This is a genomic window from Pseudomonas sp. S37, assembly GCF_016658545.1.
Lineage (GTDB): Bacteria > Pseudomonadota > Gammaproteobacteria > Pseudomonadales > Pseudomonadaceae > Aquipseudomonas.
On the sequence record NZ_JACVZC010000028.1, the window covers coordinates 1 to 55,018 of the forward strand.

Sequence of the window (55,018 nt, forward strand, 5' to 3'; positions counted from 1 at the left end):
CGCTCCTACAGGGATCGCGCAGTTTTGCCGATACGCGATCCCTGTAGGAGCGGCCTTGCGTCGCGAAAGGGGCGCAAAGCGCCCCCAGCGATTACAGCCCTTGCAACAGGTCGGACATGTCGTCTGCGTGTTCTTCTTCCTGCGCCAGGATGTCTTCGAAGATGCGCCGCGAAGTCGGGTCCTTGTCGCCAATGTACTGAATGATCTCGCGGTAGCTATCAATCGCAATCCGCTCTGCCACCAGGTCTTCCAGCACCATCTCCTTCAGCGAGTTACCCGCCACATACTGCGCATGCGAGTTCTTGCTCAGGTTATCCGGGTTGAAGTCCGGCTCGCCGCCCAGCTGCACGATGCGCTCGGCCAGCTTGTCGGCGTGTTCGGCTTCCTGGTTGGCATGCTCCAGAAATTCGCTGGCCGCCACACTGGCCTTGATGCCGCTGGCCATGAAGTAGTGGCGCTTGTAACGCAATACGCACACCAGCTCGGTTGCCAGCGACTCGTTCAGCAGGCGCAGGATTTCCTGGCGATCGGCGTGGTAACCCTCGGTCACTGCGCCTTGCTCGACGTGCTTGCGGGCACGTTCACGCAGGGTTTGCACATCGGTCAGTTCAGCATTCATGTTCATCTCCGAAAGCATCAGGGTGGTCATGGGGTGTTTTGAGAGACTCACGCGCCGCGTACGGCTTCGCTGTCTTCTTCGCGTTGTTTGCAGGTTTTGAAGCCTTTGGCATCAACATGCCCGGTGGCGTCGAAACGCACGTAGTAGGGCTGCTGCTTGCCATCGTGGTTGAGGATGTAGTCGTTGCAGGTGCCCCCGTGGGGCAGGTCGATCACGTTCGACGGGCTGCCGCCAATGGCGATGACCTTCTGCATGGTCATGCCATGCTCTACCTGCTTGACCAGCGGCTCGTCGCGGTAGGTGACGTAGTCCACCGGGTTTTCCGGGCGGCTGCCGCAGGCGGCCAGGGTGGCGCTAGCCAGAAGGATTGCCAGGGTCTGCTTGTACATGGTCCCGCTCCTTGCAAAGGGTCTGTGTGGTTTGGAACCACAGCGCGCGCCGGGAGTTCGATTGCGATGGTCATGAAGGCCGCTGTAGTGTTGGCCGATCGTCCACGGAAGAGGGCTGGGGCAATGCAGCAGGAATTGGCCACGCGATACCCGTTGGTGCTGGTGCCGGGCATGCTCGGCTTTGTCCGGGTGGTGCTCTACCCCTACTGGTTCGGCATTGTTCCGGCCTTGCGCAAGGGCGGCGCGCAGGTGTTCCCGGTGCAGGTGTCACCACTGCATTCCAGCGAGGTGCGCGGCGAGCAGTTGCTGGCGATCATCGAAGACATCTGCCAGCGCACCGGCGCAGCAAAGGTCAACCTCATCGGCCACAGCCAGGGCGCCCTGAGTGCGCGCTATGCCGCAGCCAGGCGGCCCGGGCGGGTGGCGTCGGTCACTTCGGTGGCAGGGCCCAACCATGGCTCGGAGCTGGCCGACCACCTGGAACGCACGGCGCCGGGCGACTCGCCCCAGGGGCGCATCCTCAAGGCCGTGTTGCATGGCTTTGCCGTGCTGCTGGTGTGGCTGGAAACCGGCTGGCGGCGTGACCCGTTGCCGGTGGATGTGCATGCCTCGCACCAGTCGCTGACCAGTGCCGGGGTGGCGCTGTTCAACCAGGCTTATCCACAGGGCCTGCCAGACACCTGGGGCGGGGAAGGGGCCTATGAGGTCAATGGCGTGCGCTACTACTCATGGTCCGGCACCTTGCAGCCTGGCCTGACCGACCAGGGACGCAACCGCTTTGACGGCAGCAACCGCTTCTGCCGCCTGTTCGCACGCAGTTTCGTCAAGGAAAAGGGCCATTGCGACGGCATGGTCGGGCGCTTCAGTTCGCACCTGGGGCAGGTGATCGGCGACGACTACCCGCTAGACCACCTGGACATCGTCAACCAGTCGCTCGGCGCCGTGGGCAAGGGCGCCGAACCGGTGCGGCTGTTCACCGAACACGCCGCGCGGCTCAAGGCAGCCGGGCTTTAGCGGCGGATCGGCGTGGTCCAGCGTTCGGCCAGTACCACGCCGGCCAGGGTCAGCAGGCCGCCGACGAGGTGATAGCTGGCCAGTTGCTCGTCGAGCACCACGGCGGCGATCAGCGCGGTGACCAGCGGCAGCAGGTTGAAAAACAGCGTGGTACGGCTTGGGCCCAGGCGGTGCACGGCCTGCATCCACACCAGTGGCGCGATCATCGAGGCCAGTACGCAGGCATACAGCACCAGGCCGATGTTGTGGCTGTTCAGGCCGGTCTTGTCCGAAAGCAGGAACAGCGGCAGCAAGACGATGATGGCCACCAGCACCTGCAGGTACAGCAGCTGCATCGGCGGCAGGCGCAGCTGCCATTTTTTCAGCAGGAAGCTGTACAGCGCGTAGGCCAGGGTAGCCACCAGCATCAGCAGGTCACCGCTGTTCAGGCCTTGCTGCAGCAGGCTGGCGGGGTGGCCGGCACTGACCACTTCCAGCACGCCAAAGAACGACACCAGTGCGCCCAGCAGGGCGCCGTAGCTCAGGCGCTGGCCCAGCCAGGCGATGGACAGCGCCAGTGACATCAGCGGCATCAGCGAAAGGATGATGCCCATGTTGGTGGCGCTGGTGATGCTGGCGGCGAAGTAGGCCAGGCTCTGGTACAGCGCCATGCCCAGCACACCGAGCACGAACACCTTGGCCAGGTGCGGGCGGATGGCGGCGCGGTTGCGCCACACGGCGGGCAGCAGGAACGGGGTGAACAGCAGGCCGGCCAGCAGCCAGCGGTAGAAGCCGATCTCGGCGGGGTGGATGGCACCGGCGGACATCTTGGTAACCACGGTGTTGCCGGCCCAGATGAGAATGGCGGTGAGGGGGAACAGGTAGTTCATGTAGCGGGGTACTCGTTTTGGGCGGATGGGGCTGCTTTGCAGCCCTTCGCGGGTAAACCCGCTCCTACAAAGGACCGCGCAAGTCCGGTGGAACGCGGATCTTTCCCATGGCAACGCTGACCGTTGTAGGAGCGGGTTTACCCGCGAAGGCCTGCGCAGCAGGCCCCGATTGCAGCCATTATGAGCTGTCCGTCCACAAGCCTATACTCCTATCCAGACAACCCACCCCGCCAAACAGTCAGCATGCAGCGCAAATACCTCGACATCCCCCAGTTCAGCCAACTCCCGGCCCCGGTGTACTTCCGCCATGACGAGTTCGGCGCCGACACCCACAGCGCCCTGCACCAGCACGCCTGGGGCCAGCTGAACTACACCGCCCACGGCGTAATGCACCTGGAGGCCGCCGGCCAGCGCTTCCTGTCGCCGCCGCACTACGCGGTGTGGGTGCCACCCGACACCGCGCATGGCTGCTACAACCCGCAGGCCATCGTCTACCGTTCGATCTACCTCGACCGCAGCCTCTGCACCGCGCTGCCGCAGCAACCGTGTAGCCTGATGGTCAGCGACATCCTCAAGGCCATCCTCGCCGACTTCGCCCGGCGTGACCTCAAGGTGGCCGAAAGCGAGCGCGATCAGCGCCTGGTGCAGGTGCTGATCGACCAGCTGCTGCTGGCGCCCACCCAGGCCTGCTACCTGCCGTTCGCCCACAGCGAAGGCCTGCGCCAGGTGCTCGACGCGCTCAGTGCCGAACCTGGCGACAACCGCCCGCTGGCCGAGTGGGCCGCCCGCGTGCACGTCAGCGAACGTACCCTGGCCCGACAGTTCCTGCGTGAGCTGGGCATCAGCTTTGGCGAGTGGCGCCTGCGCCTGCGTTTTCTGCGCGCCATCGAGGCGCTGGAAGCCGGCCTGCCGATCCAGGCCATTGCCTTCGACCTCGGCTACAGCAGCGCGTCGGCGTTCATCGCCATGTTCCAGCGCCAGGCCCAGTGCACACCCGAGCAGTACCGCCGGCAGGCACGGGCAGGGCGCTGAGAATTCTTGGCTACACTCAGCTCGATCCCGTGCATCGGGCGCGGCGACAAGGAGACCACTCCATGAAAGTGCTGCAAATCCCCTTACTGGCGCTGGCGGTGTTGTTCAGCGCCCAAGGTTTCGCTGCCAACACTGCGCAGCAGGAAAAAATGAAAACCTGCAATGCCGACGCCACCACCAAGGCCCTCAAGGGCGATGAGCGCAAAGCCTTCATGAGCACCTGCCTGAAGAAAGACGTGCCACAAACCCAGCAAGAGAAGATGAAAACCTGCAACGCCGATGCCACCACCAAAGCCCTCAAGGGTGATGAGCGCAAGGCGTACATGAGCGATTGCCTGAAGAAGAAATGACCTGCGCCTATGCCTGCAGGCCCAAGGCTGGCAGACTGCGGGCATTCCTGCTGTCTGCCGTCGAGGCTGTATGACTTTCACCCCCCGCCAGATCACCCTGGCCAGTCTGATCATCGTCATGGCCGGGCTGCTGCTGGCTTTGCCCCTGAAGTTGCTGCCCAGCCTGCTCGCCGGCCTGCTGGTGTTCGAACTGGTCAATATGCTGACCCCGCGGCTGCAACCGCTGATCGCCGGCCAGCGCGCCCGCTGGCTGGCCGTGGCGCTGCTGGGCACGCTGGTGGTGACCACCCTGGCGCTGCTGATTGCCGGTGCCTTCAGCTTCCTGCTGCACGAGGCAGAAAACCCCGGGGCCTCGCTGGACAAGTTCATGGCCCTGGTGGAGCGTGCCCGTGGCCAGCTGCCGCCGTTTATCGAAGGCTACCTGCCAGCCAGTGCTGCCGAGTTCAAGGTCGCCATTGGTGACTGGATCAAGAGCCACCTCAGCGACCTGCAACTGGTAGGCAAGGGCATGGCGCACATGTTCGTGACGCTGCTGATCGGCATGATCCTCGGCGCCATCATCGCCTTGCAGCGCATCCCCGACATTTCCCGGCGCAAGCCACTGGCGGCGGCGCTGTTCGAACGGCTGAACCTGCTGGTACAGGCGTTTCGCAACATCGTATTCGCGCAGATCAAGATCTCGCTGCTGAACACCGCTTTCACCGGTATCTTCCTGGCCGTGGTATTGCCGCTGTTCGACGTGCACCTGCCGCTGACCAAGACCCTGATCGTGCTGACCTTCCTGCTGGGCCTGCTGCCGGTGATCGGCAACCTGATGTCCAACACGCTGATCACCATTGTCGGTTTGTCGCTGTCGATCTGGGTGGCGGCGGCGGCGCTGGGTTACCTGATCGTCATCCACAAGGTCGAGTACTTCCTCAACGCGAAGATCGTGGGCGGGCAGATCAGTGCCAAGGCGTGGGAGCTGTTGCTGGCGATGCTGGTGTTCGAGGCGGCGTTCGGGCTGCCTGGGGTGGTGGCGGGGCCGGTTTACTATGCCTACCTGAAGAGTGAGCTGAAGCGGGCGGAGCTGGTTTGATTATTGGGTGACCTGTACCGGCCTCTTCGCGGGTAAACCCGCTCCCACAGGTAATGCACAAATCTTGAAATCTGTGCGATCCCTTGTAGGAGCGGGTTTACCCGCGAAGAGGCCAGTACAGGCTAAAAAAGATGGATCAGGCTACGCCATACCGCTTACGCGCCTCGATGGCCAGCCCGCTACCGATGCTGCCAAAGATATTGCCTTCCACATGCCGCGCATTCGGCAGCATCGCCGACACGCTGTTGCGCAGCGCCGGAATCCCGCTGGAACCGCCGGTGAAGAACACTGTGTCGACCTGCCCTTCGCTCACCCCAGCCTTGGCCAGCAGCTCGCTCACACTGCCGCGCACACGCTCCAGTAACCCTTCGATCGCCTCTTCGAACAGCACGCGGGTCAGTTCTGCGGTCAGCTCCGGCTCGACCCGGCGCAAATCGATACGGCGGCTCTCTTGCTCGGTCAGCTCGATCTTGCTGGCTTCCACTTCCATCGCCAACCAGTGCCCGGCGCGCTGTTCGATCAGCTTGAACAGGCGGTCGATACCGAAGCTGTCCTCGATGTCGTAACGCATGCTGCCCAGCGCCAGCTGCGACTTTTGCGAATACAGGGCGTTGATGGTATGCCAGGTAGCCAGGTTGAGGTGGTAGCTGGTCGGCATCAGTGCGCCGCTTTTCATGCGGCTGCCGTAGCCGAACAGCGGCATTACACCCTGCAGGCTCAACTGCTTGTCGAAGTCGGTCCCGCCGATGTGCACGCCACCGGTGGCGAGGATGTCGCTCTGGCGCTCGGCGACCAGGTGGCGCTCGGGCGACAGGCGGATCAGGGTGAAGTCCGAGGTACCCCCGCCGATGTCGACGATCAGTACCAGCTCTTCGCGGCTGATGCCCGACTCGTAGTCGAAGGCTGCTGCAATCGGCTCGTACTGGAACGACACGTCCTTGAAGCCGATCTTGCGCGCCACGTCGGCCAGGGTGTCTTCGGCCTCCTGGTCGGCGGCCGGGTCTTCGTCGACGAAGAACACCGGGCGGCCCAGCACCACCTGGTCAAATTCACGACCAGCGGCGGCCTCGGCGCGCTTCTTCAGCTCGCCGATGAACATGCCCAGCAGGTCCTTGAACGGCAGGGCGCTGCCCAGCACGCTGGTGTCGTGCTTGATCAGCTTGGAGCCCAGCAGGCTTTTCAGCGAGCGCATCAGGCGGCCTTCGTAGCCTTCCAGGTACTCGTGCAGTGCCAGGCGGCCATAAACCGGGCGCCGCTCTTCGATATTGAAGAACACCACCGAAGGCAAGGTGATCTTGCCGTCTTCCAGGGCAATCAGCGACTCCGTGCCAGGGCGGTGCCAGCCGACCGTGGAGTTGGAGGTGCCAAAGTCGATGCCCAGGGCGCGGGCCGGGGATACGTCAGACATGGGGAAAAAGCTTCCGGAGGCAAAACGGCCGCGCAGTGTATGCCAGTTGGCTACAGAATCAAGACCAGTCGTCTGCGATGGAGCAAACCCAAGGCGGCCTTGAAAGGCTATGCTTGACCCCTATCTTTAACTGCATCTTCTGTTGCAACACGCACTTTCACACTGGTGATCCACAGATGGACTTCAAAGACTATTACAAGATACTTGGCGTAGAGCCCACGGCGGACGAAAAGGCCATCAAGGCCGCGTACCGCAAGCTGGCGCGCAAGTATCACCCCGATGTCAGCAAGGAGCGCGACGCCGAGGACAAATTCAAAGAGGCCAACGAGGCCTACGAGGTGCTGGGCGACGCGCAGAAACGTGCCGAGTTCGATGAAATCCGCAAGTACGGCGGCCAGCATGGCCGGCCGTTCCAGGCACCACCGGGCTGGGAAAGCCGCGGCGGTGCGGGTGGCGGTTTCGAGGGCGGCGATTTCTCCGACTTCTTCAGCTCGATCTTTGGCAACCGCGGCGGCAACCCATTCGGTGGCGCCCGGCAGCAGCAACGCAGTGCCGGCAGGCGGGGGCAGGACGTGGAGCTTGAACTGGCAGTATTCCTTGAAGAGACCCTTAGCAAGGAGTCCAAGCAGATCAGCTTCCAGGTGCCGCAAACCAATGCCATGGGCCAGCGCACCGGCTTCACCACCAAGACCCTGAACGTGAAGATTCCGGCCGGGGTGACCGACGGCGAGCGCATCCGCCTGAAGGGCCAGGGCGCGCCGGGCAGTGGCGGCGGGGCCAATGGCGACCTGTTCCTGACCATCCGCATGGCACCGCACCCGCTGTTCGATGTCGAAGGTCATGACCTGATCATCACCGTGCCACTGGCACCGTGGGAGGCTGCGCTGGGCACCAAGGTGGCGGTGCCGACCCTGGAAGGCAAGATCAACCTGACCATCCGCCCCGACAGCCAGAGCGGCCAGCGCCTGCGCGTACCGGGCAAGGGCCTGGCCAACAAGAACGGCGAGCGCGGCAACCTGTACGCGCAGTTGAAAGTGGTCATGCCACCGGCATCCGACGAGTCTGCCCGCGAACTGTGGACAAAGCTTTCCGAGAAGGCCGCGTTCAACCCGAGGACACAATGGAGTAAGTGATCATGAGCAGCACCCTGATCGTTCAACTGGACATGCGTACCTTGTGTCAGGAAGCCGATGTCACGGCGGACTGCGTGATCGAAATCGTCGAACACGGCATTGTCGAACCTTCCGGGCGAACGCCGGAGGACTGGCTGTTTGACGATCAGGCGCCGTTGTTGGCCAAACGCGCGGCGAAGTTGCACCAGGAGCTGGAGCTGGAATGGGAAGGGGTGGCGCTGGCGCTGGAGTTGCTGCAGGAAGTGCAGCAGCTGCGTAGTGAGAACAGCATGCTGAAGCAGAGGCTGGGCAGGTTTACCCAGATGTGAGGGTTGCAGGCCCGGCCTCTTCGCGGGTAAACCCGCTCCCACAGGTACAGCACAGGTTTCGGGAAATGTGCGGTCCCTGTGGGAGCGGGTTTACCCGCGAAGAGGCCATGCCTGCAAGCATCAAACTCAGCTCGGTTCAGCCCCCGGGTTCAACACCAACTGCATGAAGGTCAAATCCAGCCAGCGGCCAAATTTCACCCCCACCTGCGGCATCTGCCCGGTCACCACAAAACCCAGGCGCTCATGAATGCGCACCGACGCCGCATTGCCACTCTCGATGGCGGCCACCATTACATGCTTGCCGCAATCCCGAGCCCGCTCAATCAGCGCCGCCATCAACACCGGCCCCAGCCCCTTACCACGCTGGTCACCCCGCACATACACCGAATGCTCCACGGTCAGGCGAAAGCCCTCGAACGGCCGCCAGTCGCCAAACGAGGCATAACCCAGCACGCCGGTCTCATCCACCGCCACCAGGATCGGGTAGCCCTGCTGCGCCCGTGCCTCGAACCAGGCCTGGCGGTTGGCCAGGTCCACCGGGGTTTCGTTCCAGATCGCCGTGGTGTTGCGCACGGCGTCGTTGTAGATGTCGAGGATGCCCGGCACGTCGGCGGGCAGGGCATCGCGGATTTCGTAACTCATGACAGCGTCTCGCAGGGTCGTTGTTTGCAGATTAAATGGTTACCAGGCCGCGCACACCTTCGGCCTGCATGTTTTCGCCGCGGCCACGCTGCACGATCTCGCCACGGGCCATGACCAGGTAATGGTCGGCCAGTTCTTCGGCAAAGTCGTAGAACTGCTCTACCAGCAGGATTGCCATGTCGCCCCGTTCGGCCAGGCGCCGGATGACTGCGCCGATTTCCTTGATCACCGAAGGCTGGATGCCTTCGGTTGGCTCGTCGAGGATCAGCAGGCGCGGGCGGCTGGCCAGGGCGCGGCCGATGGCCAGTTGTTGCTGCTGGCCGCCGGACAGGTCGCCGCCGCGGCGTTGCTTCATCTGTTCCAGTACCGGGAACAGTTCGTAGATGAAGGCCGGAACCTCGCGGGCCTCACGTGCGGGCAAGCGTGACAGGCCCATCAGCAGGTTTTCTTCGACGGTAAGGCGCGGGAAGATCTCGCGGCCCTGAGGCACGTAGGCGATGCCGGCGTGCACCCGTTGCTGGGGTTTGAGTGTAGTGATCGGCTTGCCTTCCCATTCGATGCTGCCGTCGCGGGCTGGCACCAGGCCCATCAGGCAGCGCAGCAGGGTGGTCTTGCCCACGCCGTTGCGGCCCAGCAGGCAGGTGACTTCGCCGACCTTGGCTTCGAAGGACAGGCCGCGCAGGATGTGGCTGCCGCCGTAGTATTGGTGCAGGGTGTCGATCTTGAGCATGGTGGTGTTCCTGAAAGGGTTGCTGTGCCTTTGCCGGCCTCTTCGCGGGTGAACCCGCTCCCACAGGGACCGCACAGATTTCAAGACTTGTGCATTACCTGTGGGAGCGGGTTTACCCGCGAAGAGGCCGGCACAGGCTTAAAGATCTAGCGGCCCAGATAAACCTCGACCACCCGCTCATCCGCCTGCACCTGCTCCAGCGACCCCTCCGCCAGCACGCTGCCCTGGTGCAGCACAGTCACATGGTCGGCAATGCTGCCGACAAAGCCCATGTCATGCTCCACCACCATCAGCGAATGCGTGCCGGCCAGGCCCTTGAACAGCTCGGCGGTAAACTCGGTCTCGGCATCGGTCATGCCCGCCACTGGCTCATCCAGCAACAGCAACTGTGGCTCCTGTACCAGCAACATGCCGATCTCGAGGAATTGCTTCTGCCCGTGCGACAGCAGCCCGGCCGCGCGCTGGGCCAGGGGCAGCAGGCGCAAGGTGGTCAGCACTTCCTCGATACGCTGGCGCTGCTCACCGCCCAGCCGCGCTGCCAGGCTGGCCCACACCGACTTGTCCGCCTTCAACGCCAGCTCCAGGTTCTCGAATACTGTCAGCGCCTCAAACACCGTGGGCTTCTGGAACTTGCGGCCGATGCCGGCCTGGGCAATCTGGTATTCGCTCATGCGGGTCAGGTCGAGCGTGTCACCGAAATAAGCCGTACCGCTGTCGGGCCGGGTCTTGCCGGTGATCACGTCCATCAGGGTGGTCTTGCCGGCACCGTTGGGGCCGATGATGCAGCGCAACTCGCCCACGCCGATGTACAGGTTCAGCGCGTTCAGCGCCTTGAAACCATCGAAACTGACACTGATGTCTTCCAGGCTAAGCACCGTGCCGTGGCGGGTGTCCAGGCCAGCCTTGCGGCTGTGGCCCAGGCCGATGGCATCGCGGCCGGCGCCGAGTTGGTCGAATACCGGTTCCAGCATGAATTCCGGGTGGACCGGGGGTACGCCTCTCATGGCTGGCTCCTTTTCTTCAACAGGCCGACCACGCCTTTGGGCAGGTACAGGGTCACGAGGATGAACAGCGCACCGAGGAAGAACAGCCAGAACTCCGGGAAGGCCACGGTGAACCAGCTTTTCATGCCATTGACCAGGCCGGCACCGAGCAGCGGGCCGATCAGTGTGCCGCGCCCGCCCAGGGCCACCCACACCGCGGCTTCGATGGAGTTGGTCGGCGACATTTCGCTGGGGTTGATGATGCCCACCTGCGGCACGTACAGCGCCCCGGCCAGGCCGCACAGCACGGCGCTGAGCACCCACACCAGCAGCTTGAAGCCGCGCGGGTCGTAACCGCAGAACATCAGGCGGTTCTCGGCGTCGCGCACCGCCGTCAACAGGCGGCCGAACTTGCTGCGGGTCAGGCGCCAGCACAGGTACAGGCTGGCCAGCAGCAGGCCGACGGTGAGCAGGAACAGCACCGCCCGGGTGCCTTGCGCCGTAATGTCGAAGCCAAGGATGGTGCGGAAGTTGGTGAAGCCGTTGTTGCCGCCAAAGCCGGTTTCGTTACGGAAGAACAGCAGCATGCCGGCGAAGGTCAGGGCCTGGGTCATGATCGAGAAGTACACGCCCTTGATCCGCGAACGGAAGGCGAACCAGCCGAACACCAGCGCCAGCAGCCCGGGCGCCAGCACCACCAGGCACAGGGCCCAGGCAAAGTGCTGGGTACCGGCCCAGTACCACGGCAGCTCGCTCCACGACAGGAAGGTCATGAACCCCGGCAGGCCGTCACCGGCCGCCTGGCGCATCAGGTACATGCCCATGGCGTAGCCGCCCAGGGCGAAGAACAGGCCGTGGCCCAGCGACAACAGCCCGGCATAGCCCCACACCAGGTCCAGGGCCAGGGCGACAATGGCGTAGCAAAGGATCTTGCCGACCAGGGTCAGGGTGTAGGCCGACACCTGCAGGGCATGGCCCGCCGGCAGCAGCGACAGCAGCGGCAGGGCCACCAGCAGCAGGGCGACGACGGTGCCGATGGCTAGCGTCAGGCGTGGCCCGGCCTTTTGCGTAACAGTGACAAGCAGTGGCTGGTTCATCAGTCGATTACCCGTCCCTTGAGGGCGAACAGGCCTTGCGGGCGCTTCTGGATGAACAGAATGATCAACGCAAGGATGAGGATCTTGCCCAGCACGGCGCCTATCTGCGGCTCCAGCAGCTTGTTGGCGATGCCAAGGCCGAATGCCGCCCAAAGGCTGCCGGCCAACTGGCCGACACCACCGAGCACCACCACCAGGAACGAGTCGATGATGTAGCTCTGGCCCAGGTCCGGGCCCACGTTGCCGACCTGGCTCAGGGCCACGCCACCCAGCCCGGCGATGCCCGAGCCGAGGCCGAAGGCGAGCATGTCGACACGCCCGGTGGATACACCGCAGCAAGCGGCCATGTTGCGGTTCTGGGTAACGGCCCGCACGTTCAGGCCCAGCCGCGTGCGGTTGAGCAGCAGCCAGGTCAGCAGCACCACGGCCAAGGCAAAGCCGATGATGACCAGGCGGTTGTACGGCAGCACCAGGTTGGGCAGCAGCTGGATACCGCCGGACAGCCACGCCGGGTTGCTGACCTCGACGTTCTGCGCGCCAAACAGCAGGCGGATGGCCTGGATCAGGATCAGGCTGATGCCCCAGGTGGCCAGCAGGGTTTCCAGCGGCCGGCCGTACAGGTGGCGAATGACCGTGCGCTCCAGCGCCATGCCGACACCGGCACTGACCGCGAAAGCCACCGGCAGGGCGATCAGGGGGTAGAACTCGATGGCGCCGGGGGCGTAGCGCTGCAGCAGCACCTGGACCATGTAGGTGCTGTAGGCGCCGAGCATCAGCATCTCGCCGTGGGCCATGTTGATCACCCCGAGCAGGCCAAAGGTAATCGCCAGGCCAAGCGCCGCCAGCAGCAGGATCGAACCCAGCGACAGGCCGCTGAAAGCCTGGCCGAGCAGCTCGCCGACCAACAGCTTGCGCTGCACCTGGGCCAGGCTGGTTTCGGCGGCGGTACGCACGCCGGCATCGGTTTCCGCGTCGGGTTGCAGCAGCGCTTCGAGGCGCGTGCGGGCCAGTGGATCGCCGGTTTCCCCCAGCAGGCGCACAGCGGCCAGGCGTACGGCCGGCTCGCTGGCGCCTAGTTGCAGGTTGGCCAGCGCCAGGCCGAGGGCGGCGTGTACGGCGGGGTCCACTTCGATAGCGAAGCGACGGTCGAGGAAGGCCATTTGTGCCGGCTGGGCGCTTTTTTGCAGTTGTTGGGCGGCGGCCAGGCGGGTGTCGCTGTTGTCGCTGAGTAGCTGGTGGCTGGCCAGGGCGTTGTCGATCAGGCCGCGCAGGCGGTTGTTCAGGCGCAGCTTGCGGGTGTCGTCGGCGGTGATGCGGCCTTGGCGCAGGCTGTTTAGCAGCTGCAGGCGCGCGGCGTCGGGTTGTGCCGCCCAGCCTTCGAGCAGGCGGGCTTGCTCGGCGGGCTTGGCGGTGAGGAAGAATTCGCCCTCGTTGGCCTGGGTGGCCAGGGGTAATAGCAGGAGCAGGGTGAGCAGCATTTTGAGCATGCGGGCAATCCTGGAAATCGGTGTTGGATTCTTCGCGGGTGAACCCGCTCCCACAGGGACCTCGCCGGTTTCAGACCTTGCACCGTACCTGTGGGAGCGGGTTTACCCGCGAATGGGCCGCACAGCGGCCCCCTTACACTCAGTTACCTTTCACGGCGTAATCAGGCCGCTTGTCATTGCCCGGAATGAAGGGGCTCCAGGGTTGTGCCCGCAGCGGCTGCTCGGTTTCCCACACCACGCTGAACTGCCCATCATCCTGGATCTCGCCGATCATCACCGGCTTGTGCAGGTGGTGGTTAGTCTTGTCCATGGTCAAGGTAAAGCCCGAAGGCGCCTTGAAGCTCTGACCGGCCAGTGCTTCACGTACCTTGTCGACATCAGTGGACTTGGCCTTCTCCACCGCCTGCGCCCACATGTGGATACCCACGTAGGTGGCCTCCATCGGGTCGTTGGTCACCGCCTTGTCGGCGCCTGGCAAGCCCTTGGCCTTGGCATAGGCCTTCCAGTCGGCGACGAACTTCTGGTTGACCGGGTTATCCACCGACTCGAAGTAGTTCCACGCTGCCAAATGCCCCACCAGCGGCTTGGTATCGATGCCACGCAGCTCTTCTTCACCCACCGAGAACGCCACCACCGGCACGTCGGTGGCCTTCAGGCCCTGGTTGGCCAGTTCCTTGTAGAACGGCACGTTGGAGTCGCCATTGACCGTGGAAATGACTGCCGTCTTGCCGCCAGCGGAGAACTTCTTGATGTTGGCGACGATGGTCTGGTAATCGGCGTGGCCGAATGGCGTGTACACCTCTTCGATGTCCTTGTCGGCCACACCCTTGCTGTGCAGGAAGGCGCGGAGGATCTTGTTGGTGGTGCGCGGGTAGACGTAGTCGGTGCCCAGCAGGAAGAAACGCTTGGCGCTGCCGCCGTCTTCGCTCATCAGGTATTCCACCGCCGGGATGGCCTGCTGGTTGGGCGCAGCACCGGTGTAGAACACGTTCGGCGACATCTCTTCACCCTCGTACTGCACCGGGTAGAACAGCAGGCCGTTGAGCTCTTCGAACACCGGCAGCACCGACTTGCGCGACACCGAGGTCCAGCAGCCGAACACCACGGCGACCTTGTCCTGGGTCAGCAGCTGGCGGCTCTTTTCAGCGAACAGTGGCCAGTTGGAGGCCGGGTCGACCACCACCGGTTCGAGCATTTTGCCGTTTACCCCGCCCTTGGCGTTGATCTGCTCGATGGTCATCAGCGCCATGTCCTTGAGCGAGGTCTCGGAAATAGCCATGGTCCCCGAAAGCGAATGCAGGATGCCGACCTTGATGGTCTCGGCCGCCTGGATACTCCAGCTAAGGCCCATTGCCGCAATCGATGCGCTGAGGGTAAAGGCCTTGATCAGACTGCGACGCTTCATGTGCTCTCTCCGCTGGGTTTTTTATGGTGTTGGGCAAGCGGGGAGGGGCGTTGCAAGGGGTGTGCCGAGTGGCGAAAGCGGCAGGATAGAGGGGTTGTGCGAGGTGTTGGGGCGTTTGCGCGGGCCAGGTTGGTGCCTGGGGGATTTGTGTGCACAGGATTGGGGCCGCTGTGCGGCCCATCCGACCGGTCCGGCGCCCCGGACCGGTCGGATGGGCTGCAAAGCAGCCCCCGAGGCCATCAGCCGTTACGCACAGCCGAACGCGGATGACGGCGGCTACGCACGCCCTGATAGGTCACTGCCAGCAGCACGAACCAGATCGGCGTCACCAGCAACGCCGAGCGGGTATCCGCCTCCAGGCTCAACAACACCAGGATGAAGGCAAAGAACACCAGACACACGTAGCACATGAAGCGCCCGCCCGGCATCTTGTACTTCGACGCCTGGTGCAGCGCCGCGCGGTTTTTGCGGTACTTCAGGTACGACAGCAGGATCAGCGTCCAGACGAACATGAACAGCACCGCCGAAACGGTGGTGACCAGGGTGAACGCCTCGACCACGTTCGGCACCAGGTAGATCAGCACCGCACCCAGCAGCAGGCAGGTGCAGGAGAAATACAGGCCGTTGGCCGGCACCGAGCGGCTCGACAGTTTCTCGAACGCCTTGGGCGCGTCACCTTCCTGCGACAGGCCGTAAAGCATGCGGCTGGTGGAGAACACGCCGCTGTTGGCCGACGAGGCCGCCGAGGTCAGCACCACGAAGTTGATGATGCTCGCCGCTGCCGGCAGGCCCGCCAGCACGAACAGCTCGACGAACGGGCTCTTGCCTGGCACTACGTCGCGCCACGGGGTCACGGCCATGATCGCGATCAGCGCCAATACGTAGAACACGATGATACGGATCGGGATCGAGTTGATCGCCCGTGGCAGCGTGCGTTCCGGGTTTTTTGCCTCGGCGGCGGTGGTGCCGACCAGCTCGATGCCGACGAAGGCGAACACGGCAATCTGGAAGCCGGCGAAGAAGCCCATCAGGCCGTTGGGGAACATGCCGCCGTCATTCCACAGGTTGGCCAGCTGCGCCGTGCGCCCGCTGGGCGAGGTGAAACCGGTAATGACCATGTACAGGCCAGTGGCGACCAGGCCGAGAATGGCAACGATCTTGACCAGGGCAAACCAGAACTCCAGCTCGCCGAACATCTTCACCGTCACCAGGTTCAGCGACAGCAGCAAGGCCACGCAGGTCAGCGCCGGTATCCACTGCGGCAGGTCGGGGAACCAGAACTGTGTGTAGGCAGCGATGGCGACCACGTCGGCGATGCCGGTGACCACCCAGCAGAACCAGTAGGTCCAGCCGGTGAAGTAGCCGGCCCAGGGGCCGAGCAGGTCGGCGGAGAAGTCGATGAACGACTTGTAGTTGAGGTTCGACAGCAGCAGTTCGCCCATGGCGCGCATGACGAAGAACAGCATGAAGCCGATGATCATGTAGACGAAGATGATCGATGGCCCGGCCAGGCTGATGGTCTTGCCCGAGCCCATGAACAGGCCGGTGCCGATCGCGCCGCCGATGGCGATCAGCTGGATGTGGCGGTTGGTCAGGTTGCGTTGCAGATGCTGTTCATCTGGCGCTGTGGGTGAGGTTTGCGTCATAGGCTGCATTCCCTTGTAGAGGTCAGTCTTCTTGTCAGAGGTAGCCGGGTAGGCTAACACGCGCGTTCCAGTTCGGGGCGCGACAGATCGACTCTACATTTGGGTAGCAGTGTTTTGCCTGTGCCGGCCCTTTCGCGGGTAAACCCGCTCCTACAAAGGCAACGCAGTTCGTTGTAGGAGCGGGTTCACCCGCGAAGAGGCCAGTACAGGCAATGCAGAATTCAGGCGCTGGCCAATACCCGGCGGCGTCTCACCACCAGGCTATCCACCACCCACATCACCACCATCGACACCCCCACCAGCGGGAACATCACCCCCAGTACCAGCATCACCCCCACCGCCGTCTTCCAGCGCGGCAGGTCATGGCGCAGCGGCGGCACGCCCAGCCCACCCTCAGGCCTACGCTTCCACCACATCACCAGCCCGCTCACCGAGCCCAGCAGGATCATCAGGCACACCAGCAGGATGATGATCTGGTTGAACGCGCCGAACATCTTGCCTTCATGCAGCATCACCCCCAGTTCGGTGGCGCGGGCGACCGGGCTGTAGTCCTGCCAGCGCACATCGGCCAGCACCTTGCCGGTGTATTGGTCGACATGCAGGGTGGCGTCGTTGCGCGGGTCGTCGGCGAACACGGCAATGGTGAACACCCCGTCTGCAGTGGTGGGCAGGGTAATGCTGTAGCCCGGCTCGACCTGACGCGAGGTGGCGATGTCCTCGACCTGCTGCAGGCTCACCTGCGGCGCTGCGGGCATGTCCGACATCATATGGTGCCCGGCATGTTCGGCGTGTGCGCCGGACTGCGGCATCGGCGTGTTTTCCAGTGCCCACGGCACGGTCTGGCGGTGAGCGCTGTTCAGTTCACCCGCCTGCTGGTCCGACTTGGGCACGTCGTTCCACATGGCCGCCGGGAAGCGGTTCCACAAATCGGCGTATTGTTTGCCCCACATACCGGTCCAGGTCATGCCGCTGACCAGCATCAGCAACAGCAGGGCCGAACCCCAGAAGCCGGTTACTGCGTGCAGGTCGCGCCACAGCAGCCGGCCGCGCGCCGACAGCCGCGGCCACAGCACGCCTGCACCATTGCGCCCGCGTGGCCACCACAAGTACAGGCCCGATACCACCAGCACGATGCCCCAGCCGGCGGCCAGTTCCACCAGTCGGTCGCCTGCCGTGCCGACCATCAGTTCGCCATGCAGGGCACGGGCGATGGCCTGCAGGTTCTGCTTGCCGTCCTGCTCGCCGAGCACCTTGCCGCTGTAGGGGTCGACGAACACGTTCAGTTCGCGGCCGCCGTCATGTACCACGAATTGCGCGCTGCGCTCGGCGTTCAAGGGTGGCAGGTACTGGCCGATGTGCCCTTTGGGGTAGGCCTGATGCACCTCGGCCAGCAACGCATCCGCGCCCTGTCGGTGGTGGCCGGCTTCGACCACCATCAGGTCACGGTACAGCAGCGGGCCGAGCTGCGGCTTGAACAGGTAGATGATGCCGGTGATTGCCAGCAGGATCATGAACGGGGCCACGAACAGCCCCGCATAGAAGTGCCAACGCCAGGCCAGGTTATAGAAGTTGATACGTGTTCCTCTCATGGGAACCTCCTGTTTGACCAGCTGATGGGCGCCACCGAAGCGGCGCCCGTGGTTGTTGTCAGAAGCTGAAATCGACCTTGGTCCAGAAGGTCCTGCTTGGCTCATTGACCGGCTGTGGATCTGTTGCCGGGTAGCCGAACCCGGCATTCCCGGCCAGGTTCAAATGCTCGGCGTAGGTTTTGTCGAACAGGTTGTCGACCCCTGCGCTGAGCTTGAGGTTGTTGTTCACCTTGTAGGCACCATTAAGCGAGAACACGCCGAAGCCGGCACTCTTGTCGTAGTCCTTGCCGACCACGTTGCCCTGGTTTTCGGCGATGCGGTTCTGCGCCGCCACCAGCCGCCACAGCGCACCGACGCTCCACACGTCGCGGCTGTAGGTCAGGCCCAGGCGGCTTTCCAGCGGTGGCATCTGCGGCAGAGCCTTGCCGTCGCTGCTGTTCTTGCCCCAGGCGTAGGCCAGCGTGGCGTCGGCCTTCCAGTGGTCGGTCAGCATATAGGCCGCACCCAGTTCGCCACCCATGATGCGGGCATCGATGTTCTGCGCCTGCGAGGTGCTCATGCCCATCATGCCGGTGCGGTAGTCGAACAGGATGTAGTCGCGTATCTGCCCGACATAGCCCGAGGCCCAGGCTTCCAGGCGTTCAGTGCGGTACTGGATACCGAAGTCGAGCTGGGTGGTCTTCTCTGGCTTGATGCCGTCGAAGGCGTTGGCCGCACCGGGTGGCGCCAACTTGGGCGAGAACAGCTCCCAGTAGTCGGGGAAGCGTTGGGCATGGCCCAGGCCGATGTAGGTGGTGGCCGGGACGGCTGCCAGGTCGTGCTCGTAGCGGATGAAGCCGCTGGGCAGGGTGTCGGCGCGGGTGTCGCCTTCGGTGGCGCTACCCTGGCGGAAGTCGCGGGCCGAGGCACGGTCCAGGCGGGCGCCGCTGATCAGCCGGTCTTCACCGCTGACGTACCAGGTCAGTTCGCTGAAGGCGCCGTAGTTATGGAAATCGGCGTCCTTGGTCCAGGCCTGGCCCTTGTGTGCGTCCACGCCCATGCCACCACGCTGGCGATGCTCGTTGGTTTGCGCGTCGATGCCACTGATCAGTTGCACATCGGCCCAGCGCCAGGTGGCCTTGATGCGTGCGCCCATCGTGCGGCGGTCGACGTTGCTGACCATCGGCATGCCCATCATGCCGCTGCCTGACGGCGTGCGCAGGCTGTAGTTGTCCATCACATGGTCGGCGTAGTTGTAGTAGACCTGCGCCTCGACCTTGTCCAGCACCTCGCCGAGGTTGGACTTTTCAAAGCGCAGCCCCAGGCTCTCGCGCTTGAATTGCGAGCCGTCCATGCCGCGCCCGGCGTAGCGTGCTTCGCCATCGCCCTTGCCGGCGGTCAGCTCCAGCAGGGTGTCCTGGTCGGGCGTCCAGCCCAGGGCGACATCGCCGTTCCACTTGTCCCAACGGGACGGCACGGTGTCGTTGTTACCGTCGTGGTAGTCATCCGAGCGCGACTGGTTGCCGACAAAGCGCGCATAGGCCTGGCTGTTGCCGGCAGCGGCGTCCAGCACCTTGTCGAAGCGGCCGTTGGAGCCGGCCAGCAGGCTGGCGTTGACCCGGCTGCCGAGGCTGCCGAACTTTTCCGGTTCGCGCTCGAAGAGGATGGTGCCTGCCGAGCCACCCGGGCCCCAGATCACGCTTTGCGGGCCTTTGATCACGGTCAGGCGGTCGTAGGTTTCCGGCGAGATGTACGAGGTCGGGGCGTCCATGCGGTTGGGGCAGGCGCCGAGCATCAGGCCGCCGTTGGTAAGGATGTTCAGGCGCGAGCCGAACATGCCGCGCAGGACCGGGTCACCGTTGGTGCCGCCGGCGCGGATCGCCGAAAAGCCGGGGATGGTCTTCAGGTAGTCGGCGCCGTCGCTGGCCGGCACGGGCTGGCGCGGGTCTTTCGGGTTGGTGACCACGGTCAGTGGCGAGCTCGGCGCCACGGCGGTGATCACCGTCGGGCTCAGCTCGGGTGCGTCGTGCGCATGGCCTTCATGGCCAGGGTCGGCGGCCAGGGCCACGGGCGCGAGCAGCGAGCCGCACACGGCGGCGATGGTCCCACGCAGGGACAAGGCGAAAACAGGGGTGCAGCCGGACATAGTGATTCCAGTCGATCAGTCATGAGTTAGCGCGAAGCCTTCTGGCTTCGTGCGCAAAATGTGCGTTCAGACGTTGATCGAGGACGGCGGGGCGCGGCTGCGCGCACCGGGGAACACAGCCTGCCGGGCATGGCCCTGGTGCGTTGGCGCAAACAGGTAACTGGTGGGGACGACGCTGTCGGCGCTAAGCGGGCTGAGAGCCTGGGGCAGGGCCGGGCAGTTGAACAACAGGCTGCAGTAACCGCACTTTTCCCACATCACGTGCAACTGGCCATCGCCGCCGTGGCCGTGATGGCTGTCGCCGGCATGCTGATGGGCAGCCGCCATCGGCATGTCCATCGGCATGCTCATGCCCGCGTGGTGGTCCATCGGCATCGACTGGGAAACCAGCGGGCCGATGAAGATCATCCACATGGCGAACAGGCTCAGCCATCCGCCACCGGCGCGCCTGCGGTCAGGGCGGGTGGTACGGCGGCGGCTGTTGCGCGGCAGGCTCATGGCGGGTGCCTGTCAGCGGGTGTCAGTGCGCGTGTTCGTGGGCTTGCGGCTGGTCCGCTGGCGCCTGCTTCTGCACGGCCACTTCGACGGTAACGTTGCCGGCCTTTTCGAAGTGCAGGGTCAACGGGAAGCGCTTGCCGTCGACGAGCAGGCTGCGGTCCTTGGGCTGCATCAGCATCACGTGGTAGGCGCTGGGGGCGAAGGTCAGGTCCTTGCCGGCGGGCACCACCACGCTGGGCACCTGTTGCATTTTCATGGCCCCGCTGGCGCTCATGGCATGCTCGTGCAGTTGTGCATCATCGGTGATGGGGCTGTCGACGCTGAGCAAGCGGTCATCGGCCTGGCCATTGTTGTGCACCACGAAATACGCCGCTACGTTCGGCGCGTTGGGTGGCAACTGCAGCGACCAGGGGTGGGCAATGTGCAGGTCACCCACGCTGTATTCGTGGGCATTGGCAAAGGCGCCGGGCAGCAGCAGGGCGGCCATGACGAGGGCGTGCTTGAGCATGGTGAATCTCCGTTCTGTTCAGGTTCAGGCAGACAGCTTGAAACACTCAGGCCAGCGGAGAGGCACGGGGGTTTAACGCAGGCCATAGCTGGCGCGGCGTGGGTTGGTAGTCAGCAGGTGGCGGCAACAGCCCGGCGAGCAGTGTCGGCGGGTTGTGCAACTGTGGCGGGTAGACGGGCAGGGCCAGCAGCGGCGCGGCGCCAGAGCAGCACCAGCAGTTCATCATGCCGGCGCTGTCGTCGCTTTGCGGGCCGAGGTCGATCTTGGCCAGGGCCTGCACATCGACTTTGGCCTTGTTGGCCATGCTGGAACAGAAAGCCCCCCACAGCAGCTGTTCGGCCGGGCCTTTGGGCGCAGCAGAAGACAGCGGCATGGCCAGCAGGTTGAACAGCACTGCAAGGCAGGCTATCCAGGCAATGTGCCGACGTGGGGGCATGGAGAGATCCGGTCAGGAATCGTGGTGGGTATTGTAAGGCGGAGTATAGGTAAAAATGGCGGGGTGCGGTGAAGTGACGCAGGCGAGGTGGCTTCGGGGGCTGCTTTGCAGCCCATTCGCGGGACAAGCCCGCTCCCACAGAGACTGTGCGATGTCCAATGTGGGAGCGGCCTTGTGTCGCGATAGGGGCGCAAAGCGCCCCCGGCATTCTCAAACCTTGCCACGCCCCATTAGCCCACGCACGGTCTCCTGCAGGTCCGCCGGCAACACCACCACCTTGGCATTGTTGCTCCCGGCCAGGTTCTCCATCGCGCCTACATAGCGCTCACCCAGCAGATACATGGCTGGCACGGTCTCGTTGCCCACCGCTTCCTTCACCAGCGAAATCGCCCGCGCCGAGGCCTCGGCCAGGCTGATCTGCGCCTCGGCATCCAGCCTGGCAGCCTGCAGGCGCGCTTCCGCTTCAAGGATCGCCGCCTGCTTGGCGCCTTCGGCACGGGTCACGTCGGCCTTGCGCTCACGCTCGGCTGCGGCCTGGCGTTCCATGGCCAGCTGCATGTTCTCCGACGGCTTGATGTCCTGGATTTCCACCGAGCGCACGGTCACGCCCCAGTCTTCGGTCTGTTCGGACATCGCCTCGCGCAGGCGCGCCTTGATCTGCTCGCGGCTGGACAGCGCTTCGTCGAGGTCCATCGCGCCGACGATGGCGCGTAGCGAGGTCATGGTCAGGCTGGTGACGGCGAACGAGAAGTTCTGCACGCCATACGAGGCCTTCTGCGGGTCGACCACCTTGGCGAAACACAGGGCGTTGGCGACGATTACCGCGTTGTCCTTGGTGATGATTTCCTGCTGCTGCACATCAAGGATGATGTCCTTGGTCGGCAGGCGGTAGGCGACCACGTCCATGTACGGGATGACGATGTTCAGGCCGGGCTTGAGCGTGGTGTTGTAGCGGCCCAGGCGTTCCACGATCCACTCCTCGCCCTGGGGCACGATGCGCACCCCCTTGAACACGGTGATCAGGACGAACAGGGCGATGGCGCCGACGACGATGAGGCTGGTCATGATGCTAAATTCCTTTTAGTGCGGATTCAGGCCCGGACGACGCGGGCGGTGTTTCCTTCGATGGCGGTCAGGCGCACCCGCTCGCCGGCAGCAATCTCGCTGTTGGCGATACAGGTCCATTCTTCGTTGCCGAGGATCGGCTTCTGGAAGCGTACGCGGCCTTTGTGGAATTCCGACACGCCAGCGGTCAGCAAACCCACTTCGCCAATCACGCTGTCGGCAGTCCAGCGCACATCCGGCTGCTTGCGCCGGAACAGCTTGAACCAAAGCGCGGTGGTGGCCGACGACAGCAGCACCCACAGCAGCACCTGCATGTCCAGCTGCAGGCTGGGGGCAGCCAGCGAAATGAGCGAGACCAGCACGGCACCGATGCCGAACCAGAGGATGAAGAATGTCGGCAGGACCAGTTCGAGCAGGATCAGCGCGATGCCGAATACCAGCCAGATCCACCATTGCATATCCATATGGGCTGCGCCTTCCAGGGGGAGGACTTGAGTTTATGTCAGCGGGGCGGCCTAGGGCCACTTGCAGGGTTGAGGGAAAAGTCCGAAAGGGCTGTAGGGCGACTGCCTGACACATTTTCTGAAGACTGGCGCGCTCTCCTGTAGGAGCGGCCTTGTGTCACGAAAGGGCCGTAAAGCGGCCCCAACAATCTATGCATCACCGCTGAAATCCGGGGGCCGCTATGCGGCCCTTTCGCGACACAAGGCCGCTCCTACAGGGATCTGCGGCGTGCTTGCGATATGTGTTATTGCAGGTCCAGTGCTGCAGTCAGGTCACGCAGCGATTCGAATACCCGGTCCACCTCCGGCAGTACCGGGCGTTTCAAGATCAGCACCGGCACCCCCAGCTCCCGCGCCACCTCCAGCTTCGGCTCGGTCGCCACGCTGCCGCTGTTCTTGCTGATCAGCACATCGATCTTGCGCCGTTGGAACAACGCCCTTTCATCTTCAATATGAAACGGCCCACGCGCACCAATCACTTCACAGCGCGCGTTGCCAGGGCATGCTTCCAGCGCCCGCAAGGTCCAGAACTGCTCCGCTGGAATCTCATCCAGATGTTGCAGCGGCTCTCGCCCCAACGTGAACAGCGGCCTGCGGAACGGTTTGAGTGCCTCGATCAACCCCGCCCAGTCTTCTACCTCGCGCCAGTCGTCCCCCGCCTGCGCCTGCCATGCCGGGCGGCGCAGGGCCCAGCACGGGATACCCGCCATACGGGCAGCGCTGGCGGCATTGCGGCTGATCTGCGCGGCATACGGGTGGGTGGCGTCGATCAGCAGGCTTATGCCCGCCTCGCGCAGGTAACGGGCCAGGCCCTCGGCGCCACCAAAACCGCCGACCCGCACCTGGCATTGCAGGTCCTGCGGCACCCTGCCGATACCGGCCAGGCTGTAGACGTGCTTAGGGCCAAGGCGGCGGGCGATGGCCAGGGCTTCGGTGACGCCACCCAACAGCAGGATACGGGCAGTCATTGCACGCCTGCCTTGCCGACGATGCCGCCCTGGCGGTCGATGGCGAACACTTCCACCTGTACGTGGGCCGGCACCACGCTGCGGGCAAAGGCCAGGGCGTGGGCACACACCGCATCACCCAGGGCGATGCCGGCTGCATGCGCCAGTGCGAGCGCCTGCTGGCTTGTGTTGGCGCCAATGATTGCGGCTTGCAGGGCCGCGTCAGCGCCGATGTCCGCTGCCCAGCCGGCCAGTTGCGGCAGGTCGATGCTGGAGTGGCGGCTGTGCAGGTCCATGTGCCCGGCGGCCAGTTTGCTGATCTTGCCGAACCCCCCGCACAGGGTCAGGCGTGGCACCGGTACCTTGCGCAGGTGCTTGAGCACCGCACCGACAAAATCGCCCATTTCGATCAGGGCGATTTCCGGCAGGCCGTAGACCCGGCGCATGGTGTCCTCACTGGCGTTGCCGGTGCAGGCGGCAATATGCGTGTAGCCGTTGGTGTGGGCCACGTCGATGCCCTGGTGGATCGAGGCGATGTAGGCCGCGCAGGAGAACGGCCGCACGATACCGCTGGTGCCGAGGATCGACAGCCCGCCGAGGATGCCCAGGCGCGGGTTCATGGTTTTCAGCGCCAACTGCTCGCCGCCCTGCACATTGACCGTGACCTCGAAGCCGCCGGGGTAGCCGCACTGGTTGGCCAGCCGCTGCAGGTGCTCGCTGATCATCCGCCGTGGTACCGGGTTGATGGCTGGCTCACCCACCGCCAGCACCAGCCCCGGGCGGGTCACGGTGCCGACGCCGCTACCGGCGACAAAGCGGATGCCCGGCTCGCCCAGCAGGCGTATCTGGCTGAAGAGCAGGGCGCCGTGGGTCACGTCCGGGTCGTCGCCGGCATCCTTGAGGGTGCCGGCTTCGGCGCGCTCGCCAACCAGGCGACAGAACTCCAGGCGCATCTGCACCACCTTGCCCTTGGGCAGGGTGATATCCACGGCATCGTCGCGCTGCCCGGTGAGCAGCAGCTTGGCCGCCGCCAGGCTGGTGGCGGTGGCGCAGCTGCCGGTGGTCAGGCCGCTGCGCAGGGGCGCGGGCTGTTCGCGGGTTTCTTCACGCATCGGCGGGCTTTACCACTTCGAGCAGGGTGATCGGCAGCGCCTGGCGCCAGGTGTCGAATGCGCCCAAGGGTTGGGCATGGGCGACATGGATGCGGGTCAGTTCGCCGCCGTGCTGCTCGCGAAAATGCGCCAGGGCCAGTTCGCTTTGCAGGGTCACGGCATTGGCCACCAGCCGCCCGCCAGGGCGCAGGCTTGCCCAGCAGCGGTCAAGCACGCCTTCGCGGGTAACGCCGCCGCCGATGAAGATGGCATCCGGTTGCTCCAGGCCCTCCAGTGCTGCGGGCGCCTTGCCGCAGACCAGTTGCAGGCCAGGTACACCGAGCGCTTCGCGGTTGTGTTCGATGAAGCCCTGGCGGCCTTCGTCGGCCTCGATGGCCAGGGCGCGGCAGGCGGGGTGGGCGCGCATCCATTCGATGCCGATCGAGCCACAGCCTGCGCCCACGTCCCAAAGCAGTTCGCCGGGCTGCGGTGCCAGGCGCGCCAGGGTAATGGCGCGCACATCGCGTTTGGTCAGCTGGCCGTCGTGGCGGAAGGCGCTGTCGGGCAACCCGGCCAGCCGGTGCAGGCGTGGGGCCTCGGGTGCAGCCAGGCATTCGATGGCGACCAGGTTGAGCGCGGCGATGCCGGTGTGCGGCCAGTCCTGGGCGGTGCCGGCCAGTGCCCGTTCGGCTTCACCACCGAGGTGCTCGAACACTTGCAGGCGGCTGGGCGCGAAGCCACGCTCGCGCAGCAGCGCGGCAATCTGCGCCGGGCTGTTGCCATCGTTGCTCAGCACCAGCAGGCGCATGCCGCTGTACAGGTGGGCATTGAGCGTTGCCAGGGGGCGGGCTACCAGTGACACCACCTGCAGGTCCTGCAGCGACCAGCCCAGGCGGGCAGCGGCCAACGCGCAGGAGGAGGGCATCGACAGCACACGCATTTCGGCGGCAGGCACCTGGCGCGCCAGGCTGGCGCCCACGCCGTAGAACATCGGGTCGCCGCTGGCCAGTACGCACACCGGCTCGCCGCGCAGGGCCAGTACCGGGGTTAGCGAGAACGGGCTGGGCCAGGCCAGTTGTTCAGCGGTGATGCAGCGTGGCAGCAAGGCCAGTTGGCGTGGGCTGCCGACGATCTTCGTGGCGCCCAGCAGGGCGCGCCGGGCTTGTTTGCCCAAGCCAGGGAAGCCGTCTTCGCCGATGCCTATTACTGTCAGCCAAGGGGTCATGTGTTTCAAATCCGCCATTTTGGGGGCGCTTTGCGCCCCTTCGCGGGTGAACCCGCTCCTACAAGGGACCGCGCAGCCATTTGGGCAAAGGTGATCCTGTGGGAGCGGGTTTACCCGCGAAGAGGGCGACGCGGTCCTGAATTTCTACTCAATCAGCCGAGGATGCTCGACCACCGGCTTTTCATGCCGCCGGACAAAGCAGGCATAATACCGCGCCTTCTACACTCAAGCGCACTTTCACAGATTGCCGGACACCCCATTGACCCAGGCCGATGCCCCCCATGTTACCCCTCGTCCCTCGGCCTGCCCGGGGTTGTGGCGCATCGTCAGTGCCCGGGATGGCGGTATCTGCCGTATCAAGCTGCCGGGCGGCCTGCTGCTGGCCGACCAGGCCGACGCCGTGGCCGCGGCAGCCGAGCGCTTTGCCGGCGGCGTAATCGAAGCCACCAACCGGGGTAACTTGCAAATCCGCGGCATCGGCAGCCAGCACCAAGCCCTGGTCGAGACCTTGCTCGCGGCCGGCCTGGGCCCGCGCGATGCAGCCGGCGACGATGTGCGCAACCTGATGCTCAGCCCGCTGGCCGGGTATGATCCAGGCATGCTGCTGGACGCTCGGCCGCTGGCCGGGCAGATCCTCGACCTGCTTGAAGGCACCCCGCGCTTCCACCAGCTATCGGCCAAGTTCGCCGTGCAGCTGGATGCCGGCGAAGGCCTGGCCATGCTCGAACACCCCCACGACCTGTGGCTGTCGGCCCTGCGTCTGGAACAACAGACCTGGCTGGCGTTTGGCCTGGCAAGTTGCCCGCAAGACGGCCAGGTGCTCGGCGCAGTGCCAGTGGGGCAGGGGCTGGCGCTGGTGCGTGCTGTGCTGGAGCGCTTCCTCGACCTGGCAACCCCGGCGCAATCGCGCATGCGCCAGTTGCTTGAGGTGTGCTCGGCAAGCGACTTTGTCGACGGCCTGGGCCTGTGCATTCGCCGCGATGCTGCAGTACTCGCCTGGCGCCGTGAAGCACAACATGCCACATGGCTGGGCATACTGCCCCAGGCGCAGGGCCTGGCCCTTGGCGTGGCCCCACCGCAAGGCCGCCTGACCCCGGCCATGCTGCGCGGCGCCGCACGCGTTGCCTGTGAACTGGGCGATGGCAGCCTGCGCCTGAGCCCCTGGCAAAGCCTGGTGCTGCCCAACCTGCAAACGCTGCACATCGAACACGCCCAGGCCGAGTTGTCCGCACTCGGCCTGCTGTGCCACGCCCATGAGCCGCTGGCACGCATCAGTGCCTGCACCGGCAGCAGTGGCTGCGCCAAGGCGCTGGGCGAGACCAAGGCCGACGCCGTTACCCTGGCCGCACTGCTGGGCCCCGGTTCCCCCGCCAGCGTGCACCTGTCCGGCTGCCCCCGTTCCTGCGCCGTGGCCCATGTGGCCCCGGCCACCCTGCTGGCCCGCTCGCCGGGCCGCTATGACCTGTACCTGCGTGACGCGCGCCAGCCGGGCTTTGGCGCCCTGCGCGGCACCGACCTTACCTTGAATGAAGCAGGCGCCATGCTCGACCTGCCGACGGAGCACCTTGATGATTGACTACATCCGCGATGGTCAGGAGATCTATCGCAATTCCTTCCGGATCATCCGCGAGGAAGCCCGACTCGAGCGGATCCCCGCAGACCTCGAAAAGCTCGCCGTACGGGTGATCCACGCCTGTGGCATGGTCGACGCCATCGATGGCCTGCAGTTCTCCGAAGGCGCCGGCCGTGCCGGGCGCGAGGCGCTGCTGAACGGCGCGCCGATCCTGTGCGATGCGCACATGGTGGCCGAAGGCATCACCCGTGCCCGCCTGCCAGCGGACAACAAGGTCATCTGCACCCTGCGTGACCCGAGCGTGCCGGGCCTGGCCAAGGACGCCGGCAACACCCGTTCCGCCGTGGCCCTGGAACTGTGGCGCCCGCACCTGGAAGGCAGCGTGGTGGTGATCGGCAACGCCCCCACCGCGCTGTTCTACCTGCTGGAAATGCTTGACGCCGGTGCCCCCAAGCCGGCGCTGATCCTCGGCTTCCCGGTCGGTTTCGTCGGCGCTGCCGAGTCCAAGGCCATGCTCGCCGCCGACAGCCGCGGTGTTCCGTTTGTAATCATGCAAGGCCGCCTGGGCGGCAGCGCGATGGCCGCCGCCGCGGTCAACGCCCTGGCCACGGAGGTGGAATGATGGCGCCGCGTGGACGACTGTTGGGCCTGGGCGTGGGCCCGGGCGACCCTGAACTGATCACCCTCAAGGCCCTGCGCCTGCTGCGCGAAGCACCGGTGGTGGGCTACTTCGTGGCCAAGGGCAAGCGTGGCAATGCCTTCGGCATCATCGAGGCGCACCTGCAGCCCGAGCAGACCCTGCTGCCGCTGGTTTACCCGGTCACCACCGAAGTGCTGCCGGCGCCGTTGTCGTACGAACAGGTGATCAGCGACTTCTACGACGAAGCCAGCGTGCAGGTGGCCGAGCACCTGGATGCCGGCCGCGACGTGGCGGTGATCTGCGAAGGCGACCCGTTCTTCTACGGCTCCTACATGTACCTGCACGACCGCTTGGCACAGCGTTACGAAGCCGAGGTAATCCCGGGCGTCTGCTCGATGCTGGGTGGCGCTTCGGTGCTGGGTGCGCCGCTGGTGTATCGCAACCAGAGCCTGTCGGTACTGTCTGGCGTATTGCCGGCCGAGGAGCTCAAGCGCCGCCTGGCTGACGCCGATGCGGCGGTGATCATGAAGCTTGGCCGCAACTTCCCCAAGGTGCGCGAGGTGTTGGCCGAACTGGGCCTGGACGGCCGCGCGCTGTATGTAGAACGCGCGACCATGGCCAACCAGAAGATCGTGCCGCTGGACCAGGTCGACCCGCAGTCGTCGCCGTACTTCTCGCTGATCATCGTGCCGGGGGAAAAATGGCAGGGCTGAACATGCACAAGGCACCGGCAATCGTCATTCTTGGCCCGGGCAGCCTGGCTACCGCGCAGCGTATCCAGCAGTGTTATCCACAGGCATCGATCCATGGCCTGGAAGGCCGGGTCGAGGGTGCCGACGTCTACTACGGTGCGTTCGGCGATACCTTGCGCGGGCTGTACCAGCAGGGCACGCCGATCATCGCCCTGTGTGCCGCAGGTATCGTCATTCGCAGCCTGGCCAGCCTGCTCAACGAGAAGGGCGTGGAGCCGCCGGTGCTGGCCGTGGCCGAGGATGGCAGCGCAGTGGTGCCGTTGCTCGGTGGCCTGGGCGGCGTGAACGTGATGGCACGCGAAATCGCTGAGGTGTTGGGCGTCGCTGCTGCCATCACCACCAGTGGTGAACTGCGCTTTGGCACCTGCCTGTTGAACCCGCCGCAGGGCTATGCCCTGGCGGACATCGAGCAAGGCAAGCGCTTTGTCTCCGACCTGCTGGCTGGCGAGTCGGTGCGCATCGAAGGTGACGCGCCATGGTTGCTGCAGGCGCAGTTACCTGCCAGCGAAGCGGCGCAACGCACCATTCATGTGGGGCATCAGGCGCGTCCGGCCAACCGCGACGAGTTGCTGATCCACCCGCGCTCTGTGGTCGTGGGGGTTGCAGGCGGCAATCTGCACGGTATTCGTACGGCCTTGCAGCAGGCCGGCATCGCTGAGCCTTCAGTGGCCTGCGTGCTGGCGGATGAGCAGGCCATGGCCGACAGCGCCTTGCACGAAGCGGCGCAGGCCCTGGGTGTTGCCTTGCGCTTCGCTGCCAGGCCCGGCGACGTGGCCAGCATGGTGGCTGCGGTGTTACCAGATGCCGAGTTGATTGAAGAGGCAGAAGTGGTCATCGCGGTGGCGCCTGCCCCGGTTGAAGTGGCGCAGATCGGTCGCCGTCGCGGCCGCCTGGCGGTGATCGGCCTGGGCCCAGGTGCTGCCGAATTGATGGTGCCGGCGGTCAAGGCCGAACTGGCGCGGGCCGAGGATGTGCTGGGTTACGAAACCTATGTGCGCATGGCCGGCCCATTCCGTGACGATCAAGTGCTGCACTGCACCGACAACCGTGAAGAAATGCAGCGCGCCAGGCATGCCTTCGAGCTGGCGGCCCAGGGCCGTTCGGTGGTGGTGGTGTCGTCGGGCGACCCTGGCGTTTTCGCCATGGCGGCGGCGGTACTCGAAGCGCTGCACGAGTCGAGTGACCCGGCGTGGCACCGCGTCGACCTCGAGATCCTGCCGGGGGTTTCGGCCTCGCTGGCGACCGCCGCCCAGGCAGGCGCGCCGCTGGGGCATGACTTCTGCGTGATGTCGCTGTCGGACAACCTCAAGCCTTGGTCGATCATTGAAAAGCGCCTGGACCTGGCCGCGCAGGCTGACCTGGTGCTGGCCTTCTACAACCCCATTTCCAAATCTCGGCCACACCAGCTTGGTGTGGCATTGGAGGTTGTACGTCGCCATAGGGAGGGGAACACGCCTGTAGTCCTTGGCCGTGACATCGGTAGGCCGGGGCAGACGCTGAAGGTAGTCACCTTGGCCGAACTGCTGCCAGAAATGGTCGACATGCGCACCATGGTTCTGATCGGCTCCTCTACAACCTGCGTGTTTCCTCGCCTCTCGGGCGGGGTCTGGGCCTACACGCCGCGTTGGTACCCTTCGGCCAGCTAGTTGCGACGGAAACGCTTCAGTGCGCTGCGTTTCGAGCGTGCTGGCTAAGGTGGCTGCCCCTGCCTCCAGGGGTAACCACCAAGGAGTTTCACATGTCCGAAGCAATGCAAATCGCAACAACCAACGATGCCGCGATCCTGGTCGAAGGCAACCTGCTGGCCTGTGGCGCAGGCATGTCTGCGCAAAACCGTCATGACGTCAAGAACGCTTTTCACTTTGCTACCCTGGTAGCTGACAGTAAGTTCGATGCAGAAAAGCAGAGCCGCGAGTGGTACAACCAATTTATCGACGTCATGCGTGACATCGGTTTCACCATCCCTCGGCGTAGCTTCGAACTGAATACCTCGGCAGAGCTGTCGGTCACCGTAGGTGCGGTGGCTATCCGCACAATCGGTGCGGTCGGCAATGCACTACTGGGTGGCACCAAGCTGGGCGAGCTGGCGAAATCGGCCTTCGATGCTCTGGTTACCGTTAAAAGCGACGCCAAGATCATCGATCACAAACGCAGCAACAAAGCGCGCGGCATGGTTGGCATGGCTGCCTGTATCGAAACTGCGAACAACGATGTGGTCATGGTGGTGAACTGCATCCAGGCTTCTGCCCCGCAACTGGATAGCGACATCCTGGGCATCCAGTGGAAGCTGGACAAGACCCAGTACTACGCGGGCACGGCGGTGCTCATCCTAAATAATGTCGTTTACGACCATGCCCGCGCATCCGTGGAAAACAAACTTGGCGTGCGCACCGTCGAGAACGTTCTGCAGTACGACATCTGATGGCAGGGCGGCGTCCTGTTGACGCCGCCTTTTTCGATTCCTTTTGTGACGAGACAACGCAATGGATAGAACATCTGAGCAACTGATGTTGATCGGTGGGACGGCCTTGGTTTACCCGGTGGGGGCTAGTGAGATACAGCGCCGGGCCGCCTTCGACTCGATACTGTACGCGCAGCTGGTGGCCAACAAGAACGCTGGCTCACGTTTTGGAAACTACGAAAACTGGTACGCCGCCACCCGAGAGGCCTACCGCCAACTGGGCTGGATCAAGCTGGCCAGCACTCATGACTTGAAGCAATTGGGTCAACCCGCGCGTAGCGCGTATATCCAGCCACTGGAAGCCTGGCTGAAGATTCGCTCGATTTGCCCTGAAGTGGTCCTTGCGACAGTCAAGGCCGGCCTGAGCAAATCTGCTGAAGGTTTACGCCATATGCTGAAGTACAGCGCTCAGGAACAAGGGCAGCGTTCGAAGCTTGTATTCGAAATCGGCCTGCTCAAGCCGGGGCCAGCGCTGGACCTGTGCAGCATCACGATGCACATCGACGAGCGTATCTCGGGCATTCCGCTGGATGTGTTGTTGAGTGAACAGGTGCTCCGCGGTGAAGCCGAGTTCAATGGTGTTTCGCTGATGCTGGATAACGGGCGCTTCCAACACCAGCGAGTTGAACTGCAAGCACTTATGGAACACAAGGATGCCCAAGGTGATTACCGGTTTGACCCTTACGCATCAGTAACGGGGACAGCATCATGACTTCAGTCGCCCCTGCGGTAATCGGTGCGGGTATTGTCTCGTTCTTGCCGGGCATTTGCGCTGCCCAGGCAAGCAAGGTGAAACTGGCCTTGGCAATGGCCGAGCGTGCAGCCCACAGTGCCTTCCAGGAAAAAGTGATTACTGACTGGTTTGCCTATTATCGAAACCAGCTGAAATTCATGGGTTGGGACGCCGTGACCGCCGAGCAGATTCATTGGCCGGATAAAGGCCGTACCCGTCAGACAGATCAGGTGCTTGCGACGATTTCCAAGGCCGCTGGTGACAGTTTTGCCTCGACAACCGATATTTCCATGAAAAAGCTTCTTTCAGACCCGAAAGCACTTCGCAGGCTTGAAGCAAGCGCGTTTGAACGGCAGCACTTCCAACTTTTGCCGTGCGCCCCGGGCGGTGCAAACAGGGTGGATATGGTGATTTACCACGAGACGGACAAGCAATCGGTGTTCAGTGCAGGGTTTATTCAGCACAAGCGTAGCCACAAGAATGTGCGTGCAGAATTGGTACGCTTCAACATCCTGGCGTTCGAAAATACCTATTTACCCAAAGTAAAGGACCGTGTCGTCAAAGCCGCGCAGGAACAGATTCATGATTACGCCATTTAAGGCAACAGGTAACCGCGGATACCGGTAAAGATGATCTGCGCGGCCAGGGCGCAGACGAACAGCCCCATCAACCGGCTGACAATCTGCAGGCCCTGGTCGCCGAGTACGCGCTCGATACGGTGCGAGAGGTAGAGCACCAGGCCAACGGTGAAGCTGGCCAAGGCGATGCTGATGATGGCCAGCAGCTTGTCGTCCCAGTGCGGCTGGCTGACGCCCATCACCAGCAGTGCCCCGATGGTACCCGGCCCGACGGTGAGGGGGATGGTGAGCGGCACGATCGTGACATCCTGCTGCACGCTGTCAGCCTGAACCGCGGATTTGCCCTGGGCCATGCCCAGCGCCGAAATGAACAGCACGCTACCGGCGCCGATACGGAAGGCGTCGGCGGTGATGCCGAAAATACCGAAGATCGCCCGCCCGAACAGGTACAGCAGCACACTGGCGATAAGCGCGGCAAAGGCCACCTTCCAGGCCAGTTGCTTGCGCTCCTTGCTGGAGTGGCCACGGGTCAGGCTGATGAAGCACGACAACACGAAGAACGGGCTGTAGAGCACCAGCATTTTCAGGTAGACGCTGAATAACTCATGGAGCATGGGGGCTGATCCTTGGCGAAGGTGGGGTCATGTAGGAGCGGCCTTGTGTCGCGATCGGGCTGCGTAGCAGCCCCCGGTTTCCAGGCTGTAGCATAGACCTTGGGGCTGCTGCGCAGCCCGATCGCGACACAAGGCCGCTCCTACAAAGGAATTCGTCAGCCGTTAAGAAATATGCGCCGGGTTGACCTGGGCTTCGCGCTGGTTGGCCCAATACTGGATCAGTTCGCGCAACTGCGACAACTCCACCGGCTTGGCCATGTGCCCGTCCATGCCGGCCAGCCGCGCGCGTTCCTTGTGTTCGGCCAGAATGTGCGCAGTCAGCGCCACCACCGGGGTGCGCTGGCGTTGGTTGGCGGCTTCCCAGGCACGCAACTGTTGGGTGGCCGAGAAACCATCCAGGATCGGCATCTCGCAGTCCATCAACACCAGGTCGTAGCGCTGCGCTTTCATCGCCTGTAAGGCTTCTTCGCCATTGCAGGCGGTGTCCGGCTGCAGGTTCAGCTTGCCGAGCATGCCGCGAATCACCTTGGTCGAGATGCTGTTGTCTTCGGCGACCAGCACGCGGAAGTCACCAGGCAGGTCCAGTGCCTGCGGGACGCCGGGCAGGCTGGCCGGCACCGCCTGCTCGCGGCCGCGCTGGGCCAGTTCCTCGGCCAGGGTGGTTTTCAGCGTGTAGCCGGCCACCGGCTTGGCGAGTATGCGTTTGACCCCGGCGTTACGCGCGATGACTTTGCTGGGCGCATTGCTGATGCCGGTGAGCATCACCACCAGAATGTCGTGGTTAAGGCTGGGGTCTTCCTTGATCTTGGCGGCCAGTTGCATGCCGGTCATGCCGGGCATGTTCTGGTCCAGCAGCACCGCATCGAAGTAGTCGCGCAGGTGCGCCTTGGTGCGCAACAGGGCCAAGGCTTCCTTGCCTGACGGCACTGCGCTGACGTTCATGCCCCAGGCGCTGCACTGCTGCACCAGCACCTTGCGGCAGGTGTCGTTGTCGTCCACCACCAGTACGCGGGCATCGCGCAGTGGGCCGTCGAGGTCGGCCGGTGGCTGCTCAAGACGCGAAGGGTCCAACGGCAAGGTCAGCCACAGGGTATTGCCCATGCCGGTGCTGCTCTTGATGCCGAATTCGCCCTGCATCAACCCGATCAACTGTTTGGCGATGACCAGCCCGAGGTGGCCGCCCAGCTTGTTGCTGGAGAGGAAGTGGTGGCTGTGCAGTTCGGCCTGCAGCAACGCTTCGCGGTCGGTGGCAGGCAGCGGTTCGCCGCTGTCCTGCACGGCAATGCGCAGGCGTGGTACCTCGCCACGTTGGTCCAGGGCCACCACCAGCAGGATCTCGCCCTGGTCGGTGTTTTTCAGTGCGTTTTCCAGCAGGCTCGACAAGGCCTGGCGCAGGCGCGTCGGGTCACCACTGATCACCCGCGGTACTTGCGGTTGGGTAAAGCTGATCAACTCGATGTTCTGTTGCTCGGCCTTGGCGCGGAAGATATTCAGGCAATCCTCGATCAGCGCGTTGAGGTCGAACTGCACGTCATCCAGTTCGATCTGCCGGGATTCCAGTTTGGAAATGTCGAGAATTTCGTTGATCAACGTGAGCAGTTCGTTGCCGGCGCTGTGAATGGTCTGCACATAATCGCGCTGCTTGACCGATAACGGTGTGCCCAGCAGCAGCTCGGTCATGCCCAGCACGCCGTTCATTGGCGTGCGGATTTCGTGGCTGATCTTGGCCAGGAACTCGGCCTTGGCGTTGATCTCGGCGTCGCTGGCGGCCAGCGCCCGGCTGGCACTGAAGCGCTCTTCGCTCATGCGTCGCAGGCGTTCGCTGACTGCCAGGTTGAGCAGCAGGCCGCTGACCACGGTCAGGCCCAGCAGAATGCACAGCAGCCACGGTGTCGAGGTGCGGGTAAGGCCGAGCAGGGCCGGCAGCAGCACCAGGCCGCCGAGGTTGAACACCACCATGGCCAAGCTGAACAGGCGCCCGGGAGGGTAGCCCCTGTACCAGTGGTAGCTGCTGACCAGCAGCATGCTCACGCTGCCCAGCGCCATCAGGGCGTAGGTCATCAGGTTGAGCGGCAGGGTGTCGACGAACAGCAGCACCAGGCCACTGACCCCGACAATCAGCATTTCAGCTTGCAGCAGGCGGTTCAGCCGTGGCGAATTGCACGGCGAGAAGAAGTGCTGGGTGAAATACAGCCCGGCCAGGCCGGCCAGCACCAGGGTCAGGTAGGCGGCGGGCGTTTGCGCACTGTGCCAGACATGCCACCAGGGGCCGCTGAGGTTCAGCAGGATCAGGCCACTTAGCAGCATCAGGCCGTGGTACAGCGCCAGGATCAAGGTGGTGCTGGAGCGGCTGTAGAGGAAGCGGACCAGGTTGTGCATGATCAGCATCACCAGGCCGCCGAACAGCATGCCGAACAACAGTGGCTGGCTCTGGTCGGAGGCGGCCTCGGCTGCAGGCTCCAGGCTGATGGCCGGGCGCAGTTGGTGCTCGGAAACCAGGCGCAGGTAGATATCCAGCGGTTGCTTGCTGTTGGGCAGGGGCAGTACATGGTCGCTGCCGCGCAGGGTCGGGCTGGCATTGCCGGCCTGGCGCCCATGGTGCAGCTGACGCAGAAGTTGGTCGCCTTCGAGGGCGTAGAGGTCCAGGCCAGAGAGGTCTGGGGCAAATACCCGTAGCAGTTTTTCCTGGTCGCCTGGGTCCAGGCGGTAATGCAGCCACAAGGCCTGTTCTGCCGGGGCGGCATCCAGGTCGGCAAGCGCGAGTGGGCTGAACTGGTTGCGGTAGCGCTCGGAGCGCACGTCACTCAGTTGCAGGTTGGCCTGTTCGTCGAGCAGAACGCTCCAGCCTCCGTCATGGTCGGCCAAAGCCGGGAACATGCAGAGCAAGGTCAGCAAGCTGACGATCAGAGCTGAGGCAATCCGAAGCCGACGCACTACGAAATCCCTTCTTAGCCGATGTGCCGGGTATTAACTATGCGCGGCGCGCCAAGTCGAAGGCAAGGCCCATGCCGGGCCTTGTCGACGAGCCGGGTGCCGCGTGCGCATGGCACCGCGGCGCTCCGGTAGTGGTTACTGCTGGTGCTCACCGCGCTCACGGGCGATGGCCCGGTAGCCGATGTCAGTACGGTAGAAGCTACCGTTCCAGTTTACTTCCTTGGCCAGGCGATAAGCCTGCTGCTGTGCGTCGGCAACGGTGCTGCCCATGGCGGTGGCGCACAGTACGCGGCCGCCGTTGCTGACCACTTTGCCATCCTTGAGCGAAGTACCGGCATGGAACACCTTGCCTTCAATCTTGGCTGCAGCGTCCAGGCCGTTGATCACGTCGCCCTTGGCGTAGTCGCCCGGGTAACCGCCGGCGGCCAGTACCACGCCCAGGCTCGGGCGCGGGTCCCACTGGGCCTCGACCTTGTCCAGTGCCTTGGCGAAGGCAGCTTCGATCAGCAGCACCAGGCTCGATTCCAGGCGCAGCATGACGGGTTGGGTTTCCGGGTCGCCGAAGCGGCAGTTGAACTCGATGACCTTGGGGTTGCCCGCCTTGTCGATCATCAGGCCAGCATAGAGGAAACCGGTGTAGACGTTGCCTTCCTCGGCCATGCCGCGCACGGTCGGCCAGATCACCTGGTCCATCACGCGCTGGTGCACGTCGGCAGTCACCACCGGGGCAGGGGAGTAGGCACCCATGCCGCCGGTGTTCGGGCCAGTGTCCTGGTCGCCGACGCGCTTGTGGTCCTGGCTGGTGGCCATCGGCAGCACGTTGTGGCCGTCGACCATGACGATGAAGCTGGCTTCTTCGCCATCGAGGAACTCTTCGATCACCACGCGCGAACCGGCTTCACCGAAGGCGTTGCCGGCCAGCATGTCACGCACGGCGGCTTCGGCTTCTTCGAGGGTCATGGCGACGATCACGCCCTTGCCCGCGGCCAGGCCGTCGGCCTTGATCACGATCGGCGCGCCTTTTTCCTGCAGGTAGGCCAGTGCTGGCTCGATCTCGGTGAAGTTCTGGTAGTCGGCGGTCGGGATCTTGTGACGCGCCAGGAAGTCCTTGGTGAACGCCTTGGAACCTTCCAGTTGGGCCGCGCCCTTGGTTGGGCCGAAGCAGTCCAGGCCGCGACTGCGGAACAGGTCGACCACGCCGATGACCAGCGGGGCTTCCGGGCCGACGATGGTCAGGTCGACGTTTTTTTCGGCGAAGTCGGCCAGTTGCTCCAGGGCGCAGACGTCGATGGCGACGTTCTCGCACTTGGCTTCAATGGCGGTGCCGGCGTTGCCCGGGGCAACGAAGACTTTCTCGACGCGTGGGTCCTGGGCGACTTTCCAGGCCAGGGCGTGCTCACGGCCGCCGCTGCCGATGATCAAAACTTTCATGTCAAAACCTCTATATGGCGGCGAACCTCGGCCCCTGTGTAGGAGCGGGTTTACCCGCGAATGCGGCGGTGAATCCACCATCGTATTCGCGGGTAAACCCGCTCCTACACAGGGGCCGAGGTATGCTCGGCCAGCTGAATTAGTGGCGGAAGTGGCGCATGCCAGTGAAGACCATCGCGATACCTGCCTCGTCGGCAGCAGCAATCACCTCGGCATCACGCATCGAACCACCCGGCTGGATCACGGCGCTGATACCCACTTTAGCGGCATTGTCGATGCCGTCACGGAACGGGAAGAACGCGTCCGAAGCCATTACCGCGCCCTGTACCTGCAGGCCAGCATGCTCGGCCTTGATTGCAGCAATGCGGGCGGAGTTGACGCGGCTCATCTGGCCGGCGCCCACACCGATGGTCTGGCGCTGCTTGGCGTAGACGATGGCGTTGGACTTGACGAACTTGGCCACTTTCCAGGCAAATACCAAGTCGTGGATTTCTTGCTCGGTCGGCGCACGCTTGGTGACGATCTTCAGGTCATCGGCGGTGATCATGCCGATATCACGGCTTTGTACCAGCAGGCCGCCGTTGACACGCTTGAAGTCCCAACCGGCAGCGCGCTCGGCTGGCCATTCGCCGCATTCCAGCAGGCGAACATTCTGCTTGGCAGCGACCACGTCGCGGGCAGCCTGGGAAATTTTCGGGGCGATGATCACTTCGACGAACTGGCGCTCGACGATGGCCTTGGCGGTTTCGCCGTCCAGTTCGCGGTTGAAGGCGATGATGCCGCCGAATGCCGACTCGGTGTCGGTCGCGTAGGCCAGGTCGTAGGCCTTGCGGATACCGCCTTCTTCTTCAGGCACCACAGCCACGCCGCATGGGTTGGCGTGCTTGACGATGACGCAGGCCGGCTTGACGAAGCTCTTCACGCACTCCAGCGCGGCGTCGGTGTCGGCCACGTTGTTGAACGACAGTTCCTTGCCCTGCAGCTGCACGGCAGTGGAAATGCTGGCTTCGCCTTTTTTGGCTTCTACGTAGAACGCCGCGCTCTGGTGCGGGTTCTCGCCGTAGCGCATTTCTTGGGCCTTGACGAACTGGCTGTTGAAGGTGCGCGGGAACTCGCTGCGTTCTTCAGTGCTCAGGGTGTCCTTGGCCTGGTCGATGGTGCCCATGTAGTTGGCGATCATGCCGTCGTAGGCGGCAGTGTGCTCGAACGCCTTGAGCATCAGGTCGAAGCGCTGGGCGTAGGTCAGGCCACCGGCCTTGAGGCCTTCGACGATGCCGGCGTAGTCGCTGGCGTTGACCACGATGGCCACGTCCTTATGGTTCTTGGCAGCCGAGCGGACCATGGTCGGGCCGCCGATGTCGATGTTCTCGATGGCGGTTGGCAGGTCACAGCCAGGCTTGGAAATGGTGGCTTCGAACGGGTACAGGTTGACCGCAACCAGGTCGATCGGCTTGATGCCGTGCTCGTTCATGATGGCGTCGTCGGTACCGCGACGGCCGAGGATGCCGCCGTGAATCTTCGGGTGCAGGGTTTTGACCCGGCCATCCATCATTTCGGCGAAGCCGGTGTAGTCGGCCACTTCCACCGCGTTCACGCCGTTGTCCTTGAGCAGCTTGTAGGTGCCGCCAGTGGACAGGATCTCGACACCGAGCTGTTGCAGCTCACGGGCGAATTCGAGGATACCGGTCTTGTCGGAGACGCTGATCAGGGCGCGGCGGACTGGCAGGCGGGTAGTCTGGTCGGTCATTTCGGGTTCCAATAACGCGGTGGAGTCAGCAAAAAAGGCGCCTCTGTTCAGGGAGCCGCCTTTTCTGGTTGGGATTCTGGCTTACAGCAAGTCGTACTGCTTGAGCTTCTTGCGCAGGGTGCCTCGGTTCAGCCCGAGCATCTCGCTGGCCTTGGTCTGGTTGCCCTTCACGTAGTTCATCACGCTTTCGAGCAGGGGCGCCTCGACTTCGGAGAGCACCAGGTTGTACACGTCCGTGACGGTCGCGCCTTCGAGGTGGGCGAAGTAGTTGTGCAGCGCCTTCTCGACGCTGTCGCGAAGGGTCTGGCCCTCTTCGCTCGGCGTGTTCAGGTGCTGTTTCAGGTTGGCGTTGTCGCTCACGGGCGTTGTTCCACTCACAAAATTCTCGGTCATCATCGTCATGCGGCCACCCCTTGTCCGTCCTCTGTCTCAAGGCTCTGTCGACGCTCGCTGAAAAACGCACGAACGTTGGCGCACTGCGCTTGTGTGTCTTCCAAAGCGTTGAACCGGGAGCGAAACTCCTTGCCGCCGGGTCGTGTTGCCAGGTACCAGCCAACGTGCTTGCGGGCGATACGTACGCCCATCACATCGCCATAAAAGGCATGCAACGCGGCCAAGTGCTCCAGCAGGATGCGTTCCACTTCGTCCAGCTGCGGCGCCGGCAGGTATTCACCGGTGCGCAGGTAATGCTCGACCTCGCGAAAGATCCATGGCCGCCCTTGGGCAGCCCGGCCAATCAGCAGGCCATCGACCCCGGTGGCGTCCAGCACCGCCCGGGCCTTTTCTGGCGAAGTGATATCGCCGTTGGCAAAAACCGGGATCGACACCGCCTGCTTGATGGCAGCGATGGTGTCGTATTCGGCGTCGCCTGTGTACAGGTCAGCGCGTGTGCGGCCATGCACCGCCAGCGCCTGGATGCCGGCCTGCTCGGCGATTTTCGCCACGTTCAGGCCGTTCTTGTTCGCCCGGTCCCAACCCGTGCGGATCTTCAGGGTTACCGGAACATCCACGGCGCCGACCACGGCGTGGAGGATCTCGTGAACCAGGGCTTCATCTCTCAATAAAGCAGAGCCTGCAGCTTTGTTGCAGACTTTTTTTGCCGGGCAGCCCATGTTGATATCGATGATCTGGGCGCCTGCCTCGACGTTGGCCTGTGCCGCCGCTGCCATCATCTGCGCATCACCCCCGGCGATCTGTACCGAGCGTGGCTCGGGATCACCTTCATGGATGCGGCGCAGGCTCGACTTGCGGCTGTTCCACAGGCTCATGTCGCTGCTGACCATTTCCGACACCACCATGCCGGCGCCCAGGCGCTGGCAAAGTGTACGGAAAGGCTGGTCCGTGACCCCGGCCATGGGCGCGAGGATCAGGTTGTTGCGTAGTGTGTATGGGCCGATGCGTACCGCCGACATAGGTGATCCCTGTTGTGGGGCCGAATCTTGGAGTTCGAAAAAGGGTTGGCATGATACCCGCTCTCGGTGACCGGATAAAGATGGATTTGGATAAAATCTGAACAGTTGTCGGCTTATGACTTTTGGTGCGAGTGAGGGCTGGGGGCTGCTTTGCAGCCCATTCGCGGCACAAGGCCGCTCCCACAGGGGGAGGAGGGCCTGCCCTTTTATTCCGGCGAACGGAAGCTCAGGCTGTAGTTCACCGCCTTCGGCCCTGGGTCGAGGATGTCCAGGGCGATGTGGATCGGTGTCTGGCTGGGCATTTCGCCACGCCCGGCCAGTTCACCCGACAAGTACTCGCTGGGCTTGAACCGGCGGCTGGCAATCAGCTGGCCATTGAGGTCGGCGAAGCGCAGCTCCAGTAGCGGGAATGGCTGGGCGAACGGTGCGCGGTTGTAGATGATTGCATCAACGATCAGCGCGCCCTTGAAGTCCGGGTGGCTGCGCACCACCAGGTTGCTGCTCTTGATCCGGGCAATGTCGACGCGGGTGGGCACCTGGCAGCCGACGAGCGGGCAGATCTGTTGGAAGATCGGCCGATACTGGTCCTGGCGGGCCATTTCGTCGAAGTGGAACCACACGTACTGGAACGCCAGCAGGCCAGCGGCCAGCAGGGTCAGCACGCCCCACAGCAGGCGTTTGCCCCAGTTGGGTGCGGGTTTTTCCCAGCCCAGTTGCAGTGGGTCGTCGACCACATCGACCAGCGGCTCCTTGCGCGACGGTTTGCTGGTAAGGCTGCTGGTCAGGCCTGGCTCCAGGCGCTCGCCAGGCACTGCCTCGACCGGGTCGTCGTCGCGCGCCGACAGATGCAGCGGCAGCGGCTCATCGTCGCGGGCGCTCAGGCCCTTTTCCGGCAATTCGTCATCGCTGGCGCGCAGGGGTTCGCTGAATACCTCGGGCTCATCGATTTCGGCCGTGCGGTGCACGGGCGGTTCGTCGTCGATGTCCAGCTCCAGGTTGCCGCCCAGGGTCGGTTCGGTGCGCTCGCCGGGGCCGGGCTGCAGGTCCTGCTCCAGGGGCTCCGGCTCCAGCAGCACAGGCGCGGGTTCCGCTGGCTGCTGCAGCTCGAAGGGCTCGTCGGTGGCCGTGCCGAACAGGTCGTCGACATGTTCGTCTGCTTGCGGTTCGTCGCGCCGCGCCTGCAAGCCGTCATCCTGCTTGGCCGGGTGCGCCGAGGCAGGCTGGCCGCGGCGCTCAAGGCGCTCCAGTTCCTTGTCGAGGTCCAGTGCATCAAGCGCCTGGGCGGTGAGCGCCCAATCCTCGTCAGGGGTGCTGCTGCGTGCACTGAGGGCCGGTTCAGGAGGGATCGCCGCTTCCACCGCTGGTTCGGCAGGTGCCGCAGGGGCTGCTGGCAGCGCTGCAGGGGCGCTGGCGCTGCGGTTCTGCTCCAGCAGCTGCTTGGCAGCGTTGAACACCTGCAGGCAGTGGCCACAGCGCACCACGCCGCGAGCCACGCTCAACTGGTGGTGAGTGACGCGAAAGCTGGTCTGGCAATGCGGGCACTGGGTGACGAAACTGTCGGTCATGCGGCGATCCGGGAGCTGTGCAGAGAAGTATTCTAGGCCCGCTTAGCGGCGCCGACCACTGATACGCACCCAGCCGTCGCGCACGACGATCGGGTCCAGCTCAAAGTCGGCAGCGTAGGCGGCGGCCACTTCTTCGCCCTGTTCGGCGAGGATGCCCGACAGCGCCAACAGGCCACCTGGGCGGACCAGCCCGGACAGTTGCGGCGCCAGCGACACCAGCGGGCCGGCAAGGATATTGGCAACCAGCACGTCGGCCTGCATCGCCGGCATGTGCTCGGGCAGGAACAGCGCCAGCTTCTCGTCGGCAATGCCGTTGCGCTGGGCGTTGTCGCGCGAAGCCTCGATGGCTTGCACGTCGATGTCGGTACCGACCGCTTCACGGGCGCCGAGCAGCAGCGCGGCGATGGCCAGGATGCCCGAGCCGCAGCCGAAGTCCAGCACCTGGGTGCCGTCGAGCTGTTGGCCGTCGAGCCATTCCAGGCACAGGGCGGTGGTGGGGTGGGTGCCGGTACCGAAAGCCAGGCCCGGGTCGAGCAGCAGGTTGACCGCGTCTTTTTCAGGGGCATCGTGCCAGCTCGGCACGATCCACAGGCGACGGCCGAAGCGCATCGGCTGGAAGTTGTCCATCCAGCTGCGTTCCCAGTCCTGGTCCTCAATCACTTCGGCCTGGTGCTCGGGCAGCTCGGCGCCAGTCAGCAGGCGCAGGTGGGCGAACACCTGCTCAGGGTCGGCATCGGCCTCGAACAGGGCCAGCAGGTGGGTGTGCGACCACAGCGGGGTGGTGTTCAGGTCGGGTTCGAAGATCGGTTGATCTTCGGCGTCCATGAACGTGACCGAGACGGCGCCCACTTCAAGCAGGGCGTCTTCGTAGGTTTCGGCTTGTTCCGGGCTGATGGCCAGGCGTACTTGCAGCCAGGGCATGGCGGGCACCTTTGGTAAATCGACAGAGGGCAGCCCTAGGCTGCGCGAAGGCTGGCAGTTTACGCGAGTGCGTGGGGTTTGTAGAGAAGGGCAGGCGCGGACCCTGTGGGAGCGGCCTTGTGTCGCGATTGGGCCGCAAAGCGGCCCCGGGATTTCAGCATCGACTCAGAAGTTGCTGGGGCTGCTTTGCAGCCCAATCGCGACGCAAGGCCGCTCCCACAGGGGGGGGCGTGGTGAATCAGACAAAGCAGAGCGAAAGCGACTCGGCTATATAAGCAGGCTTATCTTCACCTTCAATCTCCAGCGTGGCAATTGCCTTGAGCAGCCACTGCCCCGGCTTTTTCTCCGTCACTTCGGCCAGGTCCACCTTCAAGCGCACCTGGCTGTCGACCTTGACCGGCTGGATGAAGCGCACACTGTCCAGCCCGTAGTTCACCACCATCTTCAGCCCTTGCGGCAGTACCAGGATGTCCTCCATCAACACAGGGATCAGCGACAAGGTCAGAAAGCCATGGGCGATGGTGCCGCCAAACGGGGTTTTTGCCGCTTTTTCCGGGTCGACATGGATGAACTGGAAGTCGCCGGTAGCCTCGGCGAACAGGTTGATACGCTGCTGGTCGATCTTCAGCCAGGCCGAGCGGCCCAGTTCCTTACCAACGTATTGCGAAAGCGCTGTAACCGGTACATGGGGCATCGCGGACTCTCCGGGTTGTCAGTTGGTACGAAAGTGCAAGATCAGCACGGCGAACCGTTTCAGTCAAGTTGCCCGTTTTTCGGCGAATATCGGTCTATAGCTGCGCGTGCTTATAATGGCGGCCATGCCCGAGGGAGATGCTTATGCTGTTGCGTGGTTTGACCTGGCTGGTGCTGTTCCAGCTGCTGGGGACGGCGATCAATCACCTGTTTGTGCCGTTTTTGCCGGGGCCGATCATCGGCCTGTTGCTGCTGTTGTTCTTCCTCATGGCCCGTGGTGAGGTCGGCAAACCGTTGAACGAAGCTGCCAGCAGCCTGCTGCGCTACCTGCCGCTGCTGCTGGTGCCGCCGGCTGTGGGGGTGATGGTGTACGCCAAGGACATCGCTGCCGACTTCTGGGCGATTGCCGGCGCCTTGCTGATTTCCTGCCTGGTGACGCTGGTGTTCGTCGGCGTGTTGATGCAAAAACTCATGCACCGCCAAGGCAAGCGCGAGGAGCAGCCATGATGTTCGACTGGCAAGGCGCACTCGATGCAGTGGTTCACCACCCGCTATTTGGCATCGGCATCACGCTGGCGGCCTACCAGGTGGTGCTGGCCGCCTTTGAGAAAACCCGCTGGATCTTCCTGCAGCCCGTGCTGGTGTCGATGTTGCTGGTGATCGGCGTGCTGCTGGTGTGCGGCATCGACTACAGCGAATACCGCAAGAGCACCGAAATCATGAACACCCTGCTGGGCCCCGCCACGGTGGCCCTGGCCGTGCCGCTGTACCTCAACCTGCGGCGTATCCGGCAGCTGTTCTGGCCCATCTTTACTACGCTGGTAGTCGGAGGCCTGTTCGCCACGCTGTGCTGCCTGCTGCTGGGCTGGTGGTTCGGCGCCGAACACATGATCCTGATGACCATGGCGCCGAAGTCGGTCACTTCGCCGATTGCCATGCTGGTGGCCGAGCAGATTGGCGGCGTGGCGGCCCTGGCAGCGGTGTTCGTGCTGATTACCGGGGTGATTGGCGCCATCTTCGGCCCGGCGCTGCTGAGCCGCTTTGGCGTACACAGCCCCGAAGCGCGCGGTATGTCGTTGGGGGTGACGGCGCATGCGGTGGGCACTTCGGTAGCCCTGCAGGAAAGTGACGAATGCGGCGCCTTTGCCGCCCTTGCGATGAGCCTGATGGGCGTGGCCACGGCGGTGTTCCTGCCGCTGGCGGTCAGCCTGGTAGCTTGAGGACTTGTGATGACACTACCGCTGTTTCCGCTCAACACCGTGCTGTTTCCCGGCTGCTTTCTCGACTTGCAGATTTTCGAGGCGCGCTACCTGGACATGATCGGGCGCTGCATGAAGCAGGGCGAAGGGTTTGGTGTGGTGTGCATCCTGGAAGGTGAGCAGGTCGGCAAGGCGCCGCCGGTGGTCGCGTCAATCGGCTGTGAAGCGGTGATCCGCGACTTTGTGCAGCAGGATAACGGCCTGCTGGGTATTCGCGTTGAAGGTGTGCGGCGCTTCAACCTGGATAGCACCGAGGTGCAGAAGGACCAGTTGCTGGTGGGCCAGGTGCAATGGCTGCCGGAACACGCGGACAGCCCGCTGCAGGAGGCGGATGACGATTTGCTGGCACTGCTGGTGGCCTTGGGCGAGCACCCGATGGTCGAAGCCTTGGACATGCCACGCCCGGTGGACGGGCGGCAGGCGTTGGCCAACCAGTTGGCGTACCTGCTGCCGTTCATGGAAGAGGACAAGCTGGACCTGTTGACCCTTGACTCGCCGCAGCAGCGGCTGGGGGAGATACAGAAGCTGCTGGAGCGGATTCAGGGGGAGTTGTTTGCCTGATCCGTTTGCATTGCCTGTGCGGGCCTCTTCGCGGGTAAACCCGCTCCCACAGGTGCAGCACAGGTCTTGAATCTTGTGACATACCTGTAGGAGCGGGTTCACCCGCGAATAGGCCGGTACAGGCAAAATCAATACTGATAACGCAACAAGGCCTGCGGCAACGCATGCATGGCAAAGAACGCCAGCAGCGCAATACACGCCGGCAACACCAGCCACCACACCCGCTGCGGCAAGGCCGGCAGCGTCTGCTTGTGTTGCACCAGTGTCAGGCTAAGCGCACACACACAGCACGCCAGCATGGCCCCGGCGAGGATGTCGGTCGGCCAGTGCGCCCCCAGGTATACCCGTGACAGGGCGATCGCCAGCGCCGGAATACAGCCCAGCAGCACCCAGGTCAGGCGCATGCGCGGCGGCTGCCCGCGCCCGGCCAGCACCGCCAGCACCAGAAAGAACGCAAACGACGCAGAACTGTGCCCGCTGGGCATGCTGTAACTGGTCAAGGGGTCGCTCAGCACCTCTGGCCGGGCCCGGGCAAACAGCCATTTCAGGGAACCGTTGGCAATCGCCGTGCCCATCAGCGCGCCCGCGGCGAACAGCGCATGGCGCCATTGTCGGGCCAGCAATAACAGCCCGGTCAGCAGGCCACCAAGGAAAAACTGGGTGCGGAAGTCGCCCAGTCGGGTCACCAGCACCACGATGCCATCTATGGCCTGACTGCGGTGCTCCTGCACCAGTGTCATCACGCCTTGGTCGAATTCGTTCAGGTACGGCCAGCCGAGGAACAGTGCTGCAAGGGCGATGAAGCACAGGCCGGCCACCAGCCGGGTGCCGTGGCGCTGGTCGCGCAGGCTGCTGTTCAGGCTCAGGCCGATCAGCACCGCCAGGGTGCCGGCAATGATCCCGGCATCCAGCCAGAAGCCTTCCGGCAACGGCAGGCGCATGGCCGCGCCCGTGGCCCAGCCAGGCAGCAGGTAGGCCACTGACCAGCCGGCGCCGGCCACCAGGCTGACGGCGATAAAGCGCGGCAGTGGCATGTCGAACATGCCGGCGACCATTGGCAGCATGGGCCGCAGAGGGCCGATGAAGCGGCCTACCAGCAGGCTGGCGATGCCGTAGCGCTGGAAGTAGGTTTCGGCGCTGCCGATCCATTCCGGGTGGTGGCGCAGCAACGGCAGGCGGCGGATGTTCTGGTGGAAGTACTTGCCCACCGTGTACGACAAGGCGTCGCCCAGGATGCCGCCGAGAAAGCCCAGCAGCAAGGTTTCGCCCAGTGTAAAGGCGCCGCTGCCGGCCAGCACCGCCACGGCGAACAGCAGCACGGTGCCGGGCACGATGATGCCGGCGATGGCCAGGCACTCGATGCAGGCTATGAGGAAAATCGCCAGGCCAAGCCACTGCGGGTTGGCGCCGAGCCAAGCGGTCAGGCTGTCGAGCCATTGGCCCATGTTCAGCTTCCTTGTTCGAGAATGGAGAAGTCACGGCCTTCGACCTGGCCGCGACGTAAAGGGTTGCGTGTGCAGAAGCGCGCGTACTCGGCGTCGACGAAGCGGTAGGGCAGGTGTTCGTCGCGCCCGTGCGGGATGCCCAGGCGGGCGGCCTGGATCACCCTTGGCACGCGGTTGCCGCAATCATCCACATACAGGCGCTGGGCGTCGAAACGCTGGGCGTCCCAGTGCGGCACCTTCAGGCCCAGGGCGCGGCACAGTAGCGTTTGCCCGGCACACAGGCGTTCGGCCGGGCGCAACTGGCCGCTGGCGTCGGGGTTGTTCAGTTGCATCTGTGCCAGGCTGTTGGGGCCCGAAAGGGCGTCCTGCCAAGGATAGGCAGACTTGATCAGCACCGCGTTGCCCGGCCCGTGGGCGCTGAAGTTCAGCGAGTCGCCGCCGCGGGCGTAGTACATGTAGATGTGCCCGCCGTCGAGGAACAGGGCCTTGCGCTTTTCGGTGTAACCGAGCGAGGCATGGCTGCCTTTGTCGGTGAGGTAGTAGGCCTCGGTCTCGATGATGCGCGCGGCCAGCCACAGGTCGCCGTGGCGATGGCGGATGACCTTGCCCAGCAGGGCCTTGGCCAGGGTCTGGGCGTCGCGGTCGAAAAAGCTGTCGGGCAGGGCAGGCATGCGGGCGGTTCGCGGCTGGGGAGGCGGGGATGATAGCAATGAATGGCTTAATCGAGGCTGAATCGGGAGTGATGTTGGCAGGGCCGGCCTCTTCGCGGGTAAACCCGCTCCCACAGGTACAGCACAGGACTCAGGCCATGTGCAGCCCCTGTGGGAGCGGGTTTACCCGCGAAAGGGTCGCAACAGGAGAAAGAATTTTCGATAACCCCGGTTACATCTTTCCTGCACATTGCCCCCGCCATTTTCTACCATCCGCCTCCCGCCGCTGGGCGTATACCTGCGCGGCAGTTATAATCAGCCGATTTCCCCTTTCGCCAAGACACCGAACCCATGACTGAGTCCGTTCTTGACTACATGACCCGCCTGGGTCGCGCTGCCCGTGAGGCTTCCCGGGTGATTGGCCGTGCCAGTACTGCGCAGAAGAACCGCGCCCTGCAAGCCGCCGCCGAGGCACTGGATGGCGCACGTGCCGAGCTGACTGCCGCCAACGAACTGGACCTGGCCGCCGGCCGTGCCAACGGCCTGGAGCCAGCGCTGCTAGACCGCCTGGCCCTGACCCCGGCGCGTATCGACGGCATGATCACCGGCTTGCGCCAGGTGGCCAGCCTGCCGGACCCGGTCGGCGCCATCCGCGACATGAGCTACCGCCCGTCGGGCATCCAGGTCGGCAAGATGCGCACGCCGCTGGGGGTGATCGGGATCATCTACGAATCTCGCCCGAACGTGACCATCGATGCCGCCAGCCTGTGCCTGAAGTCGGGTAACGCGACCATCCTGCGGGGCGGCTCCGAGGCCATCCATTCCAATCGTGCCATTGCCACCTGCATCCAGCGTGGCCTGGCCGAGGCCGGCCTGCCGGCAGCCGTGGTGCAGGTGGTCGAGACCACTGACCGCGAAGCCGTGGGCGCGCTGATCAGCATGCCGGAATTCGTCGACGTGATCGTGCCGCGCGGCGGCCGCGGCCTGATCGAGCGCATCAGCCGCGATGCCCGCGTGCCGGTGATCAAGCACCTGGACGGTATCTGCCATGTCTATGTCAGCCAGCATGCCGACCTGGACAAGGCCTGGAACGTGGCTTTCAACGCCAAGACCTACCGCTACGGCATCTGCGGCGCCATGGAAACGCTGCTGGTCGACCAGCAGGTGGCCGAGCGCTTCCTGCCGGAGATGGCCCGCCGCTTCCACGACAAGGGCGTGGAGCTGCGTGGCTGCGAGCGTACCCGGGCGATCATCGACGCCAAACCGGCCACAGAAGATGACTGGCACACCGAATACCTCGACGCCATCCTGTCGATCCGCGTCGTCGACGGCCTGGACCAGGCCATCGAGCACATCAACCACTATGGCTCGCACCACACCGACTCGATCATCAGCGAACACCAGGGCGAAGCCCGCCAGTTCATGGCTGAAGTCGATTCGGCGTCGGTCATGCTCAACACCCCGACCTGCTTTGCCGACGGCTTCGAGTACGGCCTGGGTGCGGAAATCGGCATTTCCACCGACAAGCTGCATGCCCGGGGCCCGGTCGGCCTGGAAGGCCTGACCTGCGAAAAATACGTGGTGATCGGCGACGGCCAGCTGCGCGGCCAGGGGTCCTGCTGAGTTGAGCAAGGCCCAGGCAGTCCGGCGCATCGGCATTCTAGGCGGCACCTTCGACCCCGTGCACATCGGCCACCTGCGCAGCGCGCTGGAAGTGGCCGAGTTCATGGGGTTGGACGAGTTGCGCCTGCTGCCCAATGCCCGGCCGCCACACCGCGACACCCCGCAGGTGGCCGCGCAAGACCGCTTGGCCATGGTCCGCGAAGCGGTGCAGGGCGTGGCGTGCCTGAGTGTCGATGCCCGCGAGCTTGAGCGTGACAAGCCCTCGTACACCATCGACACACTGGAATCGATCCGCGCCGAACTGGCCGGCAACGACCAGCTGTTCCTGCTGCTGGGCTGGGACGCCTTCTGTGGCTTGCCCAGCTGGCACCGCTGGGAAGAATTGCTGCAACACTGTCACATCCTGGTGCTGCAACGCCCGGATGCCGACGTAGAACCCCCTGACGAGCTGCGCAACCTGCTGGCTGCGCGCTCCGAGAGCGATCCCACCGCCATGTCCGGCCCGGCGGGAAATATTTCGTTCGTCTGGCAGACACCGCTTGCGGTGTCGGCTACACAGATCCGACAGCTGCTGGCCAGCGGCAAATCGGTGAGGTTCCTGGTGCCGGACGCCGTACTGGCCTATATCGAGGCGCACGAACTGTATCGTGCGCCCAACTGACGGTGCCTCTGGCGCCTCATCCAACGAGTTGAACGAGTTTTATATGACCAAGCAGAAAATTTACGGCGAAGAACTGGTCGCAGTGACCAAGGCCGCGCTGGAAGACGTCAAGGCCCAGGATATCCAGGTCATCGACGTGCGTGAAAAGCACAGCCTGACCGACTACATGATCATTGCCACCGGTACCTCCAACCGCCAGATCAACGCGATGGCCGAAAAGGTTCGCGAAGCGGTCAAGGCCAAGGGCGCACAGCCACTGGGCGAAGAAGGCAAGGGTGACAGCGACTGGGTACTGCTGGACCTGAACGACGTCATCGTGCACATGATGACTGCCGCCGCTCGCCAGTTCTACGACCTGGAGCGTCTGTGGCAGGGTGCCGAGCAAAGCCGTGCTGCCGATGGCAAGCACCACAGCCCGGACCATGCCCACGAGTACTCCGACAAGCTCAAAGACCGCGAATAAGGACAGCGCTGTGCGTCTGCGCCTTATTGCGGTCGGCTCGCGCATGCCGAAGTGGGTCGAGGAAGGCTGGCATGAATATGCCAAGCGCCTGCCCGCCGAGCTGTCGCTGGAGCTGGTGGAAATCCCGCTGAACACCCGTGGCAAGAATGCCGATATCGCCCGCCTGATCCGTCAGGAGGGCGAAGCCATGCTGAGCAAGGTGCAGCCCGGGGAACGCATCGTCACCCTCGAGGTCCATGGCAAGCCTTGGAGTACCGAGCAGCTGGCGACCGAGCTGGACCGCTGGCGGCTGGATGCGCGTACGGTCAATTTGATGGTGGGAGGCCCGGAAGGCCTGGCGCCTGAGGTTTGCGCGCGCGCCGAGCAACGCTGGTCGCTGTCGCCGCTGACCCTGCCGCACCCGTTGGTAAGGATACTCATCGGCGAGCAGATCTACCGCGCCTGGACCGTGTTGTCCGGGCACCCTTACCACAAATGAGCCTGTAAGCAGTCCGATGTCGCAGCCGATCCGTCTCAAGGACCACGAGAAAGACGCCCGCCTGGTGCGTAACCGCGTCGTGGTCGGCGCAGTGGCGATCATGTTGCTTATTTGCGTGCTGATCGCGCGGCTGTACTACCTGCAGATCATCCAGTACGACTACCACTCGACGCTGTCGGAGAACAACCGGGTGCATGTGCAGCCGATCCCGCCGACCCGCGGGCTGATCTTCGACCGCAACGGCGTGATCGTTGCCGACAACCGGCCCAGCTTCAGCCTGTCGATGACCCGCGAGCGTGCGGGTAACTGGCAGGAAGTGCTGGATACCATCGTCGAAGTGCTGGAACTGACGGATGATGACCGGGCGTTGTTCGAAAAACGCATGCGCCAGGGGCGCCGGCCGTTCGAGCCGGTGCCGATCCTGTTCGAACTCAACGAAGAGCAGATTGCCCGGGTGGCGGTGAACCAGTTCCGCCTGCCGGGCGTCGAGGTGGTGGCGCAGCTGGTGCGGCATTACCCGCAGGGTGCGCACTTTGCGCATTCCGTGGGGTATGTGGGGCGGATCAACGAGAAAGAGCTGAAAACCCTCGACCCGGTGAACTACAGCGGCACCCACCATATCGGCAAGACCGGCATCGAGCGCTTCTATGAAGATGCCCTGCACGGCCAGGTGGGTTACGAGGAAGTCGAAACCAACGCCCGGGGCCGGGTGCTGCGGGTGCTCAAGCGCACCGACCCCAAGCCGGGCAAGGACATTGTGCTGAGCCTGGACATCAAGCTGCAGGAAGCCGCCGAAGCCGCCCTGGGTGGCCGCCGTGGTGCGATTGTGGCGCTGGACCCGCGAACAGGCGAAGTCCTGGCCATGGTCAGCCAGCCCAGTTTCGACCCCAACCTGTTTGTCACCGGCATCAGCTTCAAGGCCTATGCCGAGCTGCGCGACTCGATCGACCGGCCGCTGTTCAACCGTGTGCTGCGTGGCCTGTACCCGCCAGGTTCGACCATCAAGCCTGCGGTGGCCATCGCCGGCCTCGACAGTGGCGTGGTCAATGCCAGTAGCCGGGTGTTCGACCCGGGCTACTACCAGTTGCCCAACTACGACCACAAATACCGTAACTGGAACCGCTCCGGGGATGGATGGGTCGACCTGGACACCGCGATCATGCGTTCCAACGACACCTATTTCTACGACCTTGCGCACAAGATGGGCATTGATCGGCTGTCCAGCTACATGAACAAATTCGGTATTGGCCAACGTGTATCGCTCGACATGTTCGAAGAGTCTGCCGGGCTGATGCCTTCGCGTGAATGGAAGCGCGCCACGCGTCGTCAGGCCTGGTTCCCAGGCGAAACTCTGATCCTCGGCATCGGCCAGGGCTACATGCAGGCCACGCCGCTGCAACTGGCCCAGGCCACGGCACTGATCGCCAACAAGGGTGTGTGGAACCGCCCGCACCTGGCAAAGACCATCGAAGGCCAGCAGCCGGTAGACGACAACCCGATGGAAGACATCGTGCTGCGTGACAAGTCCGACTGGGCCAAGGTTACCCATGGCATGGAGCAGGTGATGCACGGCGCCCGCGGTACGGCGCGCAAGGCCGCAGCCGGTGCCCAGTACCGCATTGCCGGCAAGAGCGGTACCGCCCAGGTGGTGGCGATCAAGCAGGGCGAGAAGTACGACCGCAACAAACTCCAGGAGCGCCACCGCGACCATGCGCTGTTCGTCGCCTTTGCCCCGGCTGAAGCCCCGAAGATCGTGGTTTCGGTAATGGTCGAGAACGGTGAGTCCGGTTCGGGTGTGGCCGCGCCGGTGGTGCGCCAGATCATGGACGCCTGGCTGCTCGACGAAAATGGCCGGCTCAAGCCCGAGTTCGCGCCTGCCACCGTTACCCAGGAATCGGCCCTGTGATGAACAATTTCGATCGCATGCTCTCCAGTGAGGATGTGATGCGTCGGCGCGCCAGCTTCCTGCAGCGCATCCATATTGATGGCCCCTTGCTGGTCATCCTGCTGACCCTCGCGGCCGGCAGCTTGTTCGTGCTCTATTCGGCCAGTGGCAAGAACTGGGACCTGCTGCTCAAGCAGGCCACCTCGTTCGGCATCGGCCTGGTGTCGATGTTCGTCATCGCCCAGCTGGAACCGCGCTTCATGGCCCGTTGGGTGCCACTGGCGTACCTGGTAGGGGTGATGTTGCTGGTGGTGGTGGACGTGATGGGCCACAACGCCATGGGCGCCACGCGCTGGATCAACATCCCCGGGGTGATCCGCTTCCAGCCCTCGGAGTTCATGAAGATCATCATGCCGGCGACCATCGCCTGGTACCTGTCCAAGCGCACCTTGCCGCCGCACCTGAAACACGTGGCAATAAGCCTGGTGTTGATCGGCGTGCCGTTCATTCTTATCGTGCGTCAGCCGGACCTGGGGACAGCGCTGCTGATCCTGGCCTCTGGCGCCTTCGTGCTGTTCATGGGTGGCCTGCGCTGGCGCTGGATTCTCAGCGTGCTGGCGGCGGCAGTGCCGGTGGCGGTGGCGATGTGGTTCTTTGTCATGCACGACTACCAGAAACAGCGGGTACTGACCTTCCTCGATCCGGAAAGCGACCCATTGGGCACCGGCTGGAACATCATCCAGTCCAAGGCGGCCATTGGCTCGGGCGGGGTATTCGGCAAGGGCTGGCTGCTCGGCACCCAGTCGCACCTGGACTTCCTCCCGGAAAGCCACACCGACTTCATCATCGCCGTGCTTGGCGAGGAGTTTGGCCTGGTGGGTATCTGCCTGCTGCTGATCGTCTACCTGCTGCTGATCGGCCGTGGCCTGATGATCACCGCGCAGGCGCAGACCCTGTTTGGCAAGCTGCTCGCGGGCAGCCTGACCATGACCTTCTTTGTGTACGTGTTCGTCAATATCGGCATGGTCAGCGGCCTGCTGCCCGTGGTGGGCGTGCCGCTGCCTTTTATCAGCTATGGCGGAACATCGTTGGTGACGCTGTTGTCAGCGTTTGGCGTTTTAATGTCGATCCATACGCACCGCAAATGGATCGCGCAGGTTTGAATAAGGTGAACAATTTCATGCAAGCAGTGCGTAACTGGGCTGCCCGTTGTGCGCCGTGGATCGGCGCGGTGGGCCTGTTCGGCGCTGTACAGCTGGCCCATGCCGGCGATTATGACGGCTCGCCGAAGGTGGCTGAGTTCGTTGGCGAGATGAGCCGCGACTACGGTTTTGCCCCTGAACAGCTGATGGGTGTGTTCCGCGAGGTGCAGCGCAAGCAGTCGATCCTCGATGCCATTTCGCGGCCGGCCGAACGGGTAAAACCGTGGAAGGACTACCGGCCGATGTTCATTACCGATGCGCGCATTGCCCGTGGTGTGGACTTCTGGCGCCAGCATGAGGCCGTACTGGCGCGTGCCGAACAGGAATACGGCGTGCCGGCGCAGTACATTGTCGCGATCATCGGCGTGGAAACCTTCTTCGGCCGCAATACCGGCAACTACCGGGTGATCGATGCCCTGTCGACGCTGGGCTTCGACTACCCGCCGCGGGCCGAATTCTTCCGCAAGGAGCTGCGCGAGTACCTGCTGTTGGCGCGTGACGAGCAGCTCGACCCGCTGACGCTCAAGGGCTCCTACGCGGGCGCCATGGGCCTGCCGCAA

Annotated in this window: 55 protein-coding genes (1 of these 55 cut by a window edge); 23 read left to right on the top strand and 32 right to left on the bottom strand. The window is 64.0% G+C overall.

Going from position 1 to position 55,018, the window contains the following annotated elements:
• Positions 1-91: 91 nt before the first annotated feature.
• Together IAE39_RS11820 and osmE are read right to left on the bottom strand one after the other, a co-directional pair.
• Positions 92-619: a ferritin-like domain-containing protein gene (locus IAE39_RS11820; protein WP_201202497.1), complete on the bottom strand. Its 528-nt coding sequence runs from the start codon at positions 617-619 to the stop codon at positions 92-94.
• A gap of 47 nt (positions 620-666) precedes the next feature.
• Complete coding sequence (osmE, locus tag IAE39_RS11825; protein ID WP_201202499.1) at positions 667-1,008, bottom strand: osmotically-inducible lipoprotein OsmE; 342 nt, start codon at positions 1,006-1,008, stop codon at positions 667-669.
• 123 nt (positions 1,009-1,131) lie between these two features.
• On the opposite strand from osmE, the gene IAE39_RS11830 reads away from it, so the two are divergent.
• Positions 1,132-2,022, top strand: coding sequence for an esterase/lipase family protein (locus tag IAE39_RS11830; protein ID WP_201202501.1), 891 nt, complete (start codon positions 1,132-1,134; stop codon positions 2,020-2,022).
• Here IAE39_RS11830 and IAE39_RS11835 read toward each other — a convergent pair.
• On the bottom strand, positions 2,019-2,891 hold the full coding sequence (locus tag IAE39_RS11835; RefSeq protein ID WP_201202502.1) for a DMT family transporter: 873 nt from the start codon (positions 2,889-2,891) through the stop codon (positions 2,019-2,021). The genes IAE39_RS11830 and IAE39_RS11835 overlap by 4 nt on opposite strands.
• A 243-nt stretch (positions 2,892-3,134) precedes the next feature.
• On the opposite strand from IAE39_RS11835, the gene IAE39_RS11840 reads away from it, so the two are divergent.
• From IAE39_RS11840 to IAE39_RS11850, 3 genes are all read left to right on the top strand, one after another.
• Positions 3,135-3,923, top strand: coding sequence for an AraC family transcriptional regulator (locus tag IAE39_RS11840; RefSeq protein WP_201202503.1), 789 nt, complete (start codon positions 3,135-3,137; stop codon positions 3,921-3,923).
• Between the two features lie 62 nt (positions 3,924-3,985).
• Positions 3,986-4,273 (top strand): PsiF family protein, encoded by a 288-nt coding sequence (locus tag IAE39_RS11845; protein ID WP_016501850.1) that lies wholly within the window; start codon positions 3,986-3,988, stop codon positions 4,271-4,273.
• Positions 4,274-4,343: 70 nt separating this feature from the next.
• Positions 4,344-5,351, top strand: a complete 1,008-nt coding sequence (locus IAE39_RS11850; RefSeq protein WP_201202504.1) for an AI-2E family transporter — start codon at positions 4,344-4,346, stop codon at positions 5,349-5,351.
• 136 nt (positions 5,352-5,487) lie between these two features.
• Here the strand turns inward: IAE39_RS11850 and IAE39_RS11855 are convergent, their stop codons facing one another.
• Positions 5,488-6,759 (bottom strand): Hsp70 family protein, encoded by a 1,272-nt coding sequence (locus IAE39_RS11855; protein WP_201202505.1) that lies wholly within the window; start codon positions 6,757-6,759, stop codon positions 5,488-5,490.
• 176 nt (positions 6,760-6,935) lie between these two features.
• On the opposite strand from IAE39_RS11855, the gene cbpA reads away from it, so the two are divergent.
• Together cbpA and IAE39_RS11865 are read left to right on the top strand one after the other, a co-directional pair.
• On the top strand, positions 6,936-7,892 hold the full coding sequence (gene cbpA, locus IAE39_RS11860) for a curved DNA-binding protein (protein WP_201202506.1): 957 nt from the start codon (positions 6,936-6,938) through the stop codon (positions 7,890-7,892).
• Positions 7,893-7,894: 2 nt separating this feature from the next.
• The gene (locus tag IAE39_RS11865; protein ID WP_201202507.1) at positions 7,895-8,200 is read left to right on the top strand and encodes a chaperone modulator CbpM; all 306 of its coding nucleotides are present in this window, start codon (positions 7,895-7,897) and stop codon (positions 8,198-8,200) included.
• 126 nt (positions 8,201-8,326) lie between these two features.
• Here IAE39_RS11865 and IAE39_RS11870 read toward each other — a convergent pair whose 3' ends face one another.
• The 17 genes from IAE39_RS11870 to cbiE form a co-directional block, all read right to left on the bottom strand.
• On the bottom strand, positions 8,327-8,842 hold the full coding sequence (locus tag IAE39_RS11870) for a GNAT family N-acetyltransferase (RefSeq protein ID WP_201202509.1): 516 nt from the start codon (positions 8,840-8,842) through the stop codon (positions 8,327-8,329).
• 31 nt (positions 8,843-8,873) lie between these two features.
• Positions 8,874-9,572 carry an urea ABC transporter ATP-binding subunit UrtE gene (gene urtE / locus IAE39_RS11875; protein WP_201202511.1) on the bottom strand — a complete coding sequence of 233 codons (699 nt, stop codon included), beginning with the start codon at positions 9,570-9,572 and terminating at the stop codon, positions 8,874-8,876.
• Positions 9,573-9,718: 146 nt separating this feature from the next.
• Positions 9,719-10,576: an urea ABC transporter ATP-binding protein UrtD gene (urtD, locus tag IAE39_RS11880; RefSeq protein ID WP_201202513.1), complete on the bottom strand. Its 858-nt coding sequence runs from the start codon at positions 10,574-10,576 to the stop codon at positions 9,719-9,721.
• The gene (gene urtC, locus IAE39_RS11885; protein WP_201202515.1) at positions 10,573-11,652 is read right to left on the bottom strand and encodes an urea ABC transporter permease subunit UrtC; all 1,080 of its coding nucleotides are present in this window, start codon (positions 11,650-11,652) and stop codon (positions 10,573-10,575) included. Before urtC ends, urtD begins: the two co-directional genes overlap by 4 nt.
• Positions 11,652-13,139 (bottom strand): urea ABC transporter permease subunit UrtB, encoded by a 1,488-nt coding sequence (gene urtB, locus IAE39_RS11890; RefSeq protein WP_201202517.1) that lies wholly within the window; start codon positions 13,137-13,139, stop codon positions 11,652-11,654. The genes urtC and urtB overlap by 1 nt, the downstream gene beginning before the upstream one ends.
• Positions 13,140-13,278: 139 nt before the next feature.
• Positions 13,279-14,544, bottom strand: a complete 1,266-nt coding sequence (urtA, locus tag IAE39_RS11895; RefSeq protein ID WP_201202524.1) for an urea ABC transporter substrate-binding protein — start codon at positions 14,542-14,544, stop codon at positions 13,279-13,281.
• Between the two features lie 239 nt (positions 14,545-14,783).
• Positions 14,784-16,190 (bottom strand): D-serine/D-alanine/glycine transporter, encoded by a 1,407-nt coding sequence (cycA, locus tag IAE39_RS11900; RefSeq protein WP_201202525.1) that lies wholly within the window; start codon positions 16,188-16,190, stop codon positions 14,784-14,786.
• Between the two features lie 221 nt (positions 16,191-16,411).
• The gene (locus IAE39_RS11905) at positions 16,412-17,779 is read right to left on the bottom strand and encodes a PepSY-associated TM helix domain-containing protein (protein WP_201202527.1); all 1,368 of its coding nucleotides are present in this window, start codon (positions 17,777-17,779) and stop codon (positions 16,412-16,414) included.
• A 58-nt stretch (positions 17,780-17,837) separates the two neighbouring features.
• Positions 17,838-19,904, bottom strand: a complete 2,067-nt coding sequence (locus IAE39_RS11910; protein WP_201202529.1) for a TonB-dependent copper receptor — start codon at positions 19,902-19,904, stop codon at positions 17,838-17,840.
• Between the two features lie 66 nt (positions 19,905-19,970).
• Positions 19,971-20,402 (bottom strand): DUF2946 domain-containing protein, encoded by a 432-nt coding sequence (locus tag IAE39_RS11915; RefSeq protein ID WP_201202531.1) that lies wholly within the window; start codon positions 20,400-20,402, stop codon positions 19,971-19,973.
• 22 nt (positions 20,403-20,424) lie between these two features.
• The gene (locus tag IAE39_RS11920) at positions 20,425-20,910 is read right to left on the bottom strand and encodes a copper chaperone PCu(A)C (RefSeq protein WP_201202533.1); all 486 of its coding nucleotides are present in this window, start codon (positions 20,908-20,910) and stop codon (positions 20,425-20,427) included.
• A gap of 46 nt (positions 20,911-20,956) precedes the next feature.
• Positions 20,957-21,346, bottom strand: a complete 390-nt coding sequence (locus tag IAE39_RS11925) for a DUF2946 domain-containing protein (RefSeq protein ID WP_201202535.1) — start codon at positions 21,344-21,346, stop codon at positions 20,957-20,959.
• A gap of 210 nt (positions 21,347-21,556) precedes the next feature.
• Positions 21,557-22,411 (bottom strand): SPFH domain-containing protein, encoded by an 855-nt coding sequence (locus IAE39_RS11930; protein WP_201202537.1) that lies wholly within the window; start codon positions 22,409-22,411, stop codon positions 21,557-21,559.
• 26 nt (positions 22,412-22,437) lie between these two features.
• Positions 22,438-22,875, bottom strand: a complete 438-nt coding sequence (locus tag IAE39_RS11935) for an NfeD family protein (RefSeq protein WP_201202539.1) — start codon at positions 22,873-22,875, stop codon at positions 22,438-22,440.
• Between the two features lie 284 nt (positions 22,876-23,159).
• A complete protein-coding gene (locus tag IAE39_RS11940; protein WP_201202541.1) occupies positions 23,160-23,882 on the bottom strand; it encodes a cobalt-precorrin-6A reductase in 723 nt (240 codons plus the stop codon).
• Positions 23,879-24,973, bottom strand: a complete 1,095-nt coding sequence (locus IAE39_RS11945) for a cobalt-precorrin-5B (C(1))-methyltransferase (protein ID WP_201202543.1) — start codon at positions 24,971-24,973, stop codon at positions 23,879-23,881. The genes IAE39_RS11940 and IAE39_RS11945 overlap by 4 nt, the downstream gene beginning before the upstream one ends.
• Entirely contained in the window at positions 24,966-26,177 is a 1,212-nt protein-coding gene (gene cbiE / locus IAE39_RS11950; RefSeq protein ID WP_201202545.1) for a precorrin-6y C5,15-methyltransferase (decarboxylating) subunit CbiE, read from the bottom strand. The genes IAE39_RS11945 and cbiE overlap by 8 nt, the downstream gene beginning before the upstream one ends.
• Before the next feature lie 244 nt (positions 26,178-26,421).
• Between cbiE and cobG the strand changes: the two genes are divergently transcribed.
• The 7 genes from cobG (at position 26,422) to IAE39_RS11985 (ending at position 32,935) form a co-directional block, all read left to right on the top strand.
• On the top strand, positions 26,422-27,753 hold the full coding sequence (gene cobG / locus IAE39_RS11955; protein ID WP_201202547.1) for a precorrin-3B synthase: 1,332 nt from the start codon (positions 26,422-26,424) through the stop codon (positions 27,751-27,753).
• Positions 27,746-28,372, top strand: a complete 627-nt coding sequence (locus IAE39_RS11960) for a precorrin-8X methylmutase (protein ID WP_003257545.1) — start codon at positions 27,746-27,748, stop codon at positions 28,370-28,372. Before cobG ends, IAE39_RS11960 begins: the two co-directional genes overlap by 8 nt.
• Positions 28,372-29,103 carry a precorrin-2 C(20)-methyltransferase gene (locus IAE39_RS11965; RefSeq protein WP_047604704.1) on the top strand — a complete coding sequence of 244 codons (732 nt, stop codon included), beginning with the start codon at positions 28,372-28,374 and terminating at the stop codon, positions 29,101-29,103. The genes IAE39_RS11960 and IAE39_RS11965 overlap by 1 nt, the downstream gene beginning before the upstream one ends.
• On the top strand, positions 29,091-30,788 hold the full coding sequence (gene cobJ, locus IAE39_RS11970) for a precorrin-3B C(17)-methyltransferase (RefSeq protein ID WP_201202549.1): 1,698 nt from the start codon (positions 29,091-29,093) through the stop codon (positions 30,786-30,788). Before IAE39_RS11965 ends, cobJ begins: the two co-directional genes overlap by 13 nt.
• Positions 30,789-30,880: 92 nt before the next feature.
• On the top strand, positions 30,881-31,564 hold the full coding sequence (locus IAE39_RS11975; protein ID WP_201202551.1) for a hypothetical protein: 684 nt from the start codon (positions 30,881-30,883) through the stop codon (positions 31,562-31,564).
• A gap of 85 nt (positions 31,565-31,649) precedes the next feature.
• Positions 31,650-32,315: a hypothetical protein gene (locus IAE39_RS11980; RefSeq protein WP_236548538.1), complete on the top strand. Its 666-nt coding sequence runs from the start codon at positions 31,650-31,652 to the stop codon at positions 32,313-32,315.
• Positions 32,312-32,935: a hypothetical protein gene (locus IAE39_RS11985; protein WP_201202555.1), complete on the top strand. Its 624-nt coding sequence runs from the start codon at positions 32,312-32,314 to the stop codon at positions 32,933-32,935. The genes IAE39_RS11980 and IAE39_RS11985 overlap by 4 nt, the downstream gene beginning before the upstream one ends.
• Here IAE39_RS11985 and IAE39_RS11990 read toward each other — a convergent pair.
• From IAE39_RS11990 to IAE39_RS12030, 9 genes are all read right to left on the bottom strand, one after another.
• Entirely contained in the window at positions 32,932-33,528 is a 597-nt protein-coding gene (locus IAE39_RS11990) for a MarC family protein (RefSeq protein ID WP_201202557.1), read from the bottom strand. The two genes, IAE39_RS11985 and IAE39_RS11990, sit on opposite strands and share 4 nt — an antisense overlap.
• 162 nt (positions 33,529-33,690) lie before the next feature.
• Positions 33,691-36,462, bottom strand: a complete 2,772-nt coding sequence (locus IAE39_RS11995) for a hybrid sensor histidine kinase/response regulator (RefSeq protein WP_201202559.1) — start codon at positions 36,460-36,462, stop codon at positions 33,691-33,693.
• 135 nt (positions 36,463-36,597) lie between these two features.
• Positions 36,598-37,893 (bottom strand): phosphoribosylamine--glycine ligase, encoded by a 1,296-nt coding sequence (purD, locus tag IAE39_RS12000; RefSeq protein ID WP_201202561.1) that lies wholly within the window; start codon positions 37,891-37,893, stop codon positions 36,598-36,600.
• Between the two features lie 139 nt (positions 37,894-38,032).
• Positions 38,033-39,640, bottom strand: coding sequence for a bifunctional phosphoribosylaminoimidazolecarboxamide formyltransferase/IMP cyclohydrolase (gene purH, locus IAE39_RS12005; RefSeq protein WP_201202563.1), 1,608 nt, complete (start codon positions 39,638-39,640; stop codon positions 38,033-38,035).
• Positions 39,641-39,721: 81 nt separating this feature from the next.
• A complete protein-coding gene (fis, locus tag IAE39_RS12010; RefSeq protein ID WP_003249693.1) occupies positions 39,722-40,042 on the bottom strand; it encodes a DNA-binding transcriptional regulator Fis in 321 nt (106 codons plus the stop codon).
• Entirely contained in the window at positions 40,039-41,052 is a 1,014-nt protein-coding gene (gene dusB, locus IAE39_RS12015; protein ID WP_201202565.1) for a tRNA dihydrouridine synthase DusB, read from the bottom strand. Before dusB ends, fis begins: the two co-directional genes overlap by 4 nt.
• 206 nt (positions 41,053-41,258) lie before the next feature.
• The gene (locus tag IAE39_RS12020; RefSeq protein ID WP_201202567.1) at positions 41,259-42,617 is read right to left on the bottom strand and encodes a DUF3426 domain-containing protein; all 1,359 of its coding nucleotides are present in this window, start codon (positions 42,615-42,617) and stop codon (positions 41,259-41,261) included.
• 42 nt (positions 42,618-42,659) lie between these two features.
• A complete protein-coding gene (gene prmA, locus IAE39_RS12025) occupies positions 42,660-43,538 on the bottom strand; it encodes a 50S ribosomal protein L11 methyltransferase (RefSeq protein ID WP_201202569.1) in 879 nt (292 codons plus the stop codon).
• Positions 43,539-43,776: 238 nt separating this feature from the next.
• Positions 43,777-44,232: a MaoC family dehydratase gene (locus IAE39_RS12030; protein WP_201202571.1), complete on the bottom strand. Its 456-nt coding sequence runs from the start codon at positions 44,230-44,232 to the stop codon at positions 43,777-43,779.
• Between the two features lie 143 nt (positions 44,233-44,375).
• Here IAE39_RS12030 and IAE39_RS12035 point away from each other — a divergent pair, with 143 nt between their 5' ends.
• The 3 genes from IAE39_RS12035 to IAE39_RS12045 are packed head-to-tail and all read left to right on the top strand — an operon-like array spanning position 44,376 to position 46,051.
• A complete protein-coding gene (locus tag IAE39_RS12035; RefSeq protein ID WP_201202573.1) occupies positions 44,376-44,738 on the top strand; it encodes a CidA/LrgA family protein in 363 nt (120 codons plus the stop codon).
• Positions 44,735-45,451 (top strand): LrgB family protein, encoded by a 717-nt coding sequence (locus IAE39_RS12040; protein ID WP_201202575.1) that lies wholly within the window; start codon positions 44,735-44,737, stop codon positions 45,449-45,451. The genes IAE39_RS12035 and IAE39_RS12040 overlap by 4 nt, the downstream gene beginning before the upstream one ends.
• 9 nt (positions 45,452-45,460) lie before the next feature.
• Entirely contained in the window at positions 45,461-46,051 is a 591-nt protein-coding gene (locus IAE39_RS12045) for an LON peptidase substrate-binding domain-containing protein (protein ID WP_201202584.1), read from the top strand.
• A gap of 128 nt (positions 46,052-46,179) precedes the next feature.
• On the opposite strand, the gene IAE39_RS12050 is transcribed toward IAE39_RS12045, so the two are convergent.
• Positions 46,180-47,496 (bottom strand): bifunctional DedA family/phosphatase PAP2 family protein, encoded by a 1,317-nt coding sequence (locus tag IAE39_RS12050; RefSeq protein WP_201202586.1) that lies wholly within the window; start codon positions 47,494-47,496, stop codon positions 46,180-46,182.
• Positions 47,497-47,498: 2 nt separating this feature from the next.
• Positions 47,499-48,167: a DNA-3-methyladenine glycosylase gene (locus IAE39_RS12055; RefSeq protein WP_201202588.1), complete on the bottom strand. Its 669-nt coding sequence runs from the start codon at positions 48,165-48,167 to the stop codon at positions 47,499-47,501.
• A gap of 330 nt (positions 48,168-48,497) precedes the next feature.
• Here IAE39_RS12055 and IAE39_RS12060 point away from each other — a divergent pair, with 330 nt between their 5' ends.
• The 7 genes in view from IAE39_RS12060 to mltB are tightly spaced (at most 43 nt apart) and all read left to right on the top strand, a layout consistent with a single transcriptional unit that may run on beyond the window.
• A complete protein-coding gene (locus IAE39_RS12060; RefSeq protein ID WP_201202590.1) occupies positions 48,498-49,769 on the top strand; it encodes a glutamate-5-semialdehyde dehydrogenase in 1,272 nt (423 codons plus the stop codon).
• A gap of 1 nt (position 49,770) precedes the next feature.
• Positions 49,771-50,430, top strand: coding sequence for a nicotinate-nucleotide adenylyltransferase (gene nadD, locus IAE39_RS12065; protein ID WP_201202592.1), 660 nt, complete (start codon positions 49,771-49,773; stop codon positions 50,428-50,430).
• Positions 50,431-50,473: 43 nt separating this feature from the next.
• The gene (gene rsfS / locus IAE39_RS12070) at positions 50,474-50,893 is read left to right on the top strand and encodes a ribosome silencing factor (RefSeq protein WP_009685825.1); all 420 of its coding nucleotides are present in this window, start codon (positions 50,474-50,476) and stop codon (positions 50,891-50,893) included.
• Positions 50,894-50,903: 10 nt separating this feature from the next.
• Positions 50,904-51,371 carry a 23S rRNA (pseudouridine(1915)-N(3))-methyltransferase RlmH gene (gene rlmH / locus IAE39_RS12075; protein WP_201202594.1) on the top strand — a complete coding sequence of 156 codons (468 nt, stop codon included), beginning with the start codon at positions 50,904-50,906 and terminating at the stop codon, positions 51,369-51,371.
• 16 nt (positions 51,372-51,387) lie between these two features.
• A complete protein-coding gene (gene mrdA, locus IAE39_RS12080) occupies positions 51,388-53,277 on the top strand; it encodes a penicillin-binding protein 2 (protein ID WP_201202597.1) in 1,890 nt (629 codons plus the stop codon).
• A gap of 38 nt (positions 53,278-53,315) precedes the next feature.
• Positions 53,316-54,419 (top strand): rod shape-determining protein RodA, encoded by a 1,104-nt coding sequence (gene rodA, locus IAE39_RS12085; protein ID WP_201202603.1) that lies wholly within the window; start codon positions 53,316-53,318, stop codon positions 54,417-54,419.
• A 17-nt stretch (positions 54,420-54,436) separates the two neighbouring features.
• Positions 54,437-55,018 carry the 5' portion of a lytic murein transglycosylase B gene (mltB, locus tag IAE39_RS12090; protein WP_201202599.1) on the top strand. It continues 429 nt past the right edge of the window, so the window shows 582 of its 1,011 coding nt (coding positions 1-582); the start codon lies at positions 54,437-54,439; its stop codon lies off the right edge, out of view.

Excerpts from the sequence above, each read along its gene's own strand:
- IAE39_RS11820 (WP_201202497.1), bottom strand. The coding sequence starts at position 619 with ATGAATGCTGAACTGACCGATGTGCAAACCCTGCGTGAACGTGCCCGC.
- osmE (WP_201202499.1), bottom strand. The coding sequence starts at position 1,008 with ATGTACAAGCAGACCCTGGCAATCCTTCTGGCTAGCGCCACCCTGGCC.
- IAE39_RS11830 (WP_201202501.1), top strand. The coding sequence starts at position 1,132 with ATGCAGCAGGAATTGGCCACGCGATACCCGTTGGTGCTGGTGCCGGGC.
- IAE39_RS11835 (WP_201202502.1), bottom strand. The coding sequence starts at position 2,891 with ATGAACTACCTGTTCCCCCTCACCGCCATTCTCATCTGGGCCGGCAAC.
- IAE39_RS11840 (WP_201202503.1), top strand. The coding sequence starts at position 3,135 with ATGCAGCGCAAATACCTCGACATCCCCCAGTTCAGCCAACTCCCGGCC.
- IAE39_RS11845 (WP_016501850.1), top strand. The coding sequence starts at position 3,986 with ATGAAAGTGCTGCAAATCCCCTTACTGGCGCTGGCGGTGTTGTTCAGC.
- IAE39_RS11850 (WP_201202504.1), top strand. The coding sequence starts at position 4,344 with ATGACTTTCACCCCCCGCCAGATCACCCTGGCCAGTCTGATCATCGTC.
- IAE39_RS11855 (WP_201202505.1), bottom strand. The coding sequence starts at position 6,759 with ATGTCTGACGTATCCCCGGCCCGCGCCCTGGGCATCGACTTTGGCACC.
- cbpA (WP_201202506.1), top strand. The coding sequence starts at position 6,936 with ATGGACTTCAAAGACTATTACAAGATACTTGGCGTAGAGCCCACGGCG.
- IAE39_RS11865 (WP_201202507.1), top strand. The coding sequence starts at position 7,895 with ATGAGCAGCACCCTGATCGTTCAACTGGACATGCGTACCTTGTGTCAG.
- IAE39_RS11870 (WP_201202509.1), bottom strand. The coding sequence starts at position 8,842 with ATGAGTTACGAAATCCGCGATGCCCTGCCCGCCGACGTGCCGGGCATC.
- urtE (WP_201202511.1), bottom strand. The coding sequence starts at position 9,572 with ATGCTCAAGATCGACACCCTGCACCAATACTACGGCGGCAGCCACATC.
- urtD (WP_201202513.1), bottom strand. The coding sequence starts at position 10,576 with ATGAGAGGCGTACCCCCGGTCCACCCGGAATTCATGCTGGAACCGGTA.
- urtC (WP_201202515.1), bottom strand. The coding sequence starts at position 11,652 with ATGAACCAGCCACTGCTTGTCACTGTTACGCAAAAGGCCGGGCCACGC.
- urtB (WP_201202517.1), bottom strand. The coding sequence starts at position 13,139 with ATGCTCAAAATGCTGCTCACCCTGCTCCTGCTATTACCCCTGGCCACC.
- urtA (WP_201202524.1), bottom strand. The coding sequence starts at position 14,544 with ATGAAGCGTCGCAGTCTGATCAAGGCCTTTACCCTCAGCGCATCGATT.
- cycA (WP_201202525.1), bottom strand. The coding sequence starts at position 16,190 with ATGACGCAAACCTCACCCACAGCGCCAGATGAACAGCATCTGCAACGC.
- IAE39_RS11905 (WP_201202527.1), bottom strand. The coding sequence starts at position 17,779 with ATGAGAGGAACACGTATCAACTTCTATAACCTGGCCTGGCGTTGGCAC.
- IAE39_RS11910 (WP_201202529.1), bottom strand. The coding sequence starts at position 19,904 with ATGTCCGGCTGCACCCCTGTTTTCGCCTTGTCCCTGCGTGGGACCATC.
- IAE39_RS11915 (WP_201202531.1), bottom strand. The coding sequence starts at position 20,402 with ATGAGCCTGCCGCGCAACAGCCGCCGCCGTACCACCCGCCCTGACCGC.
- IAE39_RS11920 (WP_201202533.1), bottom strand. The coding sequence starts at position 20,910 with ATGCTCAAGCACGCCCTCGTCATGGCCGCCCTGCTGCTGCCCGGCGCC.
- IAE39_RS11925 (WP_201202535.1), bottom strand. The coding sequence starts at position 21,346 with ATGCCCCCACGTCGGCACATTGCCTGGATAGCCTGCCTTGCAGTGCTG.
- IAE39_RS11930 (WP_201202537.1), bottom strand. The coding sequence starts at position 22,411 with ATGACCAGCCTCATCGTCGTCGGCGCCATCGCCCTGTTCGTCCTGATC.
- IAE39_RS11935 (WP_201202539.1), bottom strand. The coding sequence starts at position 22,875 with ATGGATATGCAATGGTGGATCTGGCTGGTATTCGGCATCGCGCTGATC.
- IAE39_RS11940 (WP_201202541.1), bottom strand. The coding sequence starts at position 23,882 with ATGACTGCCCGTATCCTGCTGTTGGGTGGCGTCACCGAAGCCCTGGCC.
- IAE39_RS11945 (WP_201202543.1), bottom strand. The coding sequence starts at position 24,973 with ATGCGTGAAGAAACCCGCGAACAGCCCGCGCCCCTGCGCAGCGGCCTG.
- cbiE (WP_201202545.1), bottom strand. The coding sequence starts at position 26,177 with ATGACCCCTTGGCTGACAGTAATAGGCATCGGCGAAGACGGCTTCCCT.
- IAE39_RS11960 (WP_003257545.1), top strand. The coding sequence starts at position 27,746 with ATGATTGACTACATCCGCGATGGTCAGGAGATCTATCGCAATTCCTTC.
- IAE39_RS11965 (WP_047604704.1), top strand. The coding sequence starts at position 28,372 with ATGGCGCCGCGTGGACGACTGTTGGGCCTGGGCGTGGGCCCGGGCGAC.
- cobJ (WP_201202549.1), top strand. The coding sequence starts at position 29,091 with ATGGCAGGGCTGAACATGCACAAGGCACCGGCAATCGTCATTCTTGGC.
- IAE39_RS11975 (WP_201202551.1), top strand. The coding sequence starts at position 30,881 with ATGTCCGAAGCAATGCAAATCGCAACAACCAACGATGCCGCGATCCTG.
- IAE39_RS11980 (WP_236548538.1), top strand. The coding sequence starts at position 31,650 with ATGTTGATCGGTGGGACGGCCTTGGTTTACCCGGTGGGGGCTAGTGAG.
- IAE39_RS11985 (WP_201202555.1), top strand. The coding sequence starts at position 32,312 with ATGACTTCAGTCGCCCCTGCGGTAATCGGTGCGGGTATTGTCTCGTTC.
- IAE39_RS11990 (WP_201202557.1), bottom strand. The coding sequence starts at position 33,528 with ATGCTCCATGAGTTATTCAGCGTCTACCTGAAAATGCTGGTGCTCTAC.
- purD (WP_201202561.1), bottom strand. The coding sequence starts at position 37,893 with ATGAAAGTTTTGATCATCGGCAGCGGCGGCCGTGAGCACGCCCTGGCC.
- purH (WP_201202563.1), bottom strand. The coding sequence starts at position 39,640 with ATGACCGACCAGACTACCCGCCTGCCAGTCCGCCGCGCCCTGATCAGC.
- fis (WP_003249693.1), bottom strand. The coding sequence starts at position 40,042 with ATGACGATGATGACCGAGAATTTTGTGAGTGGAACAACGCCCGTGAGC.
- dusB (WP_201202565.1), bottom strand. The coding sequence starts at position 41,052 with ATGTCGGCGGTACGCATCGGCCCATACACACTACGCAACAACCTGATC.
- IAE39_RS12020 (WP_201202567.1), bottom strand. The coding sequence starts at position 42,617 with ATGACCGACAGTTTCGTCACCCAGTGCCCGCATTGCCAGACCAGCTTT.
- prmA (WP_201202569.1), bottom strand. The coding sequence starts at position 43,538 with ATGCCCTGGCTGCAAGTACGCCTGGCCATCAGCCCGGAACAAGCCGAA.
- IAE39_RS12030 (WP_201202571.1), bottom strand. The coding sequence starts at position 44,232 with ATGCCCCATGTACCGGTTACAGCGCTTTCGCAATACGTTGGTAAGGAA.
- IAE39_RS12035 (WP_201202573.1), top strand. The coding sequence starts at position 44,376 with ATGCTGTTGCGTGGTTTGACCTGGCTGGTGCTGTTCCAGCTGCTGGGG.
- IAE39_RS12040 (WP_201202575.1), top strand. The coding sequence starts at position 44,735 with ATGATGTTCGACTGGCAAGGCGCACTCGATGCAGTGGTTCACCACCCG.
- IAE39_RS12045 (WP_201202584.1), top strand. The coding sequence starts at position 45,461 with ATGACACTACCGCTGTTTCCGCTCAACACCGTGCTGTTTCCCGGCTGC.
- IAE39_RS12050 (WP_201202586.1), bottom strand. The coding sequence starts at position 47,496 with ATGGGCCAATGGCTCGACAGCCTGACCGCTTGGCTCGGCGCCAACCCG.
- IAE39_RS12055 (WP_201202588.1), bottom strand. The coding sequence starts at position 48,167 with ATGCCTGCCCTGCCCGACAGCTTTTTCGACCGCGACGCCCAGACCCTG.
- IAE39_RS12060 (WP_201202590.1), top strand. The coding sequence starts at position 48,498 with ATGACTGAGTCCGTTCTTGACTACATGACCCGCCTGGGTCGCGCTGCC.
- rsfS (WP_009685825.1), top strand. The coding sequence starts at position 50,474 with ATGACCAAGCAGAAAATTTACGGCGAAGAACTGGTCGCAGTGACCAAG.
- mrdA (WP_201202597.1), top strand. The coding sequence starts at position 51,388 with ATGTCGCAGCCGATCCGTCTCAAGGACCACGAGAAAGACGCCCGCCTG.
- rodA (WP_201202603.1), top strand. The coding sequence starts at position 53,316 with ATGCGTCGGCGCGCCAGCTTCCTGCAGCGCATCCATATTGATGGCCCC.